The organism is Caproiciproducens galactitolivorans (genome assembly GCF_026672255.1).
GTDB classification, from domain to species: Bacteria; Bacillota; Clostridia; order Oscillospirales; family Acutalibacteraceae; genus Caproiciproducens; species Caproiciproducens galactitolivorans_A.
This window is the reverse complement of the sequence record NZ_JAPOHA010000003.1, coordinates 57672-115342: the sequence shown is the minus strand read 5'-3', so window position 1 is coordinate 115342 and position 57671 is coordinate 57672. Positions and strand designations below refer to the sequence as shown.

Here is a 57671-nt window from a genome sequence, read left to right as displayed (position 1 = left end):
CTTCTTTTCCGGGTCTTCCTTCTTTTCGTCGGAGAGACTTTTTGTTAAAAGCGGCGCCACGGGTTGTTCGTTTTCCTTTTTCGTTTGCTTCCTCTTTCTGCGGATGCGGAAAATCACAAACAAGGCAACCAGAAGGAGCGGCACCAGAATCGGTGATCCGCCAATAAGGAACACCAGAAGGCCCTCGCCGAACCCGCCGAGCGCGCGAAGCGAATCCTTGAACTGCTTCTGGATTTTGTCCCCGACGCTCACCGGTGTTTTCTCCAGTTCCGTCGGCTTGACAACCTCGTTCAGCTGGATATTCACCGTGCTGTAATCGATCAGCGAATCATACTTGCGAAGCGTGCCGGTTAATTGCTCAATCTGATAATTCACGTCGGCAAGCGCCTTTTCCAGCGTTACGACATCGGCAAGCGAACCGGATTTTTTCAGCAGGGCAAGCAGCCTTTCCTGCTGGGTGCGCAGGCTTTTCAGCCGCGCCTCCGTGTCATAGTATTTTTCGCTTACATTCTCACTGGAAGTGGAAAAACTCACAATATTGCCGATTGAGCCCGCGCTGTTCTTAAATTGGCCGAGCTTTTCCTGCGGAATCCGAAGGACATAATTGGCGTTGCGCAGATTCTTCTGTACCAAACCGCTGCCGGTTACATTGGAATCCTGCACATAGCCGCCCATTTCACTGCAAAGGCTTTGAATCTTCTTCACGGAATCGTCGAATTTCAGGGTCTCTAGCTGATAGGACAACTGCTCAATAATCTTTTGGCTGGAAGCCGCTTTCATTGCCGACGAGACGGATTGGGAACCGGAAGCCGCGCTTGTTGTTTTCTGCGCGCCCGATGTTGCCGCCTGATCGGCCGCCATACCGGCGGCGGAAGTATTCCGTGCCTCCATTACCAGTGATTTCTTAGCCGGCGGCCCGCCTGAAGACGCGCTGTTACAGGCGGCAAACACGCCCAACAGTACGGCGGCACAAATAAGTACCGCAGAAAACCTTCGTATTGCTCTGTTTTTCATTCCATTCTTCCTCTCTGTTTACTTTACCCTTACGGTACTGCTTGGTATTCCCTTCCGGTTTACGGCACGTACTGTTCCTCGATACGTATGACTTTATCGTCCTTTATGATTATATGGAATAAAGCCTCGTAATTTGGTATTTTCAGACGTTCTGCAAACCCCTTTACATCCGTTTTTATCAAATGATAACCTTCATTGTCGCCTTTGATTATTTTATACTCCGGCGCGTCCGAAATTTTCAGACTCTCCGTTTGCTTGGACGGATTGTAAAGATAATAGTCGTCGGTAAGATGTTCCGGGTCCTGTCCCAGCGCCTTCAGGCGCGCTTTGTCCTCAGCGGTCAGCCATTCCACTTCGTCGAACGCAAGTGTTCCGGCCTTTGCGTCAAACTTTTTTATATACCCGATCTTTTTTACTTCTTTACTCTCCGGCTTGGCTGCTGCGGAAGAACTGCTTTGGGAACTGGGGGAGGGCTCGTTTTCCGGCCGGTATCCCAGTTGGATTTCCTTCCCGGTATTGTTGTCTGCAAACATCCGCAGAATCTGGCCGTCGAATACGACAAAACCATTTTTACCGGCATCCTTCAAAAGTTCGTTGAACGTTTCCAGCGGCAGATATGCCTTACCGTCCATCATAACCGGCTTCACGGCTTTGCCGTCCACAAAGTACTTTCCGTCCTTCTGCGTCACGGTAAGGGAAAGGGCCTTGGCCGTATCATTCAGCGGCAGGAAATCGCCATTCTGATTTGAAACAACCTGATCGGTAAATTGGATATCCTTGCCGTTCAGACGGATATCCCCTCTCGTATGGCCGCCCAGCGGCACTTTGGTCTGTAAATCCTTCAGCGGGAATGCAAACTCCGGAATCCCCGCGGCATAAGGGGTAATATCATACAATTGAAAATAGACGATCAGGTTCTGCCCATCCAAATAGAAAGGATATTTTTCTTTCAGCGCTTCCACCGTCTGCACAGCTTCGGGGAAATACAGCTCCGGATGCCTTTTGATGTCGGCAAGGATTTTATCGGTAATCCGCTTCGTTCCGGCCTGCGGGTCTTTAAACAGCGCGCCGGCTGTTTCATACGTCTCCCCGGTTTTGATATTCACATTAAATGTCCGAATCCAGCGGAAACCGTGCGCCCCGCCTGTATAATTTTCATTATAAATCCGTACGGAAAGGACGTCTCCGTCTAAAAAGGAGTCATAAAAGCTTATAAAATAAAGATGCCCTGCGGCCGCCGAATTCCCAAGCTCTTTTGCCTGCTCCTTCACTTCGGCAATGCCGTCCACGGAGATTTTTTGAATTTCCTTATTCAGCTTCTCTGCGCCGGGAAACCCGGAAAATACTGGTATGGCGGTTCGAACCATAACGCCGTCCTCGGTTTTATTGATCACTTCCGTCTTCTGTAAAAAAGTATCCGCCGCCTTGGCCGGGCTGAGGCTGTTTACGTCTTTTGAAGCTTTTGCGGTACCGGAACACCCCGTAAAACAGATACTTGCCATCAGTAAAAATGCAACAGCGGACAATGCCCATTTTCTCATACGATTCTTCCTTTCATTTCCTGTTAACTATATTTATTATAATGAGGAAAGAAAAAATGTCTATGATTCTGACAGCATTGTAATTCTTATGATGAAACTGTTAACTTCTTAACCAAGATTGGTTAAATAATCATTCCGCCGTTCACGCCTAAAACCTGCCCGGTAATAAAGCCCGCCTGTTCCCCCGCTAAAAAGCGAACGGTATCGGCAATGTCCTCCGGCGTGCCGATTGCCCCCAGCGGCGTTTCCTCTTTCAGCTCTTTTACGGTATCTTCATCGAGGGAAGCGTTCATATCCGTTTGGATGACCCCCGGCGCAACGCAGTTTACCTGTATGCCGGACGGGCCAAGCTCCTTTGCCAGCGCTTTCGTAAGGCCGATTACCGCCGCTTTCGCCGCGGAATAGTGCACCTCGCAGGAAGCGCCGACCTGCCCCCACATCGACGAAATATTAATAATTTTTCCATGCTTCTGATGAATCATATAGGGAAGCGCGCACTGGCAGCAATGGAACATTCCTTTTACGTCTATGTCGAACATCCTGTCCCAGTCGTGTTCGGTCAGGTCGGTAAACAGCTTCTGCTGGGCAATGCCCGCGTTGTTTACCAGCACATCCACCCCGCCGGCTTCGTCAAACATCGCTTCCACCTGCGACCGGTCCGACACATCCGCCTGCAATGCGACACATTCTATACTAAAAGTATTATTTAACTCATTTATTAAGCTTTTTGCCTCTTTTTCGGAGGCATAATAATTTACAATGACCCGAAAACCGTCTTCGGCAAGCTTTCGCGCAATGGCTCTGCCAATGCCGCGGGACGCCCCGGTAACTAAAGCCGTCTGCATAATTCTCCTCGATTCTCACGCATTAAGAACAAATTTCCTTCTGCACCTTTTTGCTGAGCGATTCCAGCACTAACCGGTGCGCCTGGTCGAGCATTTCGCGGACGACTTCGTCCGGTACGTCCCCGTCCAGATACAGCGAATTCCAGTGCTCCTTATTCATATAATACCCCGGCACAATGTCTTTGTACTGGCTGCGCAGAAACGCGCCGAAAGAGGGTTCCAGCTTGATTGTCAGAATCGCTTTGCCTTCTTTGTCGCCGCCCTGCATGGCGAACATCTTTCCCCGGATGCTATAGCGGGTTGCGTTCCATTCCAGCTTAAAATCTTTTTCCGCGCCAGCCTTTGCAAGGCAGTACGCGTCTGTCCAATCGTATTTCATACGTTCCTCCTACATATTTCCGGATGCGAGCATGATGGCGGCAAGCGCCGCTATCGGCGCGGTTTCCGTGCGAAGAATCCGCGCGCCCAGTGTTCCGATTTCCGCTCCGTTCTGTACGGCGAAATCAACTTCCGCCTGTTCAAAGCCGCCCTCCGGCCCGATGAAAACGGCCAGCTCCCGCGTTTCGCGGCCGACAAGCTCCGCAATGCTTTTTCCGCCGCCCTCGAAAAACAGGATAACCTCCCCGCCCTGCGCGGCCTGCTTTACCGCTTCCCTAAAGCCGGTGAGCGGGCCGATCTGCGGGATAATCCCCCTGCCGCTCTGTTTTGCGGCTTCCAGCGCAATCTTCTGCCAGCGCGCCGCTTTTTTCGCCGCCGCCTTTTCGTCCGGCTTCGAAACACAGCGGGAAGTCAGAACGGGTACGATTTTTACCGCTCCGGTTTCTACCGCCTTTTGCACAATGCTGTCCATTTTTTCCGCTTTGGGAAGCCCCTGATACACCGTAACCTGCACGCTCGGCTCCGCAACGCTTTTGCAGAATTCCAGAATGTGCACTTCAACGCTGTCATCCGCAATTCTTTCAATCCTCCCGTTGTAATCCGTACCGATGCTGTCGCAGAGAACGACACTTTCTCCCGGCTGCATGCGCAGGGAACGGGAAATATGGCGTGCGTCGTCCCCGGTAATCACTGCGATTTCCTCCGGGACATAATTGATAAAAAATCTTGGCATGACTTCACCTCAAAAAATATGGTTCATACTCCTTATTCCGGCCGCCTCACCCCCCCTGCTCAACCGCGCGATCATGGAATCACCGCTCAGAAGAAGGCTTGCTGTAAACGCAGGGAGAATTTTACCGGCATAGGACAAAGTATGAAAAGAGTTTGGCTAAATTATAACACAGAACAATACAATTATAAAGGAAAAAGCTCCGCACAAAAATGCGGAGCTTTTATCTGCAATACGCTTCACAGTCCGCGCCGGACCGCAGGAAGAATACAGGATGAACAAATCAGGAAATAATAGCCAAAATAACAAAATTCAGAATAAACAGGCCGGTTGCCACCCAGAGAATCGGGTGAATTTCCTTGGCTTTTCCGCGGAAAGTTTTTACGATGCAGTAAACCGTAAATCCGGCGGCAATGCCGTAGGAAATGCTGTAGCAGAACGCCATAAAAATACTTGCGAAGAAAGCCGGAATCGCCTCTTCGAGTTTATCCCATTCGATCTCTTTAAACGAGCTGAGCATCATAATACCGACGACAATCAGAACCGGAGCGGTTGCCGCGGACGGAACGACGCTGACAATCGGGGTGAAGAACGCGCTGATGACGAACAGCGCCGCAACAACCACGCTGGTAAGGCCGGTGCGTCCGCCGTAGCCGATGCCCGCCGCGCTTTCCACATAGGTGGTTGTGTTGGAGGTACCGAAAATCGCGCCGATGGAGGTCGCCGTTGCGTCGGCAAACAGAGCCTTGTCCATCTTGGATTTAAAGCCGTCGCCGGTTTCCAGCGCTTTCTGGTCTTCCGCGCTGAAGATACCCGCCTTGCGGCCGGTGCCGATGAAGGTTCCGATCGTATCAAAAGTATCGGAAAGACTGAAGGCAAAAATCGTCATTAAAACAAGCGGAATTTTTGCCGGGTCGGTGAAAAGGGAACCCATGCCGGGATTGCCGAACGCGGCAAGGAAGGTTTCCGGAAGCTCAGAGCAGGCCTGGCTGAAGCTCATGGTATTTGCAACCGTGGTAATACCGAACGGAATCCCGAGAAGCGTTGTTGCCGCAATACTGATAATAATCGCGCCCTTTACATTCCTGACGAGAAGGATGATCGTAAGGGCAAGGCCGAATAACGCGAGCAAAACAACCGGTGAATTCAGCTTTACGATTGACGGAACCGCTGCGCTCGAAGCAATAACGGTCTTGCTGGGGAGCAGGGTGTAGGTGCCCGGATCGCTGGTGAAATTAATCAGACCGGCATTTTTCACGCCGATATAGGCAATGAAAATACCGATGCCGCCGCCGATGGCGTTCTGGAGACTTTCCGGAATGGATTTAATTATCAGTTTCCGCACTTTGGTCACCGTAATGGCAATATTGAGAAGGCCGCAGATGAAAACCATCGCCAGCGCTTCCTGCCATTTATAATGAAGACCGAAGCATACGGTAAATACAAAGAACGCGTTCAAACCCATGCCGGGAGCCTGCGCGTAAGGAACATTTGCAAACAGGCCCATAACCAGGGTGCCGATTACGGAAGCAATAATCGTCGCAAGGAATACCGCGCCCCATTTCATGCCTGTTTGTGAAAGCATGTTCGGATTGACAATAATAATGTAAGCCATTGCAAAGAAAGTCGTTATTCCGGCGCCGACTTCTGTTTTTACATCCGTGTGGTTTCCTTTTAAGTTGAAGAAATCACCCTTCGGATGGTAAGCTGTCTCTGAACTGTCTGCCATTTTGTCTCCTCCTAAAATGAAAATTGCCCGACAAGCTTTTGCCGGGTTTTACTTTATAATAATAGTATAGTGAATTGTGCAAAATCCCGCAATGTGATATTTACACAAACTTTTTCATTTGGAAACAATTTATTCATACTTTTTGAAAGACAACCGTCATTTTGTTGCAAAAACATCGGGCCTGATCGCATTTTGCTGAAAAAGACCATAAAGAAAGGGATTCTTCTTTTTCGTTTTGTTCCGGCACTGATTTCCCCAAAAAGCAAGATCGGGCGCGGCAAAAGCATTTCCGGTTTCACCGGCGCCGCCGGTGGTATTCCATATAATTAAGAAAGCGGCAGCTTCGTTTGAAGCCGCCGCAAAAGGTCTTATTTCAGGTTCTTCTTCAAAAGATCGAGCTGGCCGCGCAGTTCCTTCGGGAGTTTGTCGCCAAACTTCTTATAGAACTCCTCAATGCCGTCCGCTTCTTTTGTCCACTGATCTTTGTTGACTTCAAGGATACCCTTGAGCGTGTCGAGGCTGAAGTCAAGGCCTTCCAGATTGATATCTTCCGCCTTCGGAACATAGCCGATCGGGGTCTCGACTGCATCGGCCTTGCCCTCGCAGCGATGGATGATCCATTCGAGAACACGGAGGTTGTCGCCGAAGCCCGGCCAAATGAAGTGGCCTTCGTCGTCAAGACGGAACCAGTTTACGTTGAAGATCTTCGGAGCGTTTGCGCCGAGCTTCTCGCCCATTTCAATCCAGTGTTTGAAATAGTCGCCCATATGGTAGCCGCAGAAAGGAAGCATAGCCATCGGGTCGCGGCGTACTACGCCGACTGCGCCGGCTGCGGCTGCTGTTGTCTCGGAAGCCATGATGGAACCGACAAACACACCGTTGTTCCAGTCGCGGGACTGATAAACCAGCGGGGTGGTCTGTGCGCGGCGGCCGCCGAAGATAATGGCGGAAATCGGAACGCCGGCGCCCTTGTCGAATTCAGGGCTGATGCAGGGGCAGTTCTTCGCAGGAGCGGTGAAGCGGCTGTTCGGATGAGCGCCCTTCTGGTCGGAAGTGGTGCCGTCCCAGGGCTCGCCCTTCCAGTTCACTGCGTTCTTCGGCGGGTTCTTGTCGAGGCCTTCCCACCAAACGGTGTTGTCGTCCAGATTCTGAGCAACGTTGGTGAAGATCGTGCCGCTCTTTGTGGTGGCAAGTGCGTTCGGGTTGGATTTCTCATTCGTACCCGGCGCAACGCCGAAGAATCCGTTTTCCGGATTGATCGCGTACAATCTGCCGTCCTTACCCTGGCGCATCCAGGCGATATCGTCGCCGACGGTCCAGATCTTGTAGCCCTTCTTGCGGTAGCCTTCCGGCGGAATCAGCATGGCGAGGTTTGTCTTGCCGCAGGCAGACGGGAACGCAGCGGCAACGTACTTGATTTCACCCATCGGATTCTCAATGCCGAGAATCAGCATATGCTCGGCCATCCAGCCTTCGTTCTTGCCAAGGTAGGAAGCGATGCGCAGTGCAAAGCATTTCTTGCCGAGCAGAACATTTCCGCCGTAGCCGGAGTTTACGGAAATAATGGTATTGTCCTCCGGGAAGTGGCAAATATATCTCTTCTCCGCGTCAATGTCGCACTTGCAGTGCAGGCCGCGTACCCAGTCGTTGCTGTCGCCGAGGGTATCCCATACCTTCTGGCCGACACGAGCCATAATGCTCATGTTCAGAACAACATAAATGGAGTCGGTCAGTTCAACGCCGATTTTTGCGAGAGGGGAGCCGATCGGGCCCATGGAATACGGAATAACATACATGGTGCGGCCCTTATAGCTGCCTCTTGCGATGTCGTAAAGCATTTTATAGGCTTCTTTGGGGTCTTTCCAGTGGTTGGTGGGGCCGGCGTCCTCTTCCTTGCGGGAACAGATAAAGGTTCTGTCCTCCACGCGCGCAACGTCGTTTACGGCGGTGCGGTGCAGGTAGCAGCCGGGGAGCTTCTCCTGATTCAGCTTAATCATTTCCCCCGTTGAGCAGGCCTCCGCGCGCAGAGCTTCGAGCTGCTCCTCGGAGCCGTCTATCCAGACCAGCTTATCCGGACAGACCAGCGTCTTCATTTCTTCAATCCAGTTCAGTACAGACTTATTGCTTGTCATGACTCATTTCTCCTTCCGGTCCAATGACCTTGATTTTAAGGATTTGGGTCTAATTATAATACATAACTTCATTTTAATCAATTACCAAAATCATTAAATTGTTAAAAAAATAGCAAAATCTATGAATAATTTCTATTTAAATCCTGCATTTCATCGATTTTGGTCCACAGCCATCTCGGCGCAGGCGTTTAAATCATATCCTGCGACATTCCCGGAAATATACTCGTAATACCCCTGAGCGCCAACCATGGCCGCGTTGTCTCCGCACAGCTTCAGCTCCGGCATATAAAATTTCCAGCCCCTATTCCTGCATTCCTCCTGAAGTCGGCTTCTGAGCAGCGAGTTTGCCGACACGCCGCCCGCAATCACGAGCTTTTTGCTGCCGGTATCCTGCGCGGCTTTTACAAAGTTTTTCGTGAGGCAATCGACCACCGCTTTGCGGAAGGAAGCCGCCAGATCCTCCAGGGGAAGCGTTTGTCCCTTCTGCTCCGCGTTGTGGATTAAATTGATGACGGCGGTTTTCAGCCCGGAAAAGCTGAAATCGTACGGCGCGCCGTCCACCGTGGGATGCGGCAGCCTGAATGCTTCCGGATTCCCGTTCTGCGCCCTCTTGTCCATTTCCACGCCGCCCGGATACGGCATGCCCATGGCGCGCGCGGCCTTGTCGAAGGCTTCGCCCGCCGCGTCGTCGCGCGTGCGGCCGAGCACATGCAGGTCGGTGTAATCCCGAACCTGTACAATATGGCTGTGTCCGCCGGAAACAATCAGGCATAAAAACGGAGGTTCCAGCTCCGGCGAGGTAAGATAATTCGCGGCGATATGCGAACGGAGGTGATGCACCGGAATAAGCGGCTTCCCGGAGGAAAGGGCAAGCCCCTTTGCAAAATTCACGCCGACCAGAAGCGCCCCGATCAGCCCGGGCGCGTAGGTCACGGCGATCGCGTCGACTTCCTGGAGCGTAAGCCCCGCGTCGTCCAGCGCCTTCTGCGTAACGCCCACAACGGCTTCGCAGTGGCGGCGGGAAGCAATTTCCGGCACAACGCCGCCGTAAAGCCGGTGCTCCTCCACCTGAGAGGCAACGACAGACGATAAAACCTTCCTCCCATCCTCAACCACCGCGGCGGCGGTTTCATCGCAGGAGCTTTCCAGTGCTAATATCCGCATAATTTTATTTTCCCCTTACTTGATTAGTCTATGTATGAAAACGGCAGTGCCGCAAACGTTTTTCATTTGTTTTCCTGTTTAAAGTACTTTGTCATCAAAACGGCGTCCTCCGCCGGATGGGCATAAAACTTTTTCCGGACTCCAACCGGGGCAAAGCCGAGCTTTTGGTAGAGCGCAACGGCGGGGGCGTTCCCCTGCCGCACTTCCAGGGTGATAAACGCCGCATTGTTTTTCACGGCATACTCCATTAACGAGCGAACCAGCGCCTGCGCCGCGCCCTTCCTGCGGTTCTCCGGATGAACGCAGACCTTATCGATATAGCATTCCCCGCAGACGCACTGCATTCCGGCACAGCCGACGGGGTTCCCGTCCAGAAGGGCGACGGCATAGCACGCGGTATCGCTCGAAAGCTCCGCCCGAAGCCCGTCGCGCGTCCACGGTTCGGAAAAGCACAGCGCGTCGATGCGGACAAGCGCGTCGAGGTGCTCCTCCTTCATGGGTACAATTTCAAACCCGCACATGCAGAACCCTCGCCTCCTCCGCTTCAATCTGCCGGTACAGATGCCTTGCGACCCCGACTACCACAAACAGCATGATAAGGGACAGAATCTGTACGTTCAAAAAATCCGTGTTAAAAAGATTATGGCACACCGCGTAGGTGGAACTCAATACCGTTAACACCGGGATATAGAATTTTTTCGGGAAGTAAAAGCTGTAAACAACCGACAGGATATCCGCCGGATAAAAATACCGTTCATGCATATGCGGCAGGACAAACGGCACAAATAACGCATAAAACAACGCAAGTGTAAGCAGGATTTCATCCGTAAACACAAACTGTTTTTTATAAAGGATGAACAGGGAAAGCAGCACCAGCCCCCCGGCGAAAAACACCGCCGCGGTACCGATATAGTCCGGCGTATCCTCCGGGAACCAGGTGTACAGGTTCGGCAGGAACATGGAGATCATTTTATACTTTCCCGACAGCGAAAAATAGACGGTAAACAGTTCCCGCAGGCTGCGCCCGCACAATGCCGCCGGAAGAATGGCAATCCCGTAAACCAGCGGAACGATACCAAAAGTCCTTAGCCGGATCTGCCGTTTCAAAAGAAGCAGAAGCAGAAACGGAGCCAGAAACACCGCCTGCAATTTAAACACAAAGGATACGGCAAACGCCGTAACGGCACAGGCTTTTCGTTCCGTCATGAGAAAATACACGCAGGCAACCAGCGCGGCGGTGAAGATGGCGTCGCACTGCCCCCACGCCGCAGAATTCAGCACCACGCTCGGAAGGAACAGGACGACGGCATAGGCGACCGTGCCGTACGTATTCTGTTCGAAACGCAGGTTGACGATCTTCATCACGAAATACGCGAGAAAAATATCGGCGATACTGGAAATCAGCTTGATTGCCGCCAGATCGGAAATCGGAAGATAGGTCATACCGGCCAGAAGATACAGATAGGTGGGCATGTAGTCGCCGATATTCATGCCGACAGCCGCAAAGCCGCCGTTGCTTTTCAGCGCGGCGTACCAGTCCCGCAGGAACTGGTGATAATCACCCGACTCGAACGGAAACAGCGACAGGCGAACGAGCATGGCAACCCCTGTAATAACAACAAGGAAAGCGGCGTTTTCCATTTGCTCCCGGTTCCGTTCCTGCACGGCTATCCCACCTTTTTATAAATTAAAAAGTCAAATTCGATATGGGTTTCCAACACGGCGGTCCTGCGCAGGCGTTCGCCGCCTTCCACGCCGGTTTTGTAGTAATACGGCGTCATCGTAAATAAATCCATCATGGTTTCGTTGTTTTCCAGCCGGATATCGCCCTCCACCGGCACGCGTTCCACAAAAGAAAAGCCCGCGTATTCGGTCTCTTTGTATTCGTTTTCGTACGGCGCGTCATACAGGATTTCCTTTAATCCAAAAAGATGCCTGCGCCCCGGCACCGCCAGAATCAGCGTTCCGCCCGGCTTTAACACGCGGCAAAGCTCGTCTTCCACGATCGGCGCGAAAACATCCACCACGCAGTCGGCGGCTCCGTCCGCAACCGGAATCCCGAAAATACTGCCGACCGCGAACGGGATTTCCCTGTATTTTTTCGCGGCGGCTTTCACCGCGCATTTCGAGATGTCAAAACCGAATATCCGCGGCGCAACGCCGTGGCTTTTTAGGTCTTCAAAGAGCCTGCCGGTATAATATCCCTCGCCGCAGCCCGCGTCCAGAATCACCGGGGACGGCCCGGCGTACCGGCGCACCAGTTCATTCAGCTGATCGCTGAAAATCCGGTAATATCCCGCTTCCAGAAAACGGCGGCGGGAAGCGACCATCTGCTTGTTGTCGCCGGGGGATTTGGAGTGCATCCGGTTCGGCGGCAGAAGATGGACGTAGCCCTCCGCCGCAATATCGTAGCTGTGTCCTTTGGGGCAGAGATAGGCCTTCTCTTTCTTTTCCAGCCGTTCCCCGCAGACCGGGCAGGCAAAGATCGTCATGCTTTGGCCTCGTACCACGTCCGGCCGATTTTCGCTTCCGCCAGAAGCGGTACGGAAAGGCTCGCGGCGCGCTCCATTTCCTCCGTCAGAATCTTCGCGGCTTTTTCCGCTTCGTCCTGCGGCGCTTCCACGATCAGTTCGTCGTGTACCTGCAAAATCAGGCGGGCGTTCATCTTTTCTTTTATCAGCCGGTTTTCCACGCGGATCATGGCAATTTTAATAATGTCGGCGGCGGCACCCTGGATCGGCATATTGCGCGCTACGCGCTCGCCGAATGAACGCAGGTTGAAATTGCTGGAGGTCAGCTCGGGCAGGTAGCGGCGGCGGCCGAACATGGTCTCCGCGTAGCCGTCCTCCTTCGCCTGTGCGACCACCCGCTTCATATATTCGTCAATACCGGAATAATGGGAAAGATAATCCTTGATATAGGTGTCGGCTTCCCTGCGCGTAACGCCGATGTCCTTTGCCAGCGAAAACGCGCCGATGCCGTACACAATGCCGAAATTGACCGCTTTGGCGCGGCTTCGCATGATCGGCGTAACCATATCTTCCGGCATATGGAACACCTGCGCCGCCGTGCTCCGGTGAATATCGTCATTGTTTAAAAAGGCCTGTATCATGTTCCGGTCGTTGGCAACATGCGCCAGAACACGCAGTTCAATCTGGGAATAGTCCGCGTCCACCAGCACCCAGCCCTCGCGCGCAACGAAGAACCGCCGCATTTCGCGGCCAAGCTCCGTGCGTACAGGGATATTCTGCAAATTCGGTTCAGTCGAGCTGATGCGCCCCGTGCGCGTTTCCGTCTGGTTAAAGCTGGAATGAATCCGGCCGTCCGGCGCAACGACTTTCAAAAGCCCCTCGCAGTAGGTGGATTTCAGCTTCGTCAGGCTGCGGTAATTCAGCACCAGTTCCACCGCCGGATGCTCGTAGCGCAGGTTTTCCAGAATCTCCGCCGCTGTGGAATACCCGCTTTTCGTCTTTTTCCCGTGGCTCAGCCCCAGTTTCACAAACAGCGCTTCGCCGAGCTGTTTTGGGGAATTGATATTGAATTCATACCCGACCGTCTCGTAAACCTGCGACTGGATTTCGTCAATCTGCTTCTGCAATACGTCGCCGTAAGCCTTGATGCCCTCGGCGTCCACCGCGAACCCGATGCTTTCCATATGCGCAAGCACCGCCGCGAGCGGCATTTCGATCTTTTCCAGAAGCTCGGTCTGGTTTTTTTTCGCGATTTCTTCCGTCAGCTTGTCCGCCAGCGCGGGCAGTACCGCGGCGGCAAGCTCCCCGTCCTCCTGCTCCGGCAGGGGAACGCCGTATTCCTGCGCAAGGCGGGTCGGTTCATAGCCCGAAGCGGACGGGTTCAGAAGATACGCCGCCAGCATAGTGTCCAGCCCGGGGTTTTGAAGCGGCGCGCCCAGCGCGTCCAGCTTCGCGTAAAGCGGCTTGATGTCGTGGGTATTCTTTTTGATTTTTTCATCCGCGCAGAGTGCTTTTATAAATTCGAGATCGTCCACCCTATGGATTTGATTCTGATAATTGACGGAAAGCTGAAGACTTCCGTCCGGATACGCGGCGATAAAATCCGCCCGCCCCGCTTTTTGGAGCGCTTTCAAAAGCTTCGCATTGTCCGTGTTTTCGGCAACGCCGACCGATTCCCCGGCCGTTTCCTCCGCGGGCGCGGCGGAAACGCGCAGGCCCATTTTGTCAATCAGCGAAAAAAATTCCAGCTCCGCCATCAGGCGGACGGCGGCGTCATTGTCGCACGGATTTTGGACGTAGTGCGCGATTTCCGTGTCGATGGGCACGTCGGTGCAGATGGTTCCTAAGCGGCGGCTCAAGTACGCCGTTTCCTTGTTCTGAATCAGCTTCTGGCGCATATTTTCCCGGATATCGAGCGTATCGATCTGTTCGTAGATCGTATCTAAATCGTGATATTTCTGAATCAGTTCCCCCGCGCCCTTCGGGCCGATGCCCGGCACGCCGGGGATATTGTCGGAGGTGTCGCCCTGAATCGCCTTGATTTCAATCAATTGTTTCGGCGTAACGCCGTAATCCTCCATAATTTTCGCTTCGTCGTAAACCGTAACCTGCGGCTGGCCGAATTTGGTTGCCGCAAGGCGGACAGTTACGCGCGGCCCCACCAACTGGAGGCTGTCGCGGTCCCCGGTTGCAAGGATGCATTCATCCCCGGTTTCTTCGCATTTCTTCGCCAGTGTGCCGAGGATGTCGTCGGCTTCAAAGCCCTCGCATTCCAGCAGATGGAATCCCAGAAGCCGCAGCAGCTCCTTCAGGTTCGGAAGCTGCTGGGCAAGTTCTTCGGGCATGCCCTTGCGCTGCGCCTTGTAGCCCGCGTATTCCTTGTGGCGGAACGTCGGGGCGCGCAGGTCAAACGCAATGGCGACCGCGTCGGGGTTTGTATCGTTTTTCAATTTATGCAGCATGGTCAGAAAACCGTAAATGCCGTTGGTAAAAAGGCCCTCCTTTGTGGTTAAAAGGCGGATTCCGTAAAACGCACGGTTTAAAATACTGTTTCCGTCAAGTACGAGCAGCTTCATATCATTCTCCTTCAGGCTATGTATCGCTTATTCTGGATTTTACCCATATACATTGAACTATTATATCACTTTTCAAAGAAAAAAATAAGTGCTATAATGAACGCGGTTTGTCCGGAATTCAGGAATATTCCTGCCGAATTTTAAGAGCGGCAGGCTGTTTTCCGGCAGAAAACAAATGAAGAATCAAAATAGGAAGGCAATCAGATGAAGATCGGCAATTTAAAAATAGACGGTTACGCGGTTCTCGCGCCGATGGCCGGCGTGGCGGACCAGGCGTTCCGCGAAACCTGCGTGCGGTTCGGCGCGGCCTATGCTGTGAGCGAAATGGTCAGTTCCAAGGCGCTGCAGTTCCGCGATAAAAAAACCGGCGCGCTGATGTCGCTGAGCGACGCGGAACGCCCCGCGGGCATCCAGCTTTTCGGAAGCGAGCCCGACGTGATGGCAGAGGCGGCAAAAATGGCGATGGAATACGCGCCCGACGTCATTGATATCAACATGGGCTGTCCCGCTCCGAAGGTCAGCTGCAGCGGCTCCGGCAGCGCGCTGATGAAAAATCCGCCGCTGTGCGGGGAAATCGTCGCAGCGGTAAAGAACGCCGTACCGGTGCCGGTTACGGTGAAAATCCGCAAGGGCTGGGACAGCAAAACCGTAAACGCGCTGGAAGTTGCAAAAATCTGCGAAGCCGCGGGAGCCGACGCCATCACGGTGCACGGGCGCACACGCGAGCAGATGTACGAACCGAAAGCGGACTGGGACATTATCCGTCAAGTGAAACAGGCGGTAAAAATCCCGGTCATCGGCAACGGCGACGTCGTTTCCGCGCAGACCGCCGCGCAGATGCTGGAACAGACCGGCTGCGACGCGGTCATGGTCGGGCGGGCGGCGCTGGGCAACCCGTGGATTTTCGCGCAGATCAACGCCTACCTTTCGGATTCCTGCCGGATTCTTCCCCCGCCGGAGCTGCATGAGCGCATGCTGGTCATGATGAAGCATATCCGCTTGATGTGCGATTACAAGGGTGAGCACCGCGCCATGAACGAAGCGCGGAAGCATGTGGGCTGGTACCTGAAAGGCATGAAGAACGCCGCTTCCTACCGCCGCCGCGCGGGAACTTTGGAAACCTGGGCGCAGCTCGAGGAACTGGTACGGGATATTTTAGCGGACAACGCGGCGGGCGAAGAATAAGGGATAAAAACAGCAACACCGCCGGAGAACCCGGCGGTGTTATCATTTTTCCTTATAAAACAAAACCAACGTATTGGGGCCGGTGTGCACGGTCATGCTGCACCCGGCGCGGGAAGTAAGGACTTCCCTGAATTTGCCGCTGTCGCGCACCATCTGCACGATGCCGTCAAACAGCGTGCGGTCCATTCCCGTTGTGGAAACAAAGGCCCGTTCGCCGTCCGCATTCGGCATATCCAAAACATAGCGGATATATTCCCTGCATACCTGCGGATAATTCCCCCGGAACTTCCGGCGAACCGTAAGAACGCCGTGGGTATCGAGAAGCAGGCAGGGACGCAGCTTTAAAAGATTCGCCCCAAACATTTGCAGCATGGTCGCCCTGCCGCCGCGGTAAGCGTAATCCAACGTATCCAAAAGCACGTTCGTGCAGATTTTCGTTTTATCGATTTCAATCTGATGATAGATTTCCTTCGCCGATTTTCCCGCGTCGCGCATATCCGCGGCTTTTAAAACCAGAATGCCCTGCGCGGAGCTGAGGGTAAACGTGTCCACCACATAAACATTCTGAAATTCTTTCGCGGCGATTTGCGCATTCTGATAGGAAGAGGAAAACTTCGAATTCATAGCGATGTGCACCACATCGTTTCCCGCGTCCGTTTCTTTTTTAAAAAGCTCAAAGAAGTCGGCCGGAGCGGGAGCGGAAGTTTTCGGCAGGCAATGGGTTTTTTCGTAATTTGCAAAGAGCTCGTCCGGGCCGATTTCAAATACGTCGCGATAGGCGTTCCCGTCGATCGTAATATAAAGAGGAACAATTTCAATATGATACTGTTTATATAAATCAGGAAATAAATCGCAGGCGCTGTCGGAGCTGATTACTACACCCATATTTGCACTCCCAGAAATAAAATTTACATATCAGATTGGTTTATTATAACATTTCGAATTTCGATTTTCAACTTTCCAAGGCGGCGGATTGCTTCATATGAAAATTTAACAGATAATTCACAGTTGAATTGGAAGGATATATTATGATATGATATGCTTAATATGAATCTGCATTTCGAGAGGATCTGTACAAAATATGAAAATAAAATCAAAAAGATTTCTTACCGTTTTTCTGACCCTGCTCTTTGCAGCCAGCGTATTTACCGCCACCGCCTTTGCGCAAAGCGATCCCGGCCCGATAACGCCGCCGCAGCAAACCTCGGAGCCTGCCGCAAACAATAGTGAACCCACAAACCCCGGCGGGGAAACTTCGAAACCGGAGGAAACTTCAAAGCCCGATGAGACTTCAAAACCGGCAGAAACCTCGAAGCCGGAGGAACCGCCCCAACCGGAGGCAACGAGCAAAAACGAGGCATCCTCTTCGCAAAAAAATAATTCAAGCAAGAAGACAAGCTCCGATGAAAAACCGATCTTCAACCATAAGGTGGACACCCATAACCAAAAAGTAGAAGAGGCCGCGTCCCGCGCCGCGCAGACCATCAGCACCCCGGACGTTCTCTCTTCCCAGGACTGGGGCGAGCTTCTTTCCAGCACCAGTTCTTCCGACAGCAGCAGCGTGGCGGCCGCCGCGGGAACCACGAGCAGCAGCACCGGATCGTCCGGCGTGGGCGGCGTTTCCTGGCTGTTGATTCTGGGAATTGTTCTGATCGTTCTTGCGCTTTGCGGAATCGGACTGTTTGTTTATTTACAGTTTTTCTCCGGCTCAGGCGGGATTAAAAAAAACAGCATCCCGGCTCCCGTCCACAAAAAAAGCGGTGAAAAACCGACGGAATTTGTAGATATCAGCTCTTACAGCGACGACCAGCCGCACGGCGACAGCATTGCAAAGGATGCGCGGGGATTTTCCGATATTGCAAGCTCCTCCGAAAAAGCACCCGCGGCGCCCGTTGCGCCCGCGGGAAAAGCCGTTCAAAAGCCGGCAATCAGCGACAAGGACGAAACGGCCCCGATTCCGCACGAAGTATTCCAGCGGAATACGCCTTTCACCCCGGCGGAAAAGAACGATTCTCTTCCCAAATCACAGGCACAGCCTGTAAACAAAAGCGATTTCGACTGGGAGAAGTTCTTTAACGAAGAAAAATAAATAAAAATAAAAAGGGGCTGCTCCGTGAGGCAGCCCCTTTTTTGTTTCAAAATTACTTATATCTGCCGCAGTCTCCGCAGTACAACGCATGGCGGGCATTATGGAATCCGCAATCCGGGCAGTACCAGGAACCGTCTTCCAGCGGAACTGCTTTTACGCAGCCCGATGGTTTCTTTTTATTGCCCCATTGCTTTGATAAATTATCGACCGCCATTTTCCCTAAAGGGGCAATGGAAACATCCCTCGCTCCCATTCCGGCCAAATTGCTGAAATCGGCTCCCCGGAAAAATACGCGTAAACCCTTCCGAATAATTTTTTTCCCGCATTTCTGGCAGTAACGCGTTCCGTCAAAATTCTGAAATCCGCAATATTTACACAAGCGCATCGTTACACCTCTGTTACAGCACAATCTTAATTTCCGTATTTGCATTATAACAGCTTTCAATAAAGAAAAGAAGTATTTTTTTATATAAATATGATTTGATGCTTATGATTTTATCACGGACTCCAGCCCGGTTTGAAATTGAACGGTTTTTCCGTCGCAGCGGGCAAGAACGGTTTTCTGCCGGTCGGTGCGGTAGATCGTAACCCCGGCCTTCTGCAGCCTTGCGACAATCTTCTTGTCCGGATGCCCGTAATCGTTGTTTTGTCCGCAGGAAATCACCGCGGACTGCGGGCCGGACGCTTTCAAAAAGGCGGCGCCGGTCGAAGTGGCGCTTCCGTGATGCCCGCATTTCAAAACGTCACATTTCAGGTTGGATCCGTTTTTCAAGATTTCCTTTTCGCTGTCCGTCTGCGCGTCGCCCATGAACAGGAACCGTTTTTCTCCGCAGGTCAGCATGGCGACGATGGAATAATTGTTCAGATCGTTGTATTTCGAAGAATTCGGCGCCAGAAATTCCAGCTTCTCGCCGCCGGAGTTCAAAACGGTCATGCCTGCCTTTCCCGCCGTGATTTTCAGACCCTTCCGGTCAATCGCCGTTAACAGCTTTTCATAGGTGGAAGTGGTGGGAACCTGTTTATCGGGAATTCGCGGCATATAGATTTCCCCGATTGCAAAGCGGTCGACCACCTTTGCCATCCCGCCGATATGATCGGCATGCGGATGCGTTGCGATCAGGATATCGATTTTTGAAACGCCCAGTTTTTGAAGTGTATCGCAGAGGGAATCGGCGGTATCGGGCGTTCCCGCGTCAATTAAAATAGTTTCCCCCGATTTCAGCCGGATCAGTTCGCTGTCTCCCTGCCCAACGTCAAGGTAGTAAACCAGCGTATCGGAATTTTTTCCTTCCGGAGCGGAAACAGCCGATTGCGAACTTTGCTGTGCGGTGCATCCGTTAAGCGTACCCGCCATGCAGAATAAAACCAAGGCGGCTAGGAAAGAAACAAATTTTCGTTTTTTGCGCAAAAATATTCCTCCTTTATTTCATAAAAAACCCGTCCCTCCCGACTGGTATCGGAAAGGACGGAAGCGATCAGCAGAACTGACAATTCTTATTTTGCTTTTTTAAAGAGCGGGGTCGCTTGAATACTGGCGTCTTCCGCCCAGTCGAGAATCGTATTGACTGCACTGCGGGTAATTTTGGTATCTTCCTGAACCTCCGCAACCTGTTCTTTCACTTCTGTGAGCTGGTTTTCAACATTAACAATCTGTTTCTCAACACTGGAAAGCCGATTATCCATCCCGGAAAGCCGGTTATCTACCCCGGAAAGCCGATTATCCATCTCGGAAAGCCGGTTATCTACCCCGGAAAGCCGATTTTCCACCTTGGAAAGCCGGTTGTCTACTCCGGAAAGCCGCTTATCTACTCCAGAAATCCGGTCATCCATGGAATGAACCTGCGTTTTCACGCCCTGCAGTTCCTCGTAAATTTTTACAAGCAATTCGTGGTCATTCATCGCTAACACCGCCTTGTGTTAGCAGTATAACATTATACCGGAAATCTTTCAAGACTCTGAATCAATAAAAAAATCCGCCCATAAAGTGGCTTAAGAACGGTGTGCCGACGGGCGGTAAGATACCGCCCATACTTCTGACAACGGGGCATCCTGCGAAAAAAGCGCCGTGGAGCAATTCTGTTCCATGGCGCTTTTGTAACTTTCTATGACGTCCGCCCATCCGGGCGGCATTTTGCATTCCTTTTATTTGTTTTCTTTCCCGTAAAGGTTGAAACGGAAAAGTCTTGAATCATCTTCCGGCTTTTCACAAACAATATAGGCTTCCGCAATCTTTCCGCCCTCAATCAGCTGTGTCAGTCCGACGAGCTGGCAGAGCTTGCTTTTCAGATTCAGGTGGTCCCCATCGCGCGTTACAAGGAAAACATTGCCCTCACACTCGTCAAGAACCTTTAAAAACGCGGGAACATCTACATCGTGAAGCTGCAGTGCTGGCATCATACGAATCTACCTCCTCTATTCGATTTTACTTACTCTTTCCTCATTATAACATCCAGATTTTGTTTGTCAATAATCTCTCCGCCGCTGTTTTCGGAAGATAAATTTCTCGCTGGAAAGACGGGAAAAGCAGGCGTAAAACGGCCCGAAAAAACGCCTTCTTCCGCCGACTTGCTGAACCGTGATCAAATATGGTATAATAATTCTTATAGTATATAAAAAGATAGGAGATTTTAAAATGAGTTTCGGAACGGGCGCCTCGATTGTACTGGGCAACGCCTCAAATCTGGCCTCAATTTACGAGGATATGAAACAGCAGTTTCCTCCCTGTGAATTGTTAACGTACGACACAATTTTGGAGTTGATGAAAAAGGGCAGATATAAGCTGCTGATGTACCGGCGCCTTGCCGACTATAAAGTGGTCGGTTACGCCCTGGTTTATAAAGTGGAGGACGGCAATTTCCTTTGGGGCGATTATCTGGCAATCCGGAAGGAATTCCAGTGCCTGAACTATGGGAGCGGGTTTATTCAGGCGATATGCGAGAAATACCGCGATTCATATGAGGGCCTGCTCTTTTCCGTTGAACATGTATCGAATACCGATCCCGCTCTGGCGAAAAACCAGAAACGGCGTATAAAATTTTATAAAAATCTGGGCGCGCAACGGCTTCACGCGCACTATCTGCAGCCTACGGACGACGGCAACATCCCGATGTACCTGTATTTTAAGCCTTTCGGGGATGTCACCGAAATCGGCCGTGACGCGCAGATTCATGCCATAAGCAAAATGTATGAATTCTGTTTTTCCCACCTGAAGCACTGCAGCGAACTGCTCCCGCGGTTTGAAAGCACGATTCGGGATGAAAAATTCAAGGATTAATACATACGGAAATTCAGTGTACCATGCGCCCGTCCTGTATCTGAACAACACGTTCGGCAGAGGCGGCTATTTTATTGTCATGGGTTATCAAAACGATCGTCGTTCCCTGCTTGTGAAGGGAATGGATGATCTGCATAATGGCTTCGCCGGACTTTGAATCCAGATTTCCGGTCGGCTCATCCGCAAGGATAAGGGGTGGCTCTGCCGCGATGGCGCGCGCAATGGCCACCCTTTGCTGCTGCCCGCCGCTCATCTCATCCGGCATGTGGTTAACCCGCTCGGAAAGGCCAACCCGGTCAAGCGCGTTCAGCGCCAGACTGCGCCGCCGCGCCGCGGGAATTCCCCGGTAAAGGAGCGGCAGCTCCACATTTTCAACCGCATCCATACCGCTGATCAGGTTAAATCCCTGAAACACAAAGCCCAGCTCCCGGTTGCGGATTTCCGCCAGTTTCTTTTCGTTCAGCCCGGCTACATTTTCGCCGTCCAGAAAATAATCTCCGTTGGTGGGGGTGTCGAGGCATCCCAGTATGTTCATCAAGGTGGACTTTCCCGAGCCGGAACGGCCGACGATTGCTAAAAATTCGCCCGGCTGAACGGAAAGGGAAACGCCGTCCAGTGCGCGGACTTCGCCGTTTCCTCTGCTATAAATTTTTGAAACATTTCGAATCGCCAGGAACGGTTTGATACAAAACACCTCGTTTACAAATCCCCCCCGTTCGCTTATAATAAGCTTATATAATAAAGAAAAAGTAAAAAAAGGGGATAAAATTCATGCTTACGGCATATTGGAAACAATTTAAAAGCGGTACGGATATCCGGGGCGTTGCCTGCGGCGGGGTGCCGGGCGAAGAAATCAGCCTGACTGACGAAGTCATCGAAAAAATCATATCGGCCTTTGTGCTTTGGCTTTCCAGCAATGTGAAAAAGGATTCCTCCCAATTGACCGTTGCCGTTGGACATGATTCCCGGATTACCGCGGACCGGATTCAGGCCGCTGTGACGCGCGCGCTGACGGCGGCGGGTGTTTCCGTTCTGGACTGCGGGCTCGCTTCCACCCCGTCCATGTTCATGACGACGGTTGACCTTGCCTGCGACGGCGCGGTTCAGATTACGGCAAGCCACCATCCGTTCAACCGGAACGGCTTAAAATTTTTCACTCGAAACGGCGGGTTGGACGCCCCCGACATCGAGCGCATCCTTCTGTCCGCGCAGAACGGGGAAAAGCCCGCTTCCGGCAAGGGCGAAATGAAAGCGGTCAATTATATGGAGCAGTACAGCGCACATCTGCGCGAACTGATTAAGCGGGGCGTACATTCCGCAGATTACGACCATCCGCTGAAAGGGTTTAAAATCGTGGTTGACGCGGGCAACGGCGCGGGTGGATTTTACGCGAGCGACGTTCTCGCCCCGCTCGGCACGGACACGACCGGAAGCCAGTTTCTGGAGCCGGACGGCCGCTTCCCGAACCATATTCCCAACCCCGAAAACGAAACGGCGATGAAATCCGTCTGCGCGGCGACGGTCGCCGCGAAAGCCGACCTCGGTGTGATCTTCGACACGGACGTCGACCGTGGCGGCGCGGTGGACGCGAAGGGCGATGAAATCAACCGCAACCGCCTGGTTGCCATCGCTTCCGCGATTGCGCTAGAGGGAAACCCCGGCGGAACCATTGTAACGGACTCGATCACGTCCAGCGGCCTGCACGATTATATTGAAAAAACGCTGGGCGGAAAGCACCGCCGCTTTAAAAGAGGTTATAAAAACGTGATCAATGAAGCGGTAAGGCTGAATCAGGAAGGCGTAAGTTGCCCGCTGGCAATTGAAACCTCCGGCCACGCCGCCCTGCGCGAAAATTATTTTCTGGACGACGGCGCATACCTCGTTACAAAAATCATTATCAAAGCGGCGCAGCTCCGCGCGCAGGGAAAATCGCTGGAAGACCTGCTGGAACCTCTGGCGGAACCGGCCGAAGCAACGGAACTTCGCTTCCCGATCCGGGAAGAAGCTTTCCGGGAATGCGGCGAGCGGATTATCCGCGAGCTGGAAAGCTACGCGCAGAAACAGCCCGGCTGGCAGATCGCGCCGGATAATTTCGAGGGTATCCGCATTTCGTTCGGCAAAATGGCTGGCAACGGCTGGCTTCTCCTGCGGTTAAGCGTTCACGACCCGCTGATGCCGCTGAACATCGAAAGCGATTCCAAAGGCGGCGTAAAACAGATTGCGGAAAACCTGTATGCCTTCTTAAAAACCTGCAACGGACTGGATATTTCCCCCCTGGAGAAATTCCTCGCTGAATAAAATCCGATGGCTCCCGTAAAGGGAGCCATTTCTTATACTGTTATCCATTAAAAGGGAGACAAGATTTGCGAGGAGATTTTTCGCCCTGCAAGGACGAGGAGGAAAGCGGGCTGACGCCCGCCGACGACAAGGACGCAGCAGGACGGAAAATCAACCGCAAAGATGTCTGTTTTTTAATGAGATAACAGTATTAGGCCTTTAAATAAACGAGATGCGCTACGCCGGGAATGGATTCGCCCTGCTGGGATGAAGTCGGGGACATCAGCGCGCCTGTTCCCAAAAACAGCACCTTGTGCAGTTTTCCGGCGGTCATCTGCTGCATGATATAGGAGCACAGAACCGCCCCCGAGCACCCGCAGCCGGAACCGCCCGCGTGGACATCCTGCTTTTTACGGTCGTAAAGCATCAGGCCGCAGTCGTTGTGAACCGCACTGATATCGATGCTGTCCTTCATCAGAATCTGCTGAAGCAGGTCGCTGCCAATCATGCCGAGGTCACCTGTTAAAATCACATCGTAATCCTGAGGGCCGTCTCCGGTGTCGTGAAAATAGTCCGTCAGCGTCTGCGCCGCCGAAGGCGCCATTGCCGCGCCCATATTTGCCGCGTCCTTAATGCCCATATCCGTTATCCGGCCGAACGAAATCGCTTCCACGGTAATTTGGCCTTCTTTTTTTTCCCGGGGCGAACCGACCACCATCGCCCCCGAAGCAGTTGCCGTCCATTGCGCCGTCGGCGCTCGCTGACCGCCGTATTCCAAAGGAAAACGGAACTGCCTTTCCGCCGAACAGAAATGGGAGGAAGTAACCGCCACGGCAGTCCGCGCCGCGCCGGATTCCGCGAATACCGAGGCGATTCCGAGCGTCTGCGCCATGGTGGAGCACGCGCCGTACTGGCCGAGGAACGGGATATTCAGGCCCCGCAGGCCGAAAGTCGAGGAAATGCACTGATTGAGCAGATCCCCCGCGAAAATGCAGTCGATATCCGTATTTTTCAAACCGGCCTTGTCCAGCGCCAACAGAACGGTTTCATTTTGCAGGCGGCTTTCCGCCTTTTCCCAGCTGGATTCCCCCAGTGTGGTGTCGTTGTGGCACTGGTCGAAATATTCCCCCAGCGGGCCCTCGCTCTCTTTTTTACCGACCACGGCGGCGGAACCGAGAATCGTCGGCTTACTATTCAATTCAAGCGTATATTTTCCGATTCGGGTAGGCATCGCCACTCCTCCTTAATACAAATGGAAAAACCAAACGATCAGACCGTATAAAATGGCGGCGGAGGTGCTGTAGACCAGAACCGGCCCCGCGATGACAAACATTTTTCCGCCGATCCCGATCACATAGCCCTCGCTCTTAAATTCCATGGCAGGCGCTACAATGGAATTGGCAAACCCGGTAATCGGCACCAGCGTGCCCGCACCGGCAATCTTTGCAATATTGTCGTAAATCTTTAAAGCGGTTAACAGCGCGCTTAGGGCGATTAAGCTGATGGAAACCCATGCGCGCGCCTCTTTGATATCCATGCCCGACTGCATAAACAGGTTTATCAGCGCCTGCCCCAGCACACAAATGCCGCCGCCGAACAAAAAGGCAAAAAACAGGTTCTTTCCATATGTTGTTCCGGGCGAAGCCTTGTCCGCCATTTTTTTATATTCGCTCTTCGATACTGTCATTTCAGAGCCTCCTTTACAAAAAATATTTTGCCAATCCCGCCTGCAAATATACGATTTGGCGGAAATCAAACGCGGTATCGTCACAAATTCTATTTTTGCGGAATATTTTGATGGATTTTCCATAAAATATCTTCCATTTTTTGTCGAAATGCGTTATGATAGAACCATGCAATAATTCAGGAATCTTTTTACGGGGGCGTTTCAGACGAATAATCGTATTGAATCCAATTATTACAGTCAGACACAGGCTTTAAACCGTTTTGGCACCGGCACGGGAAAAACCTCTGGAAGCCGTTTTTCAGGCCTGCTGCAAAATGCGGTGAAAAAGATTGATAATAAGAAACTGGACAGCGGAAGTATGGAACCGATTTTTGAGACGGCCGCTGAAAAATATAATGTTCCGGTAAACCTGCTGAAAGCGGTGGCAAAAGCCGAATCCGGGTTTGACGCCGACGCGGTTTCGCGCTGCGGCGCGCAGGGCGTCATGCAGCTGATGCCGGGAACCGCCAGGTCCCTCGGCGTGGAAAATCCGCTGGACGCCGAGCAGAATATCATGGGCGGGGCAAAATACCTGAGCGACATGCTTTCCCGCTACAACGGGGACGCGAAGCTTGCGCTCGCCGCCTACAACGCGGGCAGCGGCAACGTGGCGAAATACGGCGGCATTCCCCCTTTTAAGGAAACACAGGCCTATGTTAAAAAGGTGCTGGACTACGCCGGTGAGGATATTTCCGCAGCCGACAATTCCGACCAATCGGATTCTCTGTCCTCGTTGAGTTCGCTAATGGGTTATTCCCCCACCTACTCCGCGACCGGATTCAATTCTGCCGGAACAATGAATTCCCTGTCCGCCCTCAGTATGCTGATGCGCTACTATCCCGTTACCGCAGGCGCTTCTTCCGGCACGCAGGGTACGAACGGCGCAACCTTTACGTATGACGATTATCTGCTGTTTTTGCAGCTTTTCACCGCGCAGATGCAGATGAACGCCACGCAGTCGATGGCTTCCGCCGCCAGCATTTCCGATTTATCCTCGCCGGATTCGGGAAGCTCTCTATTTATGATATAATTTACGCCGCCTGTTTTCACAGGCGGCGTTTTTTTTGCTATTTGTCCTTACGAATGCTATTGATAAGCCAACGGGAGGAACATCTTTGATTTACTCTGCCTTCTGCCAGACTGTATCTTTTAATTTTTCTTCAAACATACTGGAAAGCCGGTTGTAAAACTGGATCGTCTTTTGGCTTCCGATCCTTCCCACACGGCAAAGGACGGACGATTGATTCCAATCTTTTTTCCACCCGGTTACATTTACTCGCCCTTCCGGATACACCTCATAAGATAATCTTTTGAAAACGCCTTTCCCGTTTTTATAATCCAGCGAAACAGAATAGGTCGTTGTTTTCTGATAGGCAAAGGATGAGACACCGAGCGGATTTCGGATCATTCTGCCACAGGGATACGCATTGAGAAAATCAATCAATTTTTGTATTTCGGTCGGATTGTCGGTATATACCGATGTAAAAACGCTCCCGCCATTCGCCCCCGGTGTGCTTACGGTACGTGTTAACACGATCTGTGCAACCGGTTTGCCATTCAGAGCTTCTTTTGCCTGCACCGGCTGCGTGAAATAAAGCCAGTAAGCGGAAAGAACCAACAGCACAAGCGCGGTAATCCATTTCCAATTCAACCAGTCTCGTTTCATAAATACATTCTCCAAAAATACATTATGGGAAATTGGGTTTCCTCATAAGAACTCGCGTCTAAAATATTTCGTTATCAACAATTTATTTACCGGTGGTTTAGGTGCAATTACTATCTATCGCAAATATCATCTCAGAAAAATTATTTTTCAAACTCGTTTTTGATGGAAGCGACCGGGTATAGCTGTATATTTCCTGAAACAGCGCATCCGCATCTTTGTTGAAGAAGCCCACATGATACTGAGCGGAATGTTTTTCAGATAAATTAACCTCTTGTGCAGCCCCATACGCATACGCCAGGCTGCACTTTTTAACCTTCCCTGCTCCCCAAAAATGGATGTCAATGAAAACGGAATCGCCCGCATATGATTTTACACTGTCCGGCTGAATCAGCTTCTTCGAATACTGATATCGGTTCAGTATTTCGATCACTTTTTCTATTTCATGCCTATCATTGATTATATATTGTTTTTCATCGGAAGATTTCGCGTTATAATTTCGATATAGAATCCCCATGCTCTCGATATTATCCAAGTCGATAAACGCATGAATGCTCCGGGGATAAGCCCTGAATCCATAGAAACAGGCCAAAACAATCATTGCAGCCAGCAATACGATTTTTTTATTTACTTTTACCCGCATTCTTCCACCACCCCTCCTTATATAATATTCTTATATTGAATAACAGTCAACCTAAAAATCCCCCTTCCGGACAGCTGTACCGTTCAGAAGGGGGAAATCCATTTTTATAGAATTATAGCGCTTCAATCTCACTGAGCCAGAGCCTTGCGGAGGCGTCGCTCGGCATACGCCAGTCCCCGCGCGGGGAAAGGGTAACGCTGCCGACCTTCGGGCCGTCCGGCAGGCAGGAGCGCTTGAACTGCTGCGCGAAAAACCGCCGGTAAAAGATCGTCATCCACTTCTTGATCGTCCCGTCGTCGTATGTTCCCGCAAAGGCGCTCTGCGCCATATGGAAAATCTTCGCCGGCGTAAAACCGAAGCGGAGCATGTAATACAGGAAAAAGTCGTGCAGCTCGTATGGACCGACAATATTTTCCGTTTTCTGTGCGATCACGCCGTCGACCGGCGGCAGAAGCTCGGGGCTGACCGGGGTGTCGAGAACATCCTTGAGCAAACCGCAAAGCTCCCCGCCGCCCGTTACGGCGGCATGGTACACCAGATGGCGCACCAGCGTCTTCGGAATGGAGCAGTTGACGCCGTACATGGACATATGGTCGCCGTTGAAGGTCGCCCAGCCGAGCGCAAGCTCGGAAAGGTCGCCCGTACCGATGACAAGCCCGCCGTACTGATTGGAAAGATCCATTAACACCTGCGTACGCTCGCGCGCCTGTGAATTTTCGTATGTTACGTCATGGATTTCGGGGTCATGGCCAATATCCTGAAAGTGCTGGGAAACGGAATCCCCGATCGGGATCTCCTTCAGGGTAACGCCCAAAAGCTCGGAAAGGCGCTGGGCGTTGCTCTTTGTCCGGCTGGTGGTTCCGAAGCCTGGCATGGTAACCGCCACAATGCCTTTGCGGTCAAGGTGCAGAAGGTCGAACGCGCGCACCGTCACGAGAAGCGCAAGCGTGGAGTCCAGCCCACCGGAAACGCCGATGACAGCGCACTTCAAGCCGGTATGCTTCAGCCTTGTTTTTAAGCCGTTCGCCTGCATATTCAAAATCATTTCGCAGCGCTCGCTCAAATCCCTGGTATCGGTGGGCACAAAGGGCAGCGGCGAAAATTTGCGCTCAATCTCGATGGAAGGAATCTCCATATCAAACCGGATTTCATGAGCCTGTCCGATATTTCTCCAGGATGTTGTGTGCAGGCGTTCCTGCATCATGCGCTGTAAATCCACGTCGGCAACGGTCAAACCCGTTGTAAAGTGGGTCGATTCCGCCAGCAGGGCGCCGTTTTCGGCAATAATGTCATGACCGGCAAACACCAGATCGGTGGAGGATTCGCCCTCGCCCGCGTCGGCATAAACGTAAGCGGCCAATAACCGGGCGGACTGCCCCGTTACCAGGCTGCGGCGGTACTGCGCCTTGCCGATCACCTCGTCGCTTGCCGAAGGATTCAGCAAAAGGGTCGCGCCGTACTGCGCCAGCCGGGAGGACGGCGGGTCGGCAATCCACAAATCCTCGCAGATTTCCACGCCGGCAACCAGCTCCGGCAGCCTGTCGCAGCGGAAAATCAGGCTGTTTCCAAGCGGAACGGTTTCGCCGCAGAAACGGATTTCCTGATATTCGGGTGAGGGCGTAAAATGCCGCGCCTCGTAAAATTCGCTGTAATTCGGGATACTGGATTTCGCCGCAAGCCCCAAAAGCTTTCCGCGGCAAATCACCGCGGCGGCGTTGTATAAATCCGCGCCAACCGGAACCGGTAAACCGATGACGGCCAGCAGGTTCAAATCGCGGGTCTGCTCCAGAATTTCCGAAAGCGCCTTTTCCGCCGATGAAATCAGCGTGCGGTCACGAAACAAATCACCGCAGGTATAACCCGTCAGGCAAAGCTCCGGAAAAACCACCGCGCCCACGCCCCTTTGAACGCATTGGCGCATCAAATCCAAAATTGCAAATTTGTTACTTTGACAGTCGGCGACCCGGATGGACGGCGTTGCCGCAGCCACCCTAAAAAATCCGTCGTTCATTTATGGCGGCATCCGCAAAGGATGCCTTCCCCCTCCCAAATTTAAGATGGTTTCCAATCCGGCTGGTTTGGGCCTGTGCCGCTTTCTTCAACAGGCGGCTGCACGGCATCCTTCCGAAACCCCGGTTCCCGCTTCTGCGCCTTGTTTTCCAGCCCGGCGAAGAACGCGCCGACGATAATGCAGGAATAATACGTAATAAACCGCCAGAGCAGCATGGCCTGCCGGATGACATTCGGCTGGAAAAAGAGCTGGAACAGCACAAGGAAGCTGCCTTCCGCCGCACCGGCCGCTCCGGGAAGCGGCGTATACGCGGAAATCATGGTTACGAAGCTCTGCGCCGCGATCATATCCATAAACGGCGCGCCCGGATTGTGAAATGCCTTGTAAATAAAAAAAGGCACCGCAAAGACGGCTGTAAGCTCAACCACGGTGTAACCGTAAATTCTCGCCTTCATCAGCCGGTTCCCCTGCATGGCCTTATTATTTTCGATATAAAACTCCAGTTGGTTTTTAACCTTTTCCCCGGCCTCCTGCGGTTTTTTTACAATATGGATTTTCGTCAGCAGCTTTACGCAGCCTTCGATCAATTTCGTCGTGAAACGGGGGCTGTGCGCAAATAAAAACAGCAGCACCACCACCGCGGACTGGTAAAGAAAACCGATGACGGCCAGCGCCATAAAGCCCTGAATCCGGCTGCGGAAAAAGGAATATTTTACAAGAATGACAAACAGAGAGTATCCCGCAATCGTGGTCTGGTAAACAAGATATTTCCGAACAAGGGCGGAAAGGGCGATTCCGGAAGACACCCCCTGCCTTGTCAGGGTCAGGAACTGCATCGGCTGGCCCGCAACCGCAAAGGGTGTAATGGAATTGAAGTATTGCCCCACCATGGTAACCTTAAAGGCATGGCGGAATTCATAATCCTCATCATATGCCGCGGAAATCAGAAGTTTCGTAACAAGGCCGTCCATCAGCCAGGAAAGCACAACGCATCCCGCGCCCAAGGACAGCCAGAAAAAATTCAGGCCGTGGAAGCTGTAAAGGAGAATCATCAGGTTATTATCCGAAATACAAAAATAAGCAAGCAACCCAAGCGTCAGCGCAAACAGCGCCACCTGAAATATTTTTGATGCCTTGCTTTTGTTTTTGTTCATAAGCCCAATTCTCCTATGCGCTTTAGCGGGTCGAGTAGTCCTTTTCCAGCTTTTCAGGCGCATCCACGACGTCGGGCAGTTCGCTGAACATGGTCGTCGGGCTGAACTCATCCGCGGAATAATGCTTAATTGCGCGCGATACGCGCTTCATATTTGTCATGCACCCTCGCATACATTTTTTCTCATTATGCAGCTTTAATACATACAAATAGCAGCAGCCGCATGTTTTTCTTGTAAGCGCAAGGTAACTTTTCTTATATTTCTCGTACAGCCCGTTCCGTTCAAGCGAAATACGAACCATGGCAATCGCGCGAATAAAGTCGTTGATTTTGTCCGCGTTCATGGTTGCGAGCGTGCTGGCGGGATGCTGGTTGTAATAGTACAGAGGACGGTCAATCACGGTCACGCGGTCGGCGTGGGCAAAAATCTTATTCGCAATCGCCATGTCTTCAAAGCACATGGTCGGAAATTTAATGTCATAATCCGTGAACAGGCTGTGTTTGTAAATCTTGTTCCACATCAGGCTCTGAATCTGTACGTCGCGCAGCAGCTTGTTCATCGCTTCGCCGCGGTCGAAAACGCCGCGGCAGCGGAACGGATATTCAAATAAAAAGTCGTTTTCGACAAAATGAAAATAATAATAGCAGCAGGCGATGTCGCTTTCGGTTTCGACGCAGGCGTTGTAAAGCTCCTCCAGATAGGTGGGAGCCACGTAGTCGTCGCTGTCGACAAAACAGATGTATTCTCCGCGCGCAATTTCCAGACCCGCGTTGCGGGCCGGGGACATACCGCAGTTTTTCTGGTTAAGCACCGTGATATTATCGTATTTCTCCTGAAAATGGAGGAGAATTGAAAGGGAATCATCTTTGGAACCGTCGTTTACGGCAATAATTTCAAAATCTGTAAATGTTTGGCTAATCAAAGAAGAAAGGCACTTTCCAACGTATTTTTCCACATTATAGACCGGTATGATTATGCTGATCTTTGGGGCAGTTCCATTTGCAGCCAAATAGCTCATCCTTTCCTGGTCAGCGGCCAAATCGAAAAAGCCGCCTTATTCTTTATTGCATCGCTTCTTAAAATAGAAAGAAGCGGCGGAATCTTAAAATACCGGATTTTTTAAAAACCCTGTTATATCTAATCTCATTTTTGCAGATATACGACAAAAAGTCAAGTCAAATTTAAATCAGGGTGCAGCGTGAGCCACACCCTGACATAATTTTAATCGGGAATAACTACATTGGATTCGTCCGCGCCGGCATCCCCGGGATCGGACTGTCCGGTTGAGTTATTCTGCTGTGCATTCGAGCTTCCGGCTGACGCTTGGCTCCCGGAAGATGACGAACTTTCCGGCTTCGAAGAAGAGGGTTTCGACTGGTTCTCCTGCGGTTTGGAGGAACTCGCCGCCGAGGACGGGCCGCCTGACGATACGATGCCGTCTACGGGCGTTCCCGGCCCGATGGAATAGTACGCGGGCTGCGCCTTATAATAAGAAGAAGACAATTGCTCCGTTCTTACAATGACGCCGTTTTTATAGAAAAGCCGCTGCGCGGTTGCACGCGCTCCGACGCGCGCTTTGGAATCAAGCCGGATCTGGCCTTTTGCCAGCGTGTTGTCAACCGTATATTTGGGTGTGGTGGGAGCGGGTAAGGATTCTGTTTTCTGCGAGGTAATTTCAATCCGGTCATAGTCCGGGGACTGGTAACCGTAAAAAGTAGCGGTCATTACTTTGCCTTTGGTGCCGGTAACAATATAAATCGGATAATCCGTTGGATTCTGGAATTTGAAGTCCAGCTCCGGGTAGCTTACCGCGGCGTCCTGCCCGATGGGACAGTACGTTGACTGAATGGTATGGTTTGAGCGCTGGGTAATTTTCATATTGGAGCGGAGCGCGGCTCCGTAAATGGTTGTGGAAGTCTGGCAGATTCCGCCGCCGTAGGCCTTTACCAGCCGGCCGTTCAAAATCGCACCGGCTTCGAGGAATCCGTTGGCTTTATTGGAATTGCCTACAACGCGATGGAACGAAAACGTGCCGTGCGCCGGGACACAGGTGCCGTTTATTTTTGAAAGAGCCAGCTTCATATTATGTGTTCCCGCCGCATTGTTGGTGGAAGTGGTACTGTATGTACCCAGCTTTTGGAGATGGCTGCTTACTTCCGCGATCGTTTTATTAAACGGAACCGTTTTTGCGTTTACGGCAACCGAACCGGAACCGGAACCGCCTGCAATTTTCACTACATCGGAATAAAGGGCGTCTTCGTCAACGGCTATGCCGTCTTTTCCGTCGGCATAGCTGAATTGTCCCGTCGCCGCGTTAAAGGAAGCGACGGTCGCGTCGACCGGAGCATGGTTGATTGTACCCGTTATTTCCTTCAGCTTCGCTTTCAGACTGTCGTCGTCCAGCGTGCTTTCCAATTGAAAATCCTTCGGGCTTTTTCCCAGAGCGAGAATCTGCTGATAGCGTTCCTCCCGGTCTCCGGAACGCGCGTAGGAATAGGCTTCTTTCAGCACGGAGTCCGTATTGAACTGAAATTTCAGATCTTTTCCGGTGATCTGCCAGGATTGCCCGCCGTACGTTAAGCGGATATCATATGGGGGGCGCAAATCCGGCTCCGCCGCTTCCACGGCAGCCTTTGCCTGCTCCATGGTTTTCCCGCCCAGGTCAACGCCGGCAACGCGGATGCCGTTGTAAAAAGTGTCAACGTCGATTACCGATGCAACCTGCTGTTGATGCTGATACTCCTTATAAAGCTGCTTGCCGAACAACGCGCCCCCCGCGCCCAGCAGAATTACTGCGGTGATCGCGATGGCGGCGACGTACTTTTTCTTACGCGGCTTTGGCGCTCCGGAGGAGATATCAATCATTTTTGCTTCGGTCATACAGGAGCCTCCCAAATAATAGTATATTCGCAAAATCCTAGGATAGGATTCTGGTATATTATATATCCCAACCGGGGAAAAGTAAAGTTACAGCTTTGATAATTCCCCGCGTCCCTGCTGAATAACTCAACTTTCCTCTCGGGATTTTATATAGTATCTTTTTTAAATATATGTTATAATACCCATTATAGTATAACCTGCCAAAGAAAAACTCTAATATAAGGAGGATTGGCGTGAAAATATTAATTCTTTCAGCTGCAACAGGCGGCGGGCACCTAAGAGCCTCGCACGCCATTGAAAAATACATTTCCGAAAATTCAACCGGCAACGAGGTTGTGGTGGTTGACGCCCTAAAAAGCATCAACGCCGTATTGGACAAAACCGTCTGCGAAGGCTACCACTTTCTCGCCACCAAAACACCGAAGGTTTTCGGCCAGCTCTACCGGAAATCCAACGAGGAAAGCCTTCTTTCCAACCTCGTTACAAGGTTCACCAGCGTATTCAGCCAGAAACTGATATTCCTGATAAAGGAACAAAAACCGGATATCATCCTTTCCACCCATCCGTTCGCAACGGAGATGGTTTCCCATTTAAAGAAGAAAGGGATTGTAAACGTCCCGCTGATCTGCCTGATGACGGACTACGGCCCGCACCGCGCGTGGATTGCCGATCATGTTGACGCGTACATCGTTTCCACGCAGGACATGATCCCCGAAATGAATGAAATGGGCGTTCCGACGGAGAAAATTTACCCGTTCGGCATTCCGGTCGGCGATGTGTTTTACAACCAGGGGGACAAGCCCGCGCTGCTGAAAAAATTCGGCATGGACGAGGACGTTCCGACCATCCTGATCATGGCGGGAAGCTTCGGCGTTACCAATATCCGGAAAATATACAAAAAGCTGATTGCGCTTCCGGCGGATTTTCAGATCATCGTCATCACCGGAAAGAATCAGAAGCTGTACGAAGCATTCACCTCCGTCATCAGCCAAAGCCCCAAGAAGACCAAATTAGTCTATTTTACCGACGAAGTTGAAAATTATATGCACGCGTCGGATTTGATCATTACGAAACCGGGCGGGCTTACCGTGTCGGAGGCGCTCGCGTGCAACATACCGCTCGCGGTGTTCGACGCCATTCCGGGGCAGGAGGAAGACAACGCGAATTTCCTGCTTTCCCATGATATGGCCGTAAAGCTGGAAAAAGGCATCGACCCGGGCGCAACCATCCTTTCGCTTCTGGAAGACAGCAAGCGGCTGGAACGGATGCGTTCTTCCTGCAAAAGCTTCGACAAATCCGAATCGGGTAAGAATATTTTCTCGCTGATCAACGAGCTGTGCGAGAAGAATAAAAAAGAAGCATAAAAATAAACGGGCCGCCCGGATGATATTCGGGCGGCCCTCCATTATTACAGTAAGTAATTAAATCAATATCCTCTTTGTATCGCCACAAAATTTAACAAACAAACAAAGATGGTAAAACCCAAAATCCAAAAACAATTGCTGCGGAGGGTTTTGCTCTCGTTCCATGCAAACCGGTGGTACTTTCTGCACTCCCCCACAGCCTGCCAAACAATATTATTCAGAATCATCCATGCGGCGACTGCCGAAAGCAAATAAGAGAGCACCGGGTCATTCTTTCCGACGAAACGAATCAGAAAAATTAAAAGCACTCCCGCAGCAGCAATTACGCCCGAAAAGACTTTGGGATAACCGTTCAAGAATATTCCCCCCTGATTTTTAAATATTGCCCATATTCGATTCCCTGACTTCATAGAACATCATCCATACCGTTTTAGCCGCCGATTTCCCGACGGCTGTTTTGTGATAAGCAAGCAATTATTCTTCCGGCTTTTTCGGGCGGTATTTTCGCTCTCCGATCGCGCGAAGGAGCACGGCCATGATGAACACACCCGAAAATACACTCCTGAGCCACAGCGGTTCCGGAATCAGCATGATGACCAGCCAAATCAGCAGGAAGAGAAAGAAAGCCCGATCGATAAACCGGTAAATATGATAAAAAAGGCTGCTTCCGGGTTGTATGGGAAGATAGTCGCGTTCCATGGCGCCTGCCCAGTGAATTTCACTATGTACAAGCCAGAGCCAAAAGAAAACGATTCTGATTTGCCAGTAGGTTTCGGGAACAGACCAAGCAGCCACAAGCAATACCAAAGACAGGAACGGGTAAAAGCGCTCTGCGAATGGAAAGAAAACGTGCACTAGCTTATTACGAGTTTTCTCCATAAAGTTCATAATGTAAATCAGCCCATCTCTATAAAACTAAAGTTTTTTTCGATTTCATAATGTGACAACTTTATACAGATTTTATAACAACTATTTTCCAAAATATTTATTGCAATAATTACGCATGATCATTGCTCCATCAATATCCCTCACCTACAACTTTCCAATCCGAATTTGAATCTGCTCTTACTAATGCAATGCCTCTTGGGGGATCTTCCGAATTTTCAATTGTGACGGTAAAGACAACTAATCTATCTTTGTCATATTTTTTAGAGTAATCTCCATACAGGCAGTTTGTCTTATCAAACTGGTATGACTTTGGTTTCCATATAGTGCGTTTGTAATATGCTTCCGCAATCTTTTTAGCGCTTTCAATTTCCTCGTCTGAAAAATCATAAGAACTTACTGATTCATTGCTGGACAGTGAAAGTACGCTCGAATTTGATGATAACGTACTTTCGGAAGTCGAGTGGCCAGAAGAAATAGTATTATCACTATTTTTTGTGTAACTACAGCCAGAAGCTCCTAATATTATTAATAGTATAAATAAGGCCGGAAATAACCGCTTACACATAGATATACCTCTAAAAATTAATAGGGGAAAATGTTTGAAGTTCCCTATATAAAGACAACTTTATACAGATTTTGCAACAAATAACTTTATATTTTTCAAGGATAATTCAATTAACCATCTTCTTTTATTTTCCATATGCCATCATCTTTAAGCAGTTTAACCATATCCTCGTAAGATAAATCTTTCCAAGTCGAAGTATCAGCTTCGTTATAGGTTATTGTCTTTTCATTAACTTTCAATTCACATTCCGGTAATTCCTTAAACTCATTAGAAAGCTTTTTAAACATCATTTGAGCATCATTTTTTGTTTTATATAGATCTGTATGCTTTATGGAGGATATTTTATGATCTGACCATTCGATTGTCAGCGTTGCCTTCACGATTCCTGTTTCATCATTTTTAAAATCCTGATATACTACTAGTCTTTTATTTTCATTGTTATTTTTCTTTGCCACACATGAATCTAGTGAAAATGACACACAAATAATCATAAATAAAAAAATTATCTTTTTCATACTAAATCATTCCCAAATCATTATTTTAATTACCGAAATCACCCATTTATTAAAATAGATGATTTCGGTAATAGAGCTTTACTCGTTTATTTTATAGAGCACCAAGCTTTATAATTTAGTATTATTTTACAGACATTGATGTGGATAAGGATTTTGAAGTACTCCATTTTTGACTGATAGCATAGTTTATAAAGCCCATATCCCATTGAGCTTTGAAAGTCCCAGATTTTGATACATTTCCATAATCGCGAGTTGTAAAGATAACCTCATAATAATCATCAATTTCAGTCAAATGATATGAAGAATCCATTTTTGATGAGGTACTTCTCACGTATTTACCAGAAACACCATTTTCGTATCCAGTAAATGTATCATTGATATCAACTTTACCAGCATTTGTAAAACTACTTGGTATGTTATATGATACACTTAACGGTCCAAAACTAGCTCCAATTGAGGCAGAAAAGCTTCCGCTACCTCCATGTACATTACCATCAATCGAACAAGAGAAAAAGGCAGTATTTGGTATGCTAGCTGCTTTGACATTAACTGAATCAATATGAAGAGCTGAAGAATCACTTGAATTATAATTAGGAGCTCCGGGTACAGATATGGTTTTTCCTGTAACTGTTATTCTTAATTTTTGAGTGCCCGTTCCACCCTTAGGCATATTTTCGGTATCCATATGTATCCTGTAGGTTAAGGTATGAGTTTCCGTCAAACCTAGATTGTAAAAAGTCTTCGTTTCAGTATACGTATTTTGGTTTATTGATTTTATATTAACATCTTGATTTTTTCCGGTTGAAATATCTTTAAATTCTTTAACATTCCAACGATCAGGCTGGGGATTTCCTTTCACTGAGGACTTAATTGACTGTACATCGTTTAATTTATATCCAAAAACCTCAATTATAATGTAATTTTTCTTTGCGGTATTTGTCGGCTTCAAATAGAGTTTTAACATAGTAGTAACGTCCGGATTCTGTTGATAATATTTCTTGAAATATATTGGAGATTGAGAAATATTTGATTCATAAGTTAAATTGAGGATTTTATAGTTTGTATTTGAACATTCTGCATTATAATATATGACATTTTCATTTTCATTTACTGAATTAGCTGTTCCATAAACATTAAAATCTTGATCACCGATTTTTCCAGAAATATTAAGATCATTATTTTCCTCTTTAACAGAAAAATTGTTTTCAAGATTAATATTATGCATGTTTGAATCAGAATCGCTGGTTAAGTTAGTGCCATAATCATTTATTCCTGTTACATAAGCAGCTTTCACTTTATATGCCTTTTGTGGAAAAGATACTGCTAACTCATCACCAACCGCAAACCCCGGAACAGACATTGCCAAAGACATAGCTGCTACTAAAGCAAAACTAATGAATTTTTTCATACTGCTTTTCATTTTTTACTCTCCTTTGTTTTTTGTTTAAGTATCCTACAAATATTCCTATGTTTAAATGCCCATCGGAACCACCCCCCTTCCACAAATTGGAATCATTTTTCGTTCTCATACTGTATAGACAACTTCAAACCGATTTTGCAACACATTATTTTCAAAAAATGCAAATTTATTTTTAAACGGATGGTTGCATATATATTCAGGCAGCAAAAAAGAACCGTGGAAAAATCCATGGTTCTTTTTGTATTGCGGCAATATTCTATTTTCCTTTTCCCGCGCATTTCGGGCATTTGCCGTAAATCGTCAGCGTGTGGCCCTCGATTTCGTAGCCGGTATCGCGCGCGAGGCCCTGCTCAATGCCCGTTAGCGGGCAGTCTTCGATTTTGATTTTTGCGCTGCATCCGGTACAGATCAGATAATGCCCGTGGTGTTCATGGGCGAGGGAATACCGAACCACGCCGTCGCTCCAGACATCCTTTTCGATCAGCGCGTCGGCGGCAAAGCGCTCCAGATTGCGGTAAACGGTGGAAAGGGCGAGATTCGGATATTCTTCCTTCAGCGCCGTAAAAATATCTTCCGCGCTCACGGGATCGCTGCTGTCTTTTAAAATTCGCATAACCGCGCAGCGCTGCTTTGTATTTTTTAGTGCCAATCCGCCGCCTCCTTTACGAAAAGCTTTTGTGCATGCATAGTTTTCTGTCATTTTATTATAATACATTCAGATGAAAATGCAATGTGCTTTCCTTCGTTTTCGTTGCTCAAAGGCATTGCTTGGTGTATAATATGGTAATATATAATGATTTGGAGGGACTCCCAATTGGGTGAAATATATTTGGATAATTCCGCTACCACGCGGGTCTGCCGCGAAGCGGCCGATAAGGTAATGGAAATCATGACGGAAACCTACGGCAACCCGTCGAGCCTGCATACAAAAGGATTTCAGGCTGAACGGGAACTGACGGCGGCGAGGGAAACCGTGGCCGGAATGCTGGGCGTTTTGCCGGAGGAACTCTATTTTACGTCCGGCGGAACGGAAAGCAACAACCTTGCCCTTTTCGGAGCGGCTCATGCACAGCGGCGGCGCGGAAATCATATCGTCACGACCGCGATGGAGCATTCTTCCATTATGAACACGATGAAGCAACTTGAAAAAGAAGGATACTCCGTCACATATTTAAAACCGGATAAAGAAGGGAAAATCCGCCCGGAACAGATTTTTGAGGCCGTAACGCCCGACACCATTCTGGTAAGCATGATGTATGTGAACAACGAGGTCGGAACAATTCTTCCGCTGGAAGCGGTTCCGCAGGCGATTGCGGATGCGAATGCGCCCGCGCTGTTCCACGCGGACGCGGTGCAGGCTTTTGGGAAAATCCCGGTAAAGCCGAAGAAACTGAAAATTGACCTTCTGAGTGTCAGCGCGCATAAAATCCACGGTCCGAAAGGCGTGGGCGCCTTCTTCCTCCGCAAGGGCGTGCGCATCGTTCCCCGCGCTTACGGCGGCGGACAGGAAAAGGATATCCGCCCCGGCACGGAGGCCATGCCGCTGATCGCCGGCCTGGGCGCGGCGGTGAAAGCGCTGCCGGATACCGCCGAGGAATACGCGGCCATGAAAAAGCTCAGCACGTACTGCCGGAAACGGCTGAGCGAAATCGACGGCGTCACGCTGAATTCGCCCGAAGATTCGCTGCCCTATATCGTGAATTTTTCCGCCGGAAACGTCCGTGCCGAAACCATGCTGCATTTCCTCTCCGATAAAGAGATTTATGTTTCCTCCGGCTCCGCCTGCTCCAAGGGAAAGGAAAGCCGGATTTTAACCGCGATGGGCTTGCCGAAAAGCCGGATCAGTTCCGCGCTGCGAATCAGCTTTTCGCGCTATAGCACCGCAGAAGATGTTGACGGGCTGGTCGACGCGTTAAAAGAAGGACTGGACAGCCTGACCTCAAAACCGCTTTAGGAGACGTTTAAATGGATGAAATCATATTAATAAAACTCGGCGAAATGGTGCTGAAGGGGCTGAACCGGAATGTTTTTGAGGCCGCCCTTCTGCGCAATATTCGCCGCCGCCTGAATCCTCTGGGCAAATTCGACGTAAAAACCGCCCAGTCGACCGTTTATGTTACCCCGCACACGGGCGCCGATCTGGACGCCGCTGTGGAGAAAATCGCAAAGGTATTCGGTATCGCCACATTTTCCCGCGCCTGCGTCGTAAAAAAAGAGATGCCCGCCATTTTGAACGCGGCCGGGGAATATTTAAAATCCGATTTGCTCGCGGCAAAAAGCTTTAAGGTGGAAACCAAACGCGCCGATAAGCATTTCCCGCTGAAATCGCCGGAAATTTCCGCCGAAGTCGGCGAATACTTACTGAATTTATACCCCCATCTTTTTGTAGACGTACATCAGCCCGACATAACCGTCCGTGTGGAAGTAAGGGATTTCGGCGCGTATGTCCACGGCCAGCCGCTGAAAGGCGCGGGCGGGATTCCGGTCGGCACCGGGGGAAACGCCGCCATCCTGATCAGCGGCGGAATCGACAGCCCGGTTGCCGCGTGGATGATGGCAAAGCGCGGTCTGGAGCTGACCGCCGTGCATTTTGCCAGCCCGCCCTACACCAGCGAGCGCGCCGAGCAGAAGGTGATCGACCTGCTCACAAGGGTAAGCGAATACGCGGGGCGGATGAACCTGTTTATCGTGCCTTTCGCCAAAGTGCAGGAAGAAATCATGGCGAAATGCCCGGAGGAACTGTTTACCATTATCATGCGCCGCTTCATGATGCGCGTGAGCGAAGAAATCGCGCGGCAGGAATCCTGCTCCGCGCTGATTACGGGCGAAAGCCTGGGGCAGGTTGCCAGCCAGACGATTCAGGCCATTGCCTGTACCGACGAGGCCGCCAAAATGCCGGTATTCCGCCCGCTCATCGGTATGGACAAGCTGGAAATCATCGAAATTTCACGCAAAATCCAAACCTTCGATATTTCCATACAGCCGTTCGAGGATTGCTGTACCGTGTTTACGCCGAAGCATCCGCGGACCCGCCCCGTAATCGGGGATATACTTACAGCCGAGCAGGCGCTCGACTGCGAAAAACTGATTGACGATTGTGTGCAGAACGTACGGAAAATGAAAATTGCGCCGCACACGGACGGAGGGATTTATGAACGCTGAAATTATTTCCGTCGGCACCGAGCTTCTGCTCGGCCACACCATAAACACCGACGCGTCCTACGTGGCGCGCGAGCTTTCCGCGATCGGCGTGAACCTGCTGTTTGCCAGCGTTGTGGGCGACAACGTCGACCGTTTGAAAGAGGCTTTGGAGATCGCGTACAAGCGAAGCGACGTCGTGATCACAACGGGCGGGCTCGGGCCGACCGGCGACGACCTTACCAAGGAAACGATCGCCCGTTCGGCGGGAAAACCCCTTGTGATGCATCCGGAGAGCATGGACCGCATTATAAATTATTTTAAAGGCAGGGTAGTCGGCGAGTCCCAGAAAAAGCAGGCGTATCTGCCGGAGGGCTGCACCGTATTCCCGAACGACTGGGGAACCGCCCCGGGCTGCGGATTTAAAACCGACACCGGAAAAACCGTCGTAATGCTTCCGGGACCGCCGTCCGAATTGATTCCCATGCTGAAAAACTACGCCGTTCCCTACCTTACGAAGGATGACAGCGCCGTCATCGCTTCCAGAATCGTCCGCGTATTCGGGCTGGGCGAAGGCTATGTCGCGGAACTGATTCCCGACCTGACCGACGGAACCAATCCCACCGCGGCAACCTACGCCAAGGACGGGGAAATGTTCGTGCGCGTTACCGCGCGGGCGGAAAACGAATCCCGCGCCGCCGAACTGTGCGAGCCTGTTATGGAGGAGCTGAAAAAGCGCCTCGGCGATTATATCTACGGCATTGACGTGGAAAGTCTGGAAGAAGCGGTTGTTCAGGAACTGAAAAAACAGCATCGGACGCTTGCCACCGCAGAATCCTGCACCGGCGGACTTTTATCAAAGCGGATTACCGACAACCCCGGCGCGAGCGAAGTATTCCACATGGGCGTTGTCACCTACGCAAATGAAATCAAAACGCTGCTGCTGGACGTACCGGAGGAAACCCTGAAGCAGTACGGCGCCGTCAGCGAGCAGACCGCCCGCGCCATGGCGGAGGGCGTCCGGAAAAAGTCCGGCAGCGACCTCGGCGTGGGGATTACCGGCATTGCCGGGCCGGACGGCGGAACACCGGAGAAACCCGTGGGGCTTGTGTATATCGCGCTGAGCGACAGGGAGCACACCTGGGTGCGCAAAATGCCGGGCACCGGCACGGCGAAGGGCCGCGAATATTTCCGCACGCTTGCCGCGTCCAATGCGCTCGACATGGTACGTCGCCGCCTAAACGGGCTTGGCGGGCTGGAACAGGCCGCCTATACGCTGAAAAAATAAAATAGAAAGGGGGCAAGCACATGAACCCGCAGAATGAAGACGATCGGGAAAGCCGAAAGAGCAACGGCAAAAAACTGCTCCTGAGCAAAATTGTCTGTATCCTCGCCGGCTGCGTATTTGTGATTTGCGCCCTTTTTCTTACCTGGAAGCTCTTTATACAGCCCGCGATCGCGGACGGAGAACAGCAGGATATCAAAAAAATCTATTATATGCCCGATCCTCCGTCTTCATCCGGTTCCCCGGCGAAAAACAGGGAGCAGGTACATAAACTGACATTTGAGGAGCTGCGGAAAGTCAATCCCGCCATTGTGGGCTGGATTAAAGTTCCGAATACGATCATCGACCTGCCGGTTTTACAGGCGGACAAAAAAGACCCGGAATATTATCTGATGCATGATTACCGAAACCAATCTTCTTCCTACGGCAGCATCTTTGCCGATGCCCGCTGTTCCGTGGAAAAGGGAAAATCGCGCAGTGTCCTGCTGTATGGGCATTCCCTCCATTCGGGGCGCATGTTTACCCAGCTTGATAAATACAAGTCCCTTGATTTTTACAGAAGCGCTCCGGTGATCACCTTCGATACCGCCGAAGCCAAGTCGCAGTGGAAGGTCGTCGGGGTTTTCCTTACAAACACCCTGCCGGAACAGGGCGTGCCGTTTAATTACCTGAAAACCGAATTCAAAAGCAACAGCGATTTTCTGAACTTCGTTTATCAGATGCGAATCCGCTCGATTTACAATACGGATGTCAGCGTGAAGCAAAACGACAGCATCCTTTTGCTTTCCACCTGCTCCTACGAATTCAATGATTTCCGCGAGGTCGTGGTTGCGCGGAAGGTGCGCGACGGAGAAAGCGAAACGGTCGACGTTTCGAAAGCTTCCTACAATAACAAAGTGGTCTACCCGGACTGCTGGTACAAAAAGAACGGCGGCAAAAAGCCGGTTTGGCCGGATACCTACGAGCAGGCGGTACGAAAAAAACTGATTACCTGGGGGAATGAAATATGAACGCCGGTATCCTGTATTTTCAGGCGCACAGAACCCTGCACTGTGAGCAGCAAATCATTAAAATTCTTTCCCTTTACGGCATCACCATAGCGGAAACAAAAATATGCACGCGGCAGGAAGACCTGAACTCCTGTATGTCGAAGCTTCTGCATGCGGTTCCGTTTGTCCTTACCGTCAGCGGCGCGCCCGACTATCGGCCCGACTGCGCGCCTCTTCTTTTTCAGACGCTGCGTATCCCGCTGAACGATAAAGGCGAGCCGAAGGGCGTTCTGCGCCTTCACGGAGCCGAGAAAACCGGCTATCTGATTGAAAGCACCGATCAGGCCATTGCCGTGCTGCCCGATCTTCCGGAGGAAATCACGCAGATGCTGCCCGGCTCGTTTGAACGGCTGGCTCTGAAATTCGGCCTGACCGTGCCGGAACCGGAAGAACCCGGCGAGCCGTTTAAAATCCGGCTGGAAAATTCAATGAATCACAATTAACCCGGAGGGCTTCTGCCAATGATGGATATACTGTCCCAAATGAAAACCGCCGACCTTGTCGCGAAATTCATACGCGGCGACATGCAGCGTATTACCCCCTACCCGTTTATCCCCAGCAAGAAAAAGAACGAACCGAAAACAGGGGGCTGCGGCTTGCCTGTTTCCACGCCGGAAAACGAAGGAATCCCCAGCGGATATATTGAGCAGCTTTTTACGGAGCTTGCTTCCTGCGACCGCATCCGCGTCCACAGCGTGATGCTGCTGCGCCACGGAAAAGTGATTGCGCAGGGCAGCTTCCGCCCCTATACCGCAAGCTATCCGCATATGATGTTTTCCCTCTCGAAAAGCATAACCGGAATGGCGGTGGGCATTGCGCAGAGCGAAGGCCTTCTCTCGCTCGACGAAAAGGTGATCGACCTTTTCCCCGAAAAGGGGGTTCTTCTGCGCAGTCCGCGCATCAACAGCATTACCATACGCCATCTTTTAAATATGACCAGCGGCATCAAATTCAACGAAGTCGGCTCTTTTGTGGAAAAAGACTGGGTAAAGGCGTTCCTGCTGTCCGACTGCGTTTTCGAGCCGGGCACGCAATTCAACTACAACAGTATGAATTCTTATATGCTCAGCGCCATCGTCCGGAAAAAAACCGGAACCGGGCTGGTGGAATACCTGACCCCCCGCCTGTTTGAGCCGCTGGGAATCGAAAACGTGAACTGGGAAACCTGCCCGCTGGGCATTGAAAAGGGCGGCTGGGGACTGTATCTGCACATTGCGGACATGGCAAAGCTCGGCCAGCTTTATTTGCAGCACGGGCGCTGGAACGCTGGCGGCGGGCAAAAACAGCTCGTGCCCGAAAGCTGGGTGGAAGAATCCACCAAGATACAGACCCCGCCGCGGGAAGGAAAACCGCCCATCGGCTACGGCTATCAAATCTGGAAATTCGGCGCAAAGGGCGCGTATCAGTACAACGGCGTCTTCGGGCAATACGTGACCGTCCTGCCGCAGCATGATATGGTGGTTGCCATGACCAGCGGAAGCCAGAACCTGTTTGCCGACGATTCGGGGGAAATTATTAAGAAATATTTCGGAGACGACGCGCGGGAGATCGCGAGCCATCCCCTGCCGAAGAATAGTAAGGCGCTGCATTCGCTGAAAAACAGGCTGGAAAACCTTTACGCAGTCCGCGAAACCGCGCCGAAGCCGCAGGAAGAGAATCGGTTCGCCGCGCTTTTCCTGCGCTTTCTTCCCCGGCGGGCGGAATCCATCCCCCTGCTCGCGGCGGGAATCAACAACAGGGAATACCGGCTGGAAAATAGCCACGGCACGCTGATGCCCCTGATTTTGCAGTGCGTCACCAACAATTTTTGCGGCGGAATCACACGGGTCGCTTTCGCGTTTGAACCGAACCTTTGCCGGATCAGGCTTTACGACGGCAGCGATGAAAACACCATTACTGCCGGGCTGGACGGCGTGCCGCGCCGCTGTGACGTTACGCTGAACGGCGACGTTTATACCGTGGGCGCAACCGCGCGCCTGAACACCGACGAGGATGGCCGCACGGTTTTAAAGCTGTACCTCTCGTTTATCGAAACACCCTGCATGCGGGTGATGAAATTCATTTTCTACGGCGATAAGCTTCTGATTCGCTTTTTCGAGCATCCCGGCGTGGAGGCTTCCACGAAAATGCTGTTCGGGCTGATCGGCGGAAGCGGGAATTCCATCGATAAAATGCTGGTCGACGCGCTTTCACAGGAGCGCATGGCGGCGCGCCTGGAAACCATCGTGAAGCCCCGGGCGAAGGGCACCGTTTACGGCGAATAGAGATTCCCCGGCATCGCCGGTTGTTTTGCATACGATAAAAGCAGCGGAACCGGTTGGTTCCGCTGCTTTTACAAAAGAAGGGAGAATTTATGAAAAAGTTTGTCGTAAGCTTATTTACCGGTTGACTGGGACAGCTTCACTTTGGCGGTAAAGCTTTGCCCCGAAAGGGAACTTGTTACATTCAGCGTAACGGTATCCCCCGGTTTCTTGGCGGTAATCACGCTGGTTATCACATTCTGGCTGGTTACGGCCTTGCCGTCGATCTGTGTGATCACGTCGCCCTTTTTAATTCCCGCGGATGTAACGTTCGGGCTGGTTACCGAGCTGACATACAAACCCACAGGCAGATTGTAGAACCGCGAGGTCATGGAATCAATGAACTGGCCGGAGATACCCAGAACCGCACGGTCCTTCACGTATCCGTACTGCTTCAGATCACTGATAATGGGCTGCGCCACATTGATCGGAATGGCAAATCCCAGTCCCTCGTAGCCGCTCGCCACGATTTTGGACGAGTTGATGCCGATGACCTGCCCGTACATGTTGACCAGCGCGCCGCCGGAGTTGCCCGGATTGATTGCCGCGTCGGTCTGGATGCATTTCATGGCATAACCGGTTTCGGAATTCGTAATTTCACGGTTCAGCGCCGAAACATACCCTACAGTTACGCTGGAATTGAACTCCATGCCGCCGGGATTGCCGATTGCCATCACGGTATCCGCAACCTTCAGCTGGTCCGAAGACCCGAATTCCGCCGGGGTAAGACCCTTGGCGTCTATTTTGATTACGGCAAGGTCGGTTACGCTGTCGCTGCCGATCAGCTTCGCCTGATACTTCGTGCCGTTTGATAAAATCACTTTCAGCGAGGACGCGCCGTCTACAACGTGTGCATTTGTAATGATATACCCATCGCCCGTCGCGATAATTCCGGAACCTTCGCTGGTTGGATTTACCGCGCTGTCATCGCCCTTCGCGGTGCCGTCCCCGGTGAGTCCGCCCATTGTGTAGCGGGTGTTCTGGATGATCTGGTAGTTCTGTATGCAGACGACGGAGGGGACGACCTTCTCCGCGATCTGCTGTTTGGTTAATTCGCCGGCAGCGGCCGTATTCGAAGGACTCCCGACGACTTTGTTTATGGTAAACGCCGGCGTGTCTGTGGAAGACCCGTTTGTTCCAAGCTTGATGTAACCGTTATTGACCAGCGCCGTGAACCCTGCAATGGAACCGGCTGAAATCACCATGCAGCAAAGAACCGCCGCGACGACTTTTACAAAGATTTTTTTGCCGCCGGTCTTTTTCACCTTATGTTCCTGATAAACAGGCGGCTTCGGTGCGGGAGGCTGCTGCCAGCTGTAGGAGGTTGGCTCCTGCGGTTTGCTGTAATGGTAATAATTCCCCTGCCACTGGGTCTGATCTGGATTTTTGCAGTCCGTATTCGCTGTGTTTTGATGGCTTTGGTCGTTATCTTTAAATGGATGGTACATTGTATCGACTCCTCTCAGACGGTATTGATTTGCTTTCTGTGATTATTATTATGCCTGTGTAATGTGAAAACGATGTGATAATTAGTTTATATTTTTATGATGATTTTTCAAAGAATATGTAAAGCCGGTTTGTCCAAATTATGAACGGAACAAAAAAAGGATACAAATTCCTTTTAAATAGCCGCACACAGCACGGGGGAACGGCGAAAGACGCTGTGCGTCAAATGCCTTTTTATCCGAAAACAGTATAAAATGGAGGGAACAATATGAATGGACTCACTCATGTTTACTGCGGTGACGGCAAGGGAAAAACCACCGCGGCGATCGGCCTTGGCATCCGCGCCTGCGGCAGCGGGAAGCGGGTTTTGATGGTTCAGTTTTTAAAAGGAAACACCTCCGGCGAACGGAACGTGCTTCGGGAACTGAAAAATTTCCGCGTGCTGCCCGCCCCGGAGAACATCAAATTCACATTCCAAATGACCAAGCGGGAGCTGGAAGAAACCGCCGTGCTGTGCGGGGAACAGTTCTGCCGCGCGGTTTCCGCCGTCAACGGAGGCGAATGCGACGTTTTAATTCTCGACGAGGTATTCGGGGCCGTCAACTGCAATCTGCTCGACAACAGGATGCTGGTCGACCTGATAAAAAACAAGCCCCAGAATCTGGAGCTTGTCCTTACCGGGCGCGACCCAAAACCGGAGGTTCTGGAGCTCGCCGACTATGTATCGGAAATCCGAAAAATAAAACATCCTTACGACCGCGGCATCCCCGCGCGGCGGGGAATCGAGTTCTGATCAGCCGCAGCGGGAATATCCGCATTGGCGGCACATGACGCAGCCGCCCTCATGTTCCAGCGGCGCGCCGCATTCGGGGCAGAAGCGCATTTTCCCGGGCACGTCCTCCGCCGGTTTCTTTTCGGGCGTTCCATTGGGAAGCGCGGGCCATTTGCCGAGTTCGGCCTGCTGGCGGTAAACGCGCTCGATGGTCTTTGCAATCGCGTCCGGGCAGGAGGTGCATTTCAGCCCGGGCTGCCGGATGGTTGACGGACAGCGGATGCCCTTTAGCTGCCCGATAATGCTCTGTACGTCCATCCCGCTGCGCAGGGCGATAGAAGCCAGCCGGGCGGTCGCTTCGGACTGTGACGGGCATCCGCCGGCCTTTCCGGTGTTGGTGAACACCTCGCAGATTCCCTGATCATCATAATTCACCGTAATATACAGGTTGCCGCAGCCGATTTTTACCCGTTCGGTAATCCCCGTTACCGTATCGGGGCGGGGGCGCGGGACAATCCTGCCCTCTTCCGGCTGCCCTTCTTTTATAACCTTCCCGATATTCAGCACCTGCTCCGCGCGGCTGCCGTCGCGGTAAATGGTCACGCCCTTGCAGACCAGCCGGAACGCAAGCGAGTAGACCCGCGCCACATCCTCGCGCGCGGCGTCTTTGGGGAAATTCACGGTTTTAGAAACCGCGTTGTCCGTACCTTTCTGGAACGCCGCCTGCATGCGGATATGGTATTCCGGGCTGATATCGTGCGCCGAAACGAACACGCGGCGCAGATCTTCCGGCAGCTCTTTCATATGGGCAATCGTGCCCTCTTTCGCGATGCGCTTCATCAGGCCGTCGGAGTAAAGGCCGCGCTTTAAAAGCTCCGCCTTTAAAATCGGATTTACCTCGAGCATCTCCGTGCCGTCCATGATATTGCGGATATAAACATAACCGAAGACCGGCTCCACGCCGCTGGAACAGTCGGCGATGATGGAAAGGGTTCCGGTCGGCGCGATGGTCGTAATCGTGCCGTTGCGCTGCGGCTGATCTTTCGGCAGGATACTTTCCGCAAACAGGGGGAACGCTCCGCGTTTCTCGGCGAGCTTCGCGCTTTCCTCCCGGCCGCATTTCGTAATAAACCGCATAACCTTTTCCCCGAGCGCGATCGCTTCGTCGGAGTTATACGGGATTCCCATCCGCAGAAGGCTGTCGGCCCAGCCCATGACGCCCAGACCGATTTTGCGCGTCTGCTTGGTTACCTGATCGATTTTTTCAAGCGGGTACTTGTTCGCGTCAATGACGTTGTCCAGAAAATGGACGGCGTTTTGAACGGTTACGGCCAGCTTATCCCAGTCAAACTGCTGTTTCCCGTCCTGTTCCTTCAGCATTTGGGCAAGGTTGACGGAACCGAGATTGCAGGATTCAAACGGCAGAAGCGGCTGTTCCCCGCAGGGATTGGTCGACTCAATCTCTCCCTGCGAGGGTACGATATTGTCGCGGTTCAGCCGGTCGAGGAAAATGATGCCGGGCTCGCCGTTGCGCCACGCGGCGTCCACAATGCGGTCAAAAACCATGCGGGCGTTCAGCTTTTTCACCGGCTTTTTCGTGTGCGGGTCGATAAGCTCATAATCCGTGTTCTTTTCCGCCGCGTTCATAAAAACTTCCGTCAGACCCACGGAAATATTGAAGTTGTTGATTTCATTGTTATTGGCCTTGCAGTCGATGAAGTCGAGAATATCCGGATGGTCGATGCGCAGGATGCCCATATTCGCCCCGCGGCGCGTACCGCCCTGCTTAACGGCTTCCGTCGCCATATTGAACACCTTCATAAAGCTGATCGGGCCGGAAGCGACGCCGCCGGTGGAATTCACCGTGCTGCCCTGCGGACGGAGGCGGGAAAAGGAAAAGCCGGTTCCCCCGCCGGATTTATGAATGAGCGCGGCCTGTTTGATCGCCTCGAAAATGTCCTCCATGCTGTCTTCCACCGGCAGCACAAAACAGGCCGAAAGCTGCCCAAGCGGGCGGCCCGCGTTCATCAGCGTGGGCGAGTTCGGCAAAAACTCCAGCCGGGTCATCATATTGAAAAAAGTTTCGGCGGTTTTCTCCACCGGTGCGCCGAAGTCGTATTTCCTGTCCGACTCCGCAATCGCGTTCGCTACGCGGTGGAACAAATCCTCCGGCGTCTCCGTGGCTTTTCCCTTTTCATCTTTTATAAAATATCTTCTTTCAAGAACGGTTAACGCATTCTGAGAAATGGTCATCGATTCTCCTCCTGTCTATTGATATACTATATATTGTATCATTTAATTCAAATGTGTCAATAAATTGTGATCAGACTTCTATTAAATTATCACCAATTCTTGAAACAAAAATTCTGCATACAGCGCAGAAGAGCGGTTTCCGCCTTACGAAATAAGGAGAAACCGCTCTTTCCTTTTATCATAAATCAGATGCTGTAATATGGATTGCATATGTTTTCGCGCGAGTGGAAATCTCATATCCTCCAGCCGCTTTTCGAATGGATACGATATCATCACCCACCGGAATATTCTCTTTTTCAACGATGGCAAAAGTAGCGGTTTGGCTCATTCTTCGCGAGGTTGATCCCTTTTCTATATTAAAAGCTGAGCCGTTCAGGGTTACCGCCGAAGCGGATACACCGGGCAGATAGGTAACCGGCAGAGCAAACGATTCTATGCTTACCAATTCATTTTTTGCCGTGTCCCACACATATTTCACTTCGGTTTTGATGTAAACCTCTTGGCTATAGCCGCTGCCTTTTATGGAGCCTGCCAGTTTATCAATCGTTTTATAGCGGATTTCCCGGTCAGGGGACTGCGACCCCATGCTTGCTGTTTCTTCTTTCTCCAAAGCGTCAGCCTGTTCATAGATTAATTTCTTTTGCAGCGCGAGACCTGCAATAAATCTTTCTCTTGTATCTTTTTGATAGTTTTCAAGATGAATGAGCCCCTCATCATTGCTGTTGATTTCATTGTTTGCAGAATAATTATGGAAACCAATGATTCCGGCAAACAGTAAAACGGCTATAAAGAAAATGCCGAAACCGATTTTCTTTTTCATAACAGCACTCCTTGATATTGCTATTTTGTGGTAAGAAGTGTAAACTCCCTTTATATTCTATTATAGTAAATATAATACAATAATGATAGTTCATCAAGACAATTATTTTATATTATGCATTTTTTAAACAAAAAATTTCTATTTACAATCATCTCCGCTTATTTTTTAAGACAACAAAAGGGCCCCGCACATTGTACATTGTGCGGGGCCCTTTACAGTAAATAGATTAGTCCATATTGGAGAGCTTTGCGAGACGCTCGTAGTTCTCGGCCGCAATCTTTTCGGCCTTCTGGAACAGAGTCTCCGCGCGCTCCGGGAATGCGCGGGTAAGGGAGTTGTAACGAACCTCACCCATGATAAAGTCACGATAGCTGGCTGTCGGAGCCTTGCTGTCGAGGTGGAACGGATTCTTGCCCTGCTCCGCAAGACGGGGATCGTAACGGAAGTTGCTCCAGTAACCGGCCTCAACCGCCTTCTTCTCCTCGAGCTGAGCAATGCTCATGCCGCCCTTAATGCCGTGGTTGATGCACGGTGCGTAAGCAATGATGAGGGACGGGCCGTTGTAGCTTTCGGCCTCCGTAATCGCCTTGATGCACTGGTTGTAGTCCGCGCCCATAGCAATATGAGCAACATAAACGTAGCCATAGCTCATTGCAATTGCAGGAAGATCCTTCTTCTTTGTCGCCTTACCGGTCGCGGCAAACTGTGCAACGGAACCGATCGGGGTGGACTTGGAAGCCTGCCCGCCTGTGTTGGAGTAAACTTCGGTATCGAAGACGAAGATATTGACGTTCTCGCCGGAAGCAAGAACATGGTCAACGCCGCCGAAGCCGATATCGTAAGCCCAGCCGTCGCCGCCGAAGATCCACATGGATTTCTTGGCGAGGTAGTCCTTATCCTTTAAGGTCTTCTTCGCAAGGTCGGCAACCTCGTCGCTGCCCTTTGCCGCTTCTTCGAGCTGTGCAATCAGCGCGTCGGTAGCCGGACGGTTTGCGCTGCTGTCCTGTGCGGTTGCAAGGTAGTTCTTGCAGGCGTCCTTCAGGGAAGCGGAAGCATTGTCGGAAGCTTCGATCTTCTCAACATATTCCGCCAGTCTGCTGCGGATTGCGTTCTGGGCGAGCGTCATGCCGTAGCCGAACTCTGCGTTATCTTCAAACAGGGAGTTGTTCCATGCGGGGCCAAATCCCTTCTTGTTAACGGTGTAAGGCGTTGCCGGTGCGGAAGCGCCCCAGATGGAGGAGCAGCCCGTCGCGTTGGCGATATACATTCTGTCGCCGAAGAGCTGTGTGATCAGCTTTGCATAAGGAGTTTCACCGCAGCCCGCGCAGGCGCCGGAGAACTCGAGCAGCGGCTGTTTGAACTGGCTGCCCTTTACGCTGGTTTCCTTGAACTTCTCCGCAACTTCCGGTTTCTCGTTAACGGTAAGGCCGTAATCGAAGCCCTCCTGGCTTGCAGCCTGGGAATCGATCGGCTTCATAACGAGCGCCTTGTTGCCCTTTGTGCCCGGGCAGACTACGGCGCAGGAGCCGCAGCCCGTGCAGTCGAAGGTGGAAACGGTCATGGCGAACTTCATGCCGGGCATACCGGTCATGTCCTTGAATTTCTGGCTCTTCGGCGCCGCGTCGGCTTCGGCCTGTGTCATTGCGACAGGACGGATAACCGCGTGCGGGCAGACATAGGAGCAGAAGTTACACTGGATGCAGTTCTCCGGAATCCACTCCGGAACGTCGATCGCGATGCCGCGCTTCTCGTAAGCAGCGGAACCGGCCGGAACCGTACCGTCGGCCATGTTGACAAAGGCGGAAACAGGAAGCTCATTGCCCTTGTACTTATTGGCAGGATTCATGATGTTGTTGACATAGTCAACCGTATCCTGTCTGGAGCCGGTAGCCTTCTTAACCACGGTGTCGTCGGTGCAGTTCTTCCAGGATTCCGGAACCTGTACCTTAACGAAATCGGTTGCGCCGCGCTCAATGGCAGCGTAGTTCATATCGACAACCTTCTGGCCTTTCTTTGCATAAGAATGCAGAGCGGCATCCTTCATGTACTGAATGGCTTTGTCGGAAGGAATGATGTTGGCAATCTTGAAGAAAGCGGACTGGAGGATGGTGTTGATACGGCCACCCAGACCGATTTCCTTGCCAAGCTTGATACCGTCGATGGTGTAGAAGTTGATATCGTTGTCCGCGATATACTTCTTCATTTTGCCCGGAAGTCTCTTGTCGAGCTCTTCGAGATCCCACTGGCAGTTCAGAAGGAAGCTGCCGCCCTTCTTCAGATCCTGAACCATATCGTACTCATCCACATAGGAAGGCTTATGGCAGGCGACGAAGTCAGCCTGGCTGATATAGTAGGTGGATTTGATCGGTTTGTCGCCGAAACGCAGGTGGGAAACGGTCAGGCCGCCGGATTTCTTGGAATCGTAGGCGAAGTAACCCTGCGCGTACATGTCGGTGTGGTCGCCGATAATCTTAATGGAGTTCTTATTTGCACCAACGGTACCGTCGGCGCCGAGGCCCCAGAATTTGCAGGAATGCGTACCCTTCGGAGTTGTGTCCGGCGTTTCCTTAACTTCGAGGGAAAGATGCGTAACGTCATCGACAATGCCGATTGTGAAGCGCTTCTTCGGTGCGTCTGTTTCCATGTTGCGGTAAACGGCAACGATCTGGCCCGGGGTTGTGTCCTTGGAACCAAGGCCGTAGCGGCCGGTGTAAACCGGAACACAGCCGAACTCGGTGCCGTTGAGGGCTGCGAGAACGTCCAGATACAGAGGCTCGCCGATGGAGCCCGGCTCTCTTGTCCGGTCGAGTACGGAAATCTTCTTAACAGATTTCGGAATCACATCGATCAGATATTTCGCAACAAAAGGTCTGTAAAGTCTTACTTTAATCAGGCCGACCTTGTCGCCCGCCGCGTTCAGGTAATCCACAACTTCTTCCGCTGCTTCGCAGACGGAGCCCATTGCAATGATTACTCTTTCGGCGTCCGGCGCGCCGTAGTAGTTGAACGGCTTGTAATCGGTGCCGATTTTGGCGTTGACCTGATTCATATAATCAATAACAACATCCGGAAGTTTGTTGTACTGTTCGTTTCCGGCTTCGCTTGCCTGGAAGAACATGTCGTCGTTCTGAGCCGTGCCGCGTGTTACCGGATGCTCCGGGTTCATCGCGTTGCGGCGGAAGGATTCAACGGCATCCCAGTCGAGCATTTCGCCCAGATCGGCGTAATCCCACATGTGAATTTTCTGAACTTCATGGGAAGTGCGGAAACCGTCAAAGAAATGCAGGAAAGGCACGCGGCCCTTAATCGCAGAAAGGTGGGCAACCGCACCCAAATCCATAACTTCTTGCGGGCTGTTGGAGCACAGCATTGCATAACCGGTCTGGCGGCATGCATAAATGTCGGAATGGTCGCCAAAAATGCAAAGAGCATGGGTCGACAGGGAACGAGCGGAGCAGTGAATAACGCTCGGCAGGAATTCGCCGGCCATCTTATACATGTTCGGGATCATCAGAAGAAGACCCTGTGAAGCGGTGTAGGTTGTGGTCAGCGCACCCGCTGACAGAGAACCGTGCACAGCACCGGCTGCGCCTGCTTCGGACTGCATCTCGGTAACCTTAACTTCTCTGCCGAAAAGATTTTTTCTGCCGGCCGCCGCATATTTGTCTGTTTCGTCAGCCATAACAGAAGACGGGGTGATCGGGTAGATGGCTGCAACATCCGTGAACGCGTAAGAAACGTGCGCGGCGGCATTATTGCCATCCATAGTTTTCATCTTTCTAGAATCCATTTCTTTTTATTTCCTCCTTTAAGGATAATCCATTTACTACGGTACGGTCGAATACGCATACCTTTGTCTAAATTTTATCATCTTTCTTAGGATATGTAAAGAATATTTCCTTAAAACCCGGTAGAATTTACATCCTCATAACAAGTTCGTGAAAAGGCCCCGGAATTTCCCCGTTTTTGGGGCGCCGAAACCCCTGTAAAGCGGGTTTTGGCAGCTACGTCCCTGCGGCTTTCAATTCCTCCCGCGCGCAGAAGCGAAGCCTGCCGCCGGCTGATTGACATTTCCATTTAAAATACGTTAAAATAAGAATATCATAAATTTAAATTCCGAAAGGGGAAAACTGAATGTCTCCCGAACCTGACGGCTCATTTTTTCAACTGTTAAATGTACTTCCCGCTGCCGCGGAACCGCAGCGGGCGAGCCCGTTTGTTTCCATCCTGATTTTGCTTGTCCTTATTTTTATCAACGCATTTTTTTCCGCAAGCGAAATCGCGGTCATTACCTTAAATGATAATAAAATAAAGAAAATGGCGGAGGACGGCAACAAAAAAGCCGCGCAGATTCTGCGGCTCACCCAGAACTCCAGCCGTTTTCTCGCCACCATTCAGGTCGGCGTTACCCTGAGCGGATTCTTAACCTCCGCTTCGGCTTCGCAGAGCTTTGCCGGAAGGCTGGCGGATGCGCTCGCGTTTCTGCCTGCTTCACACAGCTTTATTTACGGAGTTTCCACCGTCCTGATTACCCTGCTTCTCTCCTATTTCTCGCTTGTTCTGGGCGAGCTGGTACCGAAAAAGATCGCCATGCAGCGCGCCGAACAGCTTTCTTTTCAGTTTATCGGCATCTTAAACGGCACTTCCCTCGTGTTTCGGCCGTTCATCGCCTTTTTGTCCTTTTCCACCAACGTGGTTTTAAAGCTGCTCGGCTTTGACCCCAACGCCCCCGAACAGACCGTCACCGAAGAAGAAATCCTGATGATGGTGGACGCCGGCGAGGAAAAGGGCGTAATCGGCGAAACCGCCAAGGACATGATTTCCAATATTTTTGATTTCAGCGATATTACGGCCAATGAGGTAATGACGCACCGTACCGACGTGGATGCGGTGGAGGACACCGCAACGGTTCAGGACGTAGTGAACCTCTCCGTGGCAGACGGACATTCCAGAATCCCGGTTTACCACGAGGATCTGGACGAGGTGCTCGGCGTGATTTACGTGAAGGACCTGCTCCCGTTTGTCGGCAGAACGGTAAACCCCGATACGAAAATCACCGACCTGATGCGCCCGGCCTATTTTGTGCCGGAAAGCAAGCACTGCAGCCAGCTTTTTGCGGAGATGACCGAAAACCGGACGCAGATCGCGATTATTGTAGACGAATACGGCGGCACCGAGGGTATTGTCACCATGGAGGATATGCTGGAATCCATTGTCGGCAACATTCAGGATGAATACGACCACGAAGAAGAGGAAATACATAAAGTGGACGATAACAAGTTTACCGTGGACGGCGGTACTTCCATTTATGAAATTTCCGATCTGGTCGGTGTGGAGCTGCCCGAGGGCGACTACGACACCATCGCGGGCCTTGTGGTGGAAATGCTGGGCCGAATCCCCAAACCGGATGAACACCCAAGCATACAGATCGAAAATCTTAAGCTTACCGTTCAGAAAGTGGAGGAACGCCGGATAACGAAAATCCTGATTGAAAAGCTTCCGGAAACGGAGGAAACCGGGGACAACGACATATAAGGAATAGAAGCGCAGCCGGAATTTCGGGTATCAGGAGAAAATGATCCCGAATCCGGTTGCTTTTTTCCTCTATTTGTAGTAATGTAATGTATTGCCGGTAACGGCACGGTCAGTCGCAACATCCTGACCTTAAACAAAACTACGGAGGAAACTGAATATGAGAAGAAATTCACAGCACTTGAAGTATCTGGTGCAGGGCGCCATGATCGCCGCGATTTACACGGTGCTGACCTTGCTGGCGGCAACGGCAAATCTGGCTTACGGCCCTGTACAATTTCGTTTTTCCGAAGCACTTACCCTTTTGCCGGTATTCACCCCGGCGGCTGTCCCCGGGCTTGCAGTCGGATGCCTGCTTTCCAATATCTGGAGCGGCTACGGCGCGGCCGACATGGTATTCGGCACGCTGGCCACCCTTTTGGCGGCAATGGTAACCCGCCGGCTGCGAAACGTGCGTATAAAGAAGGTTCCTTTTCTTGCGCCGCTGCCCCCCGTTCTGTTTAACGCGGTGATCGTCGGGCTTGAAATCGCGGTGCTTTCCACGCAGGGCTTTTCGTGGGCGGGCTTTTGGAGCGCCGCTCTTTCCGTTGGCGCGGGAGAGCTTGTAATCTGCTGTTTCCTTGGGCTGCCCCTGGTGGCGGCTCTGCAAAAGGTTGAGGAAAAAAGAAAAATATTCTGAATTTGGGGTGTTTCTTGTATGGGAGAAGAAGCGTTTCAGGTAAAAAGGCGGATGAAAAATGTTCCGCCGGTCCGGCTGATTGTCGTCAGCTTTGCCATCGTCATTCTTGTGGGCGCATTTTTGCTTACCCTTCCGGTCGCATCGCGAAGCGGACTGCCCACGG

The 57671-nt window shown here is 51.3% G+C and carries 53 protein-coding genes (2 of these 53 cut by a window edge); 16 read left to right on the top strand and 37 right to left on the bottom strand.

What is annotated here, in order from left to right; translation table 11 throughout:
* The 13 genes from OUY18_RS03700 to polA all read right to left on the bottom strand — a co-directional run.
* Window positions 1-1014, bottom strand: the 5' portion of a protein-coding gene (locus tag OUY18_RS03700) for a DUF4349 domain-containing protein (RefSeq protein WP_268057369.1). 6 nt of this gene lie to the left of the window's left edge; only the first 1014 of its 1020 coding nucleotides appear in the window; the start codon lies at window positions 1012-1014; its stop codon lies off the left edge, out of view.
* A 59-nt stretch (window positions 1015-1073) separates the two neighbouring features.
* On the bottom strand, window positions 1074-2555 hold the full coding sequence (locus OUY18_RS03695; RefSeq protein ID WP_268057367.1) for a DUF3298 and DUF4163 domain-containing protein: 1482 nt from the start codon (window positions 2553-2555) through the stop codon (window positions 1074-1076).
* 122 nt (window positions 2556-2677) lie between these two features.
* Complete coding sequence (gene ymfI / locus OUY18_RS03690; RefSeq protein ID WP_268057366.1) at window positions 2678-3400, bottom strand: elongation factor P 5-aminopentanone reductase; 723 nt, start codon at window positions 3398-3400, stop codon at window positions 2678-2680.
* A gap of 22 nt (window positions 3401-3422) precedes the next feature.
* Entirely contained in the window at window positions 3423-3779 is a 357-nt protein-coding gene (locus OUY18_RS03685; RefSeq protein ID WP_268057365.1) for an MmcQ/YjbR family DNA-binding protein, read from the bottom strand.
* Window positions 3780-3788: 9 nt separating this feature from the next.
* Complete coding sequence (locus OUY18_RS03680) at window positions 3789-4511, bottom strand: 16S rRNA (uracil(1498)-N(3))-methyltransferase (RefSeq protein WP_268057364.1); 723 nt, start codon at window positions 4509-4511, stop codon at window positions 3789-3791.
* A 280-nt stretch (window positions 4512-4791) separates the two neighbouring features.
* Entirely contained in the window at window positions 4792-6237 is a 1446-nt protein-coding gene (locus OUY18_RS03675; RefSeq protein WP_268057363.1) for an NCS2 family permease, read from the bottom strand.
* A gap of 53 nt (window positions 6238-6290) precedes the next feature.
* Window positions 6291-6536 (bottom strand): hypothetical protein, encoded by a 246-nt coding sequence (locus OUY18_RS03670; RefSeq protein WP_268057362.1) that lies wholly within the window; start codon window positions 6534-6536, stop codon window positions 6291-6293.
* A 69-nt stretch (window positions 6537-6605) separates the two neighbouring features.
* The gene (locus tag OUY18_RS03665) at window positions 6606-8369 is read right to left on the bottom strand and encodes a phosphoenolpyruvate carboxykinase (GTP) (RefSeq protein WP_268057361.1); all 1764 of its coding nucleotides are present in this window, start codon (window positions 8367-8369) and stop codon (window positions 6606-6608) included.
* A gap of 150 nt (window positions 8370-8519) precedes the next feature.
* Entirely contained in the window at window positions 8520-9533 is a 1014-nt protein-coding gene (gene tsaD, locus OUY18_RS03660; protein WP_268057360.1) for a tRNA (adenosine(37)-N6)-threonylcarbamoyltransferase complex transferase subunit TsaD, read from the bottom strand.
* Between the two features lie 62 nt (window positions 9534-9595).
* Complete coding sequence (gene rimI, locus OUY18_RS03655) at window positions 9596-10054, bottom strand: ribosomal protein S18-alanine N-acetyltransferase (RefSeq protein ID WP_268057359.1); 459 nt, start codon at window positions 10052-10054, stop codon at window positions 9596-9598.
* Entirely contained in the window at window positions 10041-11198 is a 1158-nt protein-coding gene (locus tag OUY18_RS03650) for a hypothetical protein (protein WP_268057358.1), read from the bottom strand. The genes rimI and OUY18_RS03650 overlap by 14 nt, the downstream gene beginning before the upstream one ends.
* A 2-nt stretch (window positions 11199-11200) precedes the next feature.
* Complete coding sequence (locus OUY18_RS03645) at window positions 11201-12025, bottom strand: putative RNA methyltransferase (protein ID WP_268057357.1); 825 nt, start codon at window positions 12023-12025, stop codon at window positions 11201-11203.
* On the bottom strand, window positions 12022-14580 hold the full coding sequence (gene polA, locus OUY18_RS03640; protein WP_268057356.1) for a DNA polymerase I: 2559 nt from the start codon (window positions 14578-14580) through the stop codon (window positions 12022-12024). The genes OUY18_RS03645 and polA overlap by 4 nt, the downstream gene beginning before the upstream one ends.
* 204 nt (window positions 14581-14784) lie before the next feature.
* Between polA and dusB the strand changes: the two genes are divergently transcribed.
* On the top strand, window positions 14785-15765 hold the full coding sequence (dusB, locus tag OUY18_RS03635; RefSeq protein ID WP_268057355.1) for a tRNA dihydrouridine synthase DusB: 981 nt from the start codon (window positions 14785-14787) through the stop codon (window positions 15763-15765).
* A gap of 42 nt (window positions 15766-15807) precedes the next feature.
* Here dusB and OUY18_RS03630 read toward each other — a convergent pair whose 3' ends face one another.
* On the bottom strand, window positions 15808-16650 hold the full coding sequence (locus tag OUY18_RS03630; RefSeq protein ID WP_268057354.1) for a DegV family protein: 843 nt from the start codon (window positions 16648-16650) through the stop codon (window positions 15808-15810).
* Between the two features lie 196 nt (window positions 16651-16846).
* Here OUY18_RS03630 and OUY18_RS03625 point away from each other — a divergent pair, with 196 nt between their 5' ends.
* The gene (locus tag OUY18_RS03625) at window positions 16847-17854 is read left to right on the top strand and encodes a hypothetical protein (protein WP_268057353.1); all 1008 of its coding nucleotides are present in this window, start codon (window positions 16847-16849) and stop codon (window positions 17852-17854) included.
* A gap of 52 nt (window positions 17855-17906) precedes the next feature.
* On the opposite strand, the gene OUY18_RS03620 is transcribed toward OUY18_RS03625, so the two are convergent.
* The 4 genes from OUY18_RS03620 to OUY18_RS03605 form a co-directional block, all read right to left on the bottom strand.
* Window positions 17907-18239, bottom strand: coding sequence for a hypothetical protein (locus tag OUY18_RS03620; RefSeq protein WP_268057352.1), 333 nt, complete (start codon window positions 18237-18239; stop codon window positions 17907-17909).
* Between the two features lie 102 nt (window positions 18240-18341).
* A complete protein-coding gene (locus OUY18_RS03615; protein WP_268057351.1) occupies window positions 18342-19262 on the bottom strand; it encodes a ComEC/Rec2 family competence protein in 921 nt (306 codons plus the stop codon).
* An 86-nt stretch (window positions 19263-19348) separates the two neighbouring features.
* Window positions 19349-19753, bottom strand: a complete 405-nt coding sequence (locus OUY18_RS03610) for a hypothetical protein (RefSeq protein WP_268057350.1) — start codon at window positions 19751-19753, stop codon at window positions 19349-19351.
* 243 nt (window positions 19754-19996) lie between these two features.
* The gene (locus tag OUY18_RS03605; protein WP_268057349.1) at window positions 19997-20251 is read right to left on the bottom strand and encodes a hypothetical protein; all 255 of its coding nucleotides are present in this window, start codon (window positions 20249-20251) and stop codon (window positions 19997-19999) included.
* A gap of 235 nt (window positions 20252-20486) precedes the next feature.
* On the opposite strand from OUY18_RS03605, the gene OUY18_RS03600 reads away from it, so the two are divergent.
* The gene (locus tag OUY18_RS03600; protein WP_268057348.1) at window positions 20487-21128 is read left to right on the top strand and encodes a GNAT family N-acetyltransferase; all 642 of its coding nucleotides are present in this window, start codon (window positions 20487-20489) and stop codon (window positions 21126-21128) included.
* Window positions 21129-21141: 13 nt separating this feature from the next.
* Here the strand turns inward: OUY18_RS03600 and OUY18_RS03595 are convergent, their stop codons facing one another.
* On the bottom strand, window positions 21142-21813 hold the full coding sequence (locus OUY18_RS03595) for an ABC transporter ATP-binding protein (RefSeq protein ID WP_268057565.1): 672 nt from the start codon (window positions 21811-21813) through the stop codon (window positions 21142-21144).
* Between the two features lie 86 nt (window positions 21814-21899).
* Here OUY18_RS03595 and OUY18_RS03590 point away from each other — a divergent pair, with 86 nt between their 5' ends.
* Window positions 21900-23426, top strand: coding sequence for a phosphomannomutase/phosphoglucomutase (locus tag OUY18_RS03590; RefSeq protein ID WP_268057347.1), 1527 nt, complete (start codon window positions 21900-21902; stop codon window positions 23424-23426).
* A gap of 190 nt (window positions 23427-23616) precedes the next feature.
* On the opposite strand, the gene spoVAD is transcribed toward OUY18_RS03590, so the two are convergent.
* Both spoVAD and OUY18_RS03580 read right to left on the bottom strand, forming a co-directional pair.
* A complete protein-coding gene (gene spoVAD, locus OUY18_RS03585; protein WP_268057346.1) occupies window positions 23617-24636 on the bottom strand; it encodes a stage V sporulation protein AD in 1020 nt (339 codons plus the stop codon).
* A 12-nt stretch (window positions 24637-24648) separates the two neighbouring features.
* Window positions 24649-25092, bottom strand: coding sequence for a SpoVA/SpoVAEb family sporulation membrane protein (locus tag OUY18_RS03580; RefSeq protein ID WP_268057345.1), 444 nt, complete (start codon window positions 25090-25092; stop codon window positions 24649-24651).
* A gap of 319 nt (window positions 25093-25411) precedes the next feature.
* Here OUY18_RS03580 and OUY18_RS03575 point away from each other — a divergent pair, with 319 nt between their 5' ends.
* Window positions 25412-26161 (top strand): lytic transglycosylase domain-containing protein, encoded by a 750-nt coding sequence (locus tag OUY18_RS03575; RefSeq protein ID WP_326492974.1) that lies wholly within the window; start codon window positions 25412-25414, stop codon window positions 26159-26161.
* A gap of 90 nt (window positions 26162-26251) precedes the next feature.
* On the opposite strand, the gene OUY18_RS03570 is transcribed toward OUY18_RS03575, so the two are convergent.
* The 6 genes from OUY18_RS03570 to OUY18_RS03545 all read right to left on the bottom strand — a co-directional run bounded on the left by OUY18_RS03570 (window position 26252) and on the right by OUY18_RS03545 (window position 33482).
* Entirely contained in the window at window positions 26252-26797 is a 546-nt protein-coding gene (locus OUY18_RS03570) for a hypothetical protein (protein WP_268057344.1), read from the bottom strand.
* A 97-nt stretch (window positions 26798-26894) separates the two neighbouring features.
* Window positions 26895-27395 (bottom strand): hypothetical protein, encoded by a 501-nt coding sequence (locus OUY18_RS03565; RefSeq protein ID WP_268057343.1) that lies wholly within the window; start codon window positions 27393-27395, stop codon window positions 26895-26897.
* 154 nt (window positions 27396-27549) lie between these two features.
* Complete coding sequence (locus OUY18_RS03560; protein WP_268057342.1) at window positions 27550-29448, bottom strand: NAD(+) synthase; 1899 nt, start codon at window positions 29446-29448, stop codon at window positions 27550-27552.
* 41 nt (window positions 29449-29489) lie between these two features.
* Complete coding sequence (locus OUY18_RS03555; protein WP_268057341.1) at window positions 29490-30602, bottom strand: lysylphosphatidylglycerol synthase transmembrane domain-containing protein; 1113 nt, start codon at window positions 30600-30602, stop codon at window positions 29490-29492.
* Between the two features lie 22 nt (window positions 30603-30624).
* Complete coding sequence (locus tag OUY18_RS03550; RefSeq protein ID WP_268057340.1) at window positions 30625-31611, bottom strand: glycosyltransferase family 2 protein; 987 nt, start codon at window positions 31609-31611, stop codon at window positions 30625-30627.
* A 212-nt stretch (window positions 31612-31823) separates the two neighbouring features.
* On the bottom strand, window positions 31824-33482 hold the full coding sequence (locus tag OUY18_RS03545; RefSeq protein WP_268057339.1) for a VanW family protein: 1659 nt from the start codon (window positions 33480-33482) through the stop codon (window positions 31824-31826).
* A gap of 233 nt (window positions 33483-33715) precedes the next feature.
* On the opposite strand from OUY18_RS03545, the gene OUY18_RS03540 reads away from it, so the two are divergent.
* Window positions 33716-34846: an MGDG synthase family glycosyltransferase gene (locus OUY18_RS03540; protein ID WP_268057338.1), complete on the top strand. Its 1131-nt coding sequence runs from the start codon at window positions 33716-33718 to the stop codon at window positions 34844-34846.
* A 62-nt stretch (window positions 34847-34908) separates the two neighbouring features.
* Here the strand turns inward: OUY18_RS03540 and OUY18_RS03535 are convergent, their stop codons facing one another.
* The 6 genes from OUY18_RS03535 to OUY18_RS03510 form a co-directional block, all read right to left on the bottom strand.
* Window positions 34909-35202, bottom strand: a complete 294-nt coding sequence (locus tag OUY18_RS03535; RefSeq protein WP_268057337.1) for a hypothetical protein — start codon at window positions 35200-35202, stop codon at window positions 34909-34911.
* A 118-nt stretch (window positions 35203-35320) separates the two neighbouring features.
* Entirely contained in the window at window positions 35321-35734 is a 414-nt protein-coding gene (locus OUY18_RS03530; protein ID WP_268057336.1) for a hypothetical protein, read from the bottom strand.
* Window positions 35735-35864: 130 nt separating this feature from the next.
* Entirely contained in the window at window positions 35865-36299 is a 435-nt protein-coding gene (locus OUY18_RS03525; protein ID WP_268057335.1) for a hypothetical protein, read from the bottom strand.
* A 110-nt stretch (window positions 36300-36409) separates the two neighbouring features.
* Entirely contained in the window at window positions 36410-36814 is a 405-nt protein-coding gene (locus tag OUY18_RS03520) for a hypothetical protein (RefSeq protein ID WP_268057334.1), read from the bottom strand.
* Window positions 36815-36935: 121 nt separating this feature from the next.
* On the bottom strand, window positions 36936-38234 hold the full coding sequence (locus OUY18_RS03515; protein ID WP_268057333.1) for a hypothetical protein: 1299 nt from the start codon (window positions 38232-38234) through the stop codon (window positions 36936-36938).
* 256 nt (window positions 38235-38490) lie between these two features.
* Window positions 38491-38883, bottom strand: a complete 393-nt coding sequence (locus tag OUY18_RS03510) for a Fur family transcriptional regulator (protein WP_268057332.1) — start codon at window positions 38881-38883, stop codon at window positions 38491-38493.
* A gap of 165 nt (window positions 38884-39048) precedes the next feature.
* On the opposite strand from OUY18_RS03510, the gene OUY18_RS03505 reads away from it, so the two are divergent.
* Genes OUY18_RS03505 through OUY18_RS03480 form a run of 6 tightly spaced genes read left to right on the top strand, consistent with a single transcriptional unit; the run spans window position 39049 to window position 45970 of the window.
* Entirely contained in the window at window positions 39049-40188 is a 1140-nt protein-coding gene (locus OUY18_RS03505; protein WP_268057331.1) for a cysteine desulfurase family protein, read from the top strand.
* Window positions 40189-40199: 11 nt separating this feature from the next.
* Window positions 40200-41396: a tRNA uracil 4-sulfurtransferase ThiI gene (thiI, locus tag OUY18_RS03500; RefSeq protein ID WP_268057330.1), complete on the top strand. Its 1197-nt coding sequence runs from the start codon at window positions 40200-40202 to the stop codon at window positions 41394-41396.
* Entirely contained in the window at window positions 41386-42660 is a 1275-nt protein-coding gene (locus OUY18_RS03495) for a competence/damage-inducible protein A (RefSeq protein WP_268057329.1), read from the top strand. Before thiI ends, OUY18_RS03495 begins: the two co-directional genes overlap by 11 nt.
* Before the next feature lie 20 nt (window positions 42661-42680).
* Complete coding sequence (srtB, locus tag OUY18_RS03490; protein WP_268057328.1) at window positions 42681-43667, top strand: class B sortase; 987 nt, start codon at window positions 42681-42683, stop codon at window positions 43665-43667.
* Window positions 43664-44149 (top strand): hypothetical protein, encoded by a 486-nt coding sequence (locus OUY18_RS03485; RefSeq protein WP_268057327.1) that lies wholly within the window; start codon window positions 43664-43666, stop codon window positions 44147-44149. The genes srtB and OUY18_RS03485 overlap by 4 nt, the downstream gene beginning before the upstream one ends.
* An 18-nt stretch (window positions 44150-44167) precedes the next feature.
* The gene (locus tag OUY18_RS03480) at window positions 44168-45970 is read left to right on the top strand and encodes a serine hydrolase domain-containing protein (RefSeq protein ID WP_268057326.1); all 1803 of its coding nucleotides are present in this window, start codon (window positions 44168-44170) and stop codon (window positions 45968-45970) included.
* Between the two features lie 110 nt (window positions 45971-46080).
* Here OUY18_RS03480 and OUY18_RS03475 read toward each other — a convergent pair whose 3' ends face one another.
* Complete coding sequence (locus OUY18_RS03475) at window positions 46081-47454, bottom strand: S1C family serine protease (RefSeq protein ID WP_268057325.1); 1374 nt, start codon at window positions 47452-47454, stop codon at window positions 46081-46083.
* Window positions 47455-47720: 266 nt separating this feature from the next.
* On the opposite strand from OUY18_RS03475, the gene OUY18_RS03470 reads away from it, so the two are divergent.
* Window positions 47721-48245 (top strand): cob(I)yrinic acid a,c-diamide adenosyltransferase, encoded by a 525-nt coding sequence (locus tag OUY18_RS03470; protein WP_268057324.1) that lies wholly within the window; start codon window positions 47721-47723, stop codon window positions 48243-48245.
* Here the strand turns inward: OUY18_RS03470 and OUY18_RS03465 are convergent, their stop codons facing one another.
* The 3 genes from OUY18_RS03465 to nifJ all read right to left on the bottom strand — a co-directional run bounded on the left by OUY18_RS03465 (window position 48246) and on the right by nifJ (window position 55087).
* A complete protein-coding gene (locus tag OUY18_RS03465; protein WP_268057323.1) occupies window positions 48246-50477 on the bottom strand; it encodes a vitamin B12-dependent ribonucleotide reductase in 2232 nt (743 codons plus the stop codon).
* A gap of 178 nt (window positions 50478-50655) precedes the next feature.
* Window positions 50656-51297, bottom strand: coding sequence for a hypothetical protein (locus OUY18_RS03460; protein ID WP_268057321.1), 642 nt, complete (start codon window positions 51295-51297; stop codon window positions 50656-50658).
* A 226-nt stretch (window positions 51298-51523) separates the two neighbouring features.
* Entirely contained in the window at window positions 51524-55087 is a 3564-nt protein-coding gene (nifJ, locus tag OUY18_RS03455) for a pyruvate:ferredoxin (flavodoxin) oxidoreductase (protein ID WP_268057319.1), read from the bottom strand.
* A gap of 344 nt (window positions 55088-55431) precedes the next feature.
* On the opposite strand from nifJ, the gene OUY18_RS03450 reads away from it, so the two are divergent.
* The 3 genes from OUY18_RS03450 to OUY18_RS03440 form a co-directional block, all read left to right on the top strand.
* The gene (locus tag OUY18_RS03450; RefSeq protein WP_268057318.1) at window positions 55432-56832 is read left to right on the top strand and encodes a hemolysin family protein; all 1401 of its coding nucleotides are present in this window, start codon (window positions 55432-55434) and stop codon (window positions 56830-56832) included.
* A gap of 157 nt (window positions 56833-56989) precedes the next feature.
* On the top strand, window positions 56990-57508 hold the full coding sequence (locus tag OUY18_RS03445) for a QueT transporter family protein (protein WP_268057317.1): 519 nt from the start codon (window positions 56990-56992) through the stop codon (window positions 57506-57508).
* An 18-nt stretch (window positions 57509-57526) separates the two neighbouring features.
* Window positions 57527-57671 carry the 5' portion of a TrkH family potassium uptake protein gene (locus OUY18_RS03440; protein ID WP_268057316.1) on the top strand. Its footprint extends 1241 nt past the window's final position, so the window shows 145 of its 1386 coding nt (coding positions 1-145); its start codon is at window positions 57527-57529; its stop codon lies beyond the right edge, outside the window.

What these genes read in the sequence shown, in the direction of transcription:
- OUY18_RS03695 (WP_268057367.1), bottom strand. Translation starts at nt 2,555, where the DNA reads ATGAGAAAATGGGCATTGTCCGCTGTTGCATTTTTACTGATGGCAAGT.
- ymfI (WP_268057366.1), bottom strand. Translation starts at nt 3,400, where the DNA reads ATGCAGACGGCTTTAGTTACCGGGGCGTCCCGCGGCATTGGCAGAGCC.
- OUY18_RS03685 (WP_268057365.1), bottom strand. Translation starts at nt 3,779, where the DNA reads ATGAAATACGATTGGACAGACGCGTACTGCCTTGCAAAGGCTGGCGCG.
- OUY18_RS03680 (WP_268057364.1), bottom strand. Translation starts at nt 4,511, where the DNA reads ATGCCAAGATTTTTTATCAATTATGTCCCGGAGGAAATCGCAGTGATT.
- OUY18_RS03675 (WP_268057363.1), bottom strand. Translation starts at nt 6,237, where the DNA reads ATGGCAGACAGTTCAGAGACAGCTTACCATCCGAAGGGTGATTTCTTC.
- OUY18_RS03665 (WP_268057361.1), bottom strand. Translation starts at nt 8,369, where the DNA reads ATGACAAGCAATAAGTCTGTACTGAACTGGATTGAAGAAATGAAGACG.
- tsaD (WP_268057360.1), bottom strand. Translation starts at nt 9,533, where the DNA reads ATGCGGATATTAGCACTGGAAAGCTCCTGCGATGAAACCGCCGCCGCG.
- rimI (WP_268057359.1), bottom strand. Translation starts at nt 10,054, where the DNA reads ATGTGCGGGTTTGAAATTGTACCCATGAAGGAGGAGCACCTCGACGCG.
- OUY18_RS03645 (WP_268057357.1), bottom strand. Translation starts at nt 12,025, where the DNA reads ATGACGATCTTTGCCTGCCCGGTCTGCGGGGAACGGCTGGAAAAGAAA.
- polA (WP_268057356.1), bottom strand. Translation starts at nt 14,580, where the DNA reads ATGAAGCTGCTCGTACTTGACGGAAACAGTATTTTAAACCGTGCGTTT.
- dusB (WP_268057355.1), top strand. Translation starts at nt 14,785, where the DNA reads ATGAAGATCGGCAATTTAAAAATAGACGGTTACGCGGTTCTCGCGCCG.
- OUY18_RS03630 (WP_268057354.1), bottom strand. Translation starts at nt 16,650, where the DNA reads ATGGGTGTAGTAATCAGCTCCGACAGCGCCTGCGATTTATTTCCTGAT.
- OUY18_RS03625 (WP_268057353.1), top strand. Translation starts at nt 16,847, where the DNA reads ATGAAAATAAAATCAAAAAGATTTCTTACCGTTTTTCTGACCCTGCTC.
- OUY18_RS03620 (WP_268057352.1), bottom strand. Translation starts at nt 18,239, where the DNA reads ATGCGCTTGTGTAAATATTGCGGATTTCAGAATTTTGACGGAACGCGT.
- OUY18_RS03610 (WP_268057350.1), bottom strand. Translation starts at nt 19,753, where the DNA reads ATGAATGACCACGAATTGCTTGTAAAAATTTACGAGGAACTGCAGGGC.
- OUY18_RS03605 (WP_268057349.1), bottom strand. Translation starts at nt 20,251, where the DNA reads ATGATGCCAGCACTGCAGCTTCACGATGTAGATGTTCCCGCGTTTTTA.
- OUY18_RS03600 (WP_268057348.1), top strand. Translation starts at nt 20,487, where the DNA reads ATGAGTTTCGGAACGGGCGCCTCGATTGTACTGGGCAACGCCTCAAAT.
- OUY18_RS03590 (WP_268057347.1), top strand. Translation starts at nt 21,900, where the DNA reads ATGCTTACGGCATATTGGAAACAATTTAAAAGCGGTACGGATATCCGG.
- spoVAD (WP_268057346.1), bottom strand. Translation starts at nt 24,636, where the DNA reads ATGCCTACCCGAATCGGAAAATATACGCTTGAATTGAATAGTAAGCCG.
- OUY18_RS03580 (WP_268057345.1), bottom strand. Translation starts at nt 25,092, where the DNA reads ATGACAGTATCGAAGAGCGAATATAAAAAAATGGCGGACAAGGCTTCG.
- OUY18_RS03570 (WP_268057344.1), bottom strand. Translation starts at nt 26,797, where the DNA reads ATGAAACGAGACTGGTTGAATTGGAAATGGATTACCGCGCTTGTGCTG.
- OUY18_RS03565 (WP_268057343.1), bottom strand. Translation starts at nt 27,395, where the DNA reads ATGATTGTTTTGGCCTGTTTCTATGGATTCAGGGCTTATCCCCGGAGC.
- OUY18_RS03560 (WP_268057342.1), bottom strand. Translation starts at nt 29,448, where the DNA reads ATGAACGACGGATTTTTTAGGGTGGCTGCGGCAACGCCGTCCATCCGG.
- OUY18_RS03555 (WP_268057341.1), bottom strand. Translation starts at nt 30,602, where the DNA reads ATGAACAAAAACAAAAGCAAGGCATCAAAAATATTTCAGGTGGCGCTG.
- OUY18_RS03545 (WP_268057339.1), bottom strand. Translation starts at nt 33,482, where the DNA reads ATGACCGAAGCAAAAATGATTGATATCTCCTCCGGAGCGCCAAAGCCG.
- OUY18_RS03530 (WP_268057336.1), bottom strand. Translation starts at nt 35,734, where the DNA reads ATGAACTTTATGGAGAAAACTCGTAATAAGCTAGTGCACGTTTTCTTT.
- OUY18_RS03525 (WP_268057335.1), bottom strand. Translation starts at nt 36,299, where the DNA reads ATGTGTAAGCGGTTATTTCCGGCCTTATTTATACTATTAATAATATTA.
- OUY18_RS03520 (WP_268057334.1), bottom strand. Translation starts at nt 36,814, where the DNA reads ATGAAAAAGATAATTTTTTTATTTATGATTATTTGTGTGTCATTTTCA.
- OUY18_RS03515 (WP_268057333.1), bottom strand. Translation starts at nt 38,234, where the DNA reads ATGAAAAGCAGTATGAAAAAATTCATTAGTTTTGCTTTAGTAGCAGCT.
- thiI (WP_268057330.1), top strand. Translation starts at nt 40,200, where the DNA reads ATGGATGAAATCATATTAATAAAACTCGGCGAAATGGTGCTGAAGGGG.
- OUY18_RS03495 (WP_268057329.1), top strand. Translation starts at nt 41,386, where the DNA reads ATGAACGCTGAAATTATTTCCGTCGGCACCGAGCTTCTGCTCGGCCAC.
- srtB (WP_268057328.1), top strand. Translation starts at nt 42,681, where the DNA reads ATGAACCCGCAGAATGAAGACGATCGGGAAAGCCGAAAGAGCAACGGC.
- OUY18_RS03485 (WP_268057327.1), top strand. Translation starts at nt 43,664, where the DNA reads ATGAACGCCGGTATCCTGTATTTTCAGGCGCACAGAACCCTGCACTGT.
- OUY18_RS03480 (WP_268057326.1), top strand. Translation starts at nt 44,168, where the DNA reads ATGATGGATATACTGTCCCAAATGAAAACCGCCGACCTTGTCGCGAAA.
- OUY18_RS03475 (WP_268057325.1), bottom strand. Translation starts at nt 47,454, where the DNA reads ATGTACCATCCATTTAAAGATAACGACCAAAGCCATCAAAACACAGCG.
- OUY18_RS03470 (WP_268057324.1), top strand. Translation starts at nt 47,721, where the DNA reads ATGAATGGACTCACTCATGTTTACTGCGGTGACGGCAAGGGAAAAACC.
- OUY18_RS03465 (WP_268057323.1), bottom strand. Translation starts at nt 50,477, where the DNA reads ATGACCATTTCTCAGAATGCGTTAACCGTTCTTGAAAGAAGATATTTT.
- OUY18_RS03460 (WP_268057321.1), bottom strand. Translation starts at nt 51,297, where the DNA reads ATGAAAAAGAAAATCGGTTTCGGCATTTTCTTTATAGCCGTTTTACTG.
- nifJ (WP_268057319.1), bottom strand. Translation starts at nt 55,087, where the DNA reads ATGGATTCTAGAAAGATGAAAACTATGGATGGCAATAATGCCGCCGCG.
- OUY18_RS03450 (WP_268057318.1), top strand. Translation starts at nt 55,432, where the DNA reads ATGTCTCCCGAACCTGACGGCTCATTTTTTCAACTGTTAAATGTACTT.
- OUY18_RS03445 (WP_268057317.1), top strand. Translation starts at nt 56,990, where the DNA reads ATGAGAAGAAATTCACAGCACTTGAAGTATCTGGTGCAGGGCGCCATG.